The organism is Mucilaginibacter gossypiicola, assembly GCF_900110105.1.
In the GTDB taxonomy this organism is placed as follows: domain Bacteria; phylum Bacteroidota; class Bacteroidia; order Sphingobacteriales; family Sphingobacteriaceae; genus Mucilaginibacter; species Mucilaginibacter gossypiicola.
On record NZ_FOCL01000013.1, the window covers coordinates 1 to 57671 of the forward strand.

The window sequence follows — 57671 nt, forward strand, 5'->3', positions numbered from 1 at the left end:
TAACTTAAAAACATTCAGGTGCCTATATCGGCGGTGTCTACCTCTTCCCATTCCGAACAGAGAAGTCAAGCCCGCCAGAGCCGATGGTACTGCGGTAAAACGTGGGAGAGTAGGTCGGTGCCACCCTTTATCACCTTTAATGGTGCAATAATGCAAAAGCCTTAGCTAATCACTAAGGCTTTTTGCGTTGATAACCTTTTTGCTCCTGCATATCAACGGGAAACCATTCTCTGCTCTCCATTCGCCAGTCACTAAAAACATTATTATCTCCCCATTTGTCATCCTTATTGCCTAGCCATGACATGATTAAAAATGAGTCATGCTGAGCCTGTCGAAGCATAGCGGGCAGGGTCTCTGCGCGCGACCCTTCGACAAGCTCAGGGTGACAGCCCTCTTTAATAGATATCATTTCACCTTCAAGTTGCCGGATTTAAACACTCAGGATGACAATAGGGGTAATGCTATTCAATATAGCAGTTGTTAAGGCATCATAACACCTAACTACTCACCGCTTACATTCAACCGCTCACTTATTTTTATTTGTGCATGTAATTTTGCTACCTTAGCATATATACCTAAACGTATGCTTAGCGCAGAACAAGCCACGCTTTGGCAAAAGATCCTCGATTTTCAGTTGGATGATGCTGAAGCTGCTTTTAAATTTTCGGAACGCCTCGCACGCGAAAATGGATGGACCCTCCATTATACCCTCCGGGTGATTTCCGAATATAAGAAGTTCATTTTTCTTTGTTGCGTATCTGATAAAGGTGTTACCCCATCTGATGCTGTTGACCAGGCCTGGCACTTGCATTTAACTTTTACCCGTTCGTATTGGATAGATCTTTGCCGTAACACGCTTGGTCGGGAGTTACATCACAATCCAACAAAAGGAGGCGCTGATGAGGATACTAAATATGATGAGTTTTATACAGACACTGCTTATTTATATCATCAATTTTTTGATGGGTTGCCACCTGTGGATATATGGCCCGACAATGCTAAACGTTTTATAGATATCGATTTCGAAAGAGTTAACAAAAAACGTAACTGGATAATCCGCAAGCTCGGAATTAATAAGGTATTATCGATATCACTGTTTTGGACTTTTGTTCTGCTTATAATTGCATTAAACGAGGGAGACGGTAGTCTGTTTAGTTTATGTTTTTTAGCCTTTTTTGTGGTGTTATTGATAACTATTTTTAAATGGGAAAAGGGAGACAGCGCTTATCGAAGAGATGGTGATAACAGTGGTTGTTCTCCTACCGGTGTTGACATAAATAACGGAGATGGCATAAGTCATCATGGCCACTCCGGGCATGGCTGTAATAGTGGTTGCAGTAGCCACAGTGGTTGTAGCAGTCATAGCGGATGCTCGGGGTGTTCATCATCCGGATGTGGTAGCGGGCATTGACGAATACAGTTATCAGCTTAAAGCCTCAAATATTTCGGCACTAAGCAGCCCGCTTCCACCGCCAAAATGTTGAACTATTCTAATGCCCGGTTTTTCGGCACAAAAATATTCGTTCAATTTAAGTTCCGACCTTTCATCAACTCCGCCTCCCATCAAAACCACTTTAAAGTCTTGTGTAGGGAATGCCGCAATGGCTTCCTCATCGCTGAGGCAGCCTGTTGCGTTCCAGTCAGGATTATTGTTTACCAGTCTTACTACCGTGGCCAGTATTTCGGGGTGCCGGCCAATTACCAATATCTGCGTCTTTTCCATGTTCTTAAAATTTCATTGGTACGTCTATTAATAAAAACTCAGCATCGGTACCGGCTTCAATAGTAAATTTGTCTGTATCCCAAATACCCAATGCGTCACGACTGCTTAATGTTTCGCCGTTAATGATCACTTCGCCGCTTAAAACGAACGCGTAAACACCGTTGCCTTCTTTTTTGATGGTATATTCGGCATTCACACCTTTATCAAATTTGCCTAAATGAAACCATGCATCCTGATGGATCCATACGCCGGCATCATCAGGATTGGGTGATAATACCTGCTGTAATTTATTATGACGGTCTTCAAGGTTTAATGAGATCTGATCGTAACGCGGTTCAACATTCCGTTTATTAGGATAAATCCAGATCTGTAAAAACTTAACTTCGCTCGTACGGTCAAAATTATACTCGCTATGAAAAATTCCGGTACCCGCGCTCATGGCCTGGATATCGCCATTTTTAATGACAGCTACGTTGTTCATACTGTCTTTATGCTCCAGATCGCCTTCAAGCGGAATGGATATGATTTCCATATTATCATGCGGGTGTTTGCCAAAGCCCATTCCCGGGTCAACGGTATCATCATTTAATACCCTTAAAGCTCCAAAGTTCATTCGCTGAGGATTATAATAACCTGCAAAACTGAATGATTGATAACTGTGCAGCCATCCATGGTTTGCATGTCCGCGGGTGTTAGCTTTATGTAAAATGGTTTGTGCCATGATGTGTTTCCTTTAAATTATAGCACAAATTTAAGGGGGCATTGCCCGGTGGCACTTGATGTAGGTTAAGAAATGGTGAATGGTTGATTGGGTGAGTGGAGAATAGTTATTTATGGCGCATAAACCACTGACTCATCAACTCAATCAACCATTCACCTACTTTTTCCTCACTATAACACTTTTCATCCGGCTAAAAAATTCGGGGGTTACGCCAATGTATGAGGCTATTTGTTTTTGGGGCAGATGATCTATCAACGTAGGATAACGTTTGCAAAAGTTATTATAACGTTCTTCTGCAGTTAAGCTCAGACTATCAATTAGTCGTTGCTGACTGGCTACTAAGGAGTTTTCGGTGAGGATCCTGAAAAAATGCTCAAACTTAGGGATCTGTGTATATAGTTTTTCCTGGTTTGCTTTAGAAAGCAGCAATACATCGGTATCTTCCAGTGCTTCGATATTCTGTATGCCTGGTTTCTGCGAAATGAGGCTGTACATATCGGCAATCCACCAGTCGGCAGGGGCAAAGCTGAGTACATGTTCGATGCCACTTTTATCTACCGTATATCCCCGTAAACAACCGGACGTTACAAAAGCCGAATACTTACATACCTCGCCATACGTAAGCAGAAATTGTTTGCGCTTTACTTTCTTAGGCTGAAGATAGGCCGTAAAAATTTCTTGTTCTTCGCGGGTTAAGTGAATGTGTTTTTCGAGATTGTTGAGTATCAGATCAAGCGGCATAATGCAAAAATGTGTTTTATTTGGCTCATTACCGAAGGATGGTTCATTAATCTATCCGGTTTTTTACAGGGTAAGGCATTTATTTAATAAATTTTAAATTAGCTTTATCAATCGTCAAAAAATCCATGCCAAAATATGCGCATGTTATGCTTATAAAGCGGTATGGATAGCAAAAAAATATCAATATGATTGTGAATGGCTTTTAAACAAGGCCTGAAGCATAAACAAATAAACCTGGAGCGCATTACCAATTACTGCGTTAAACGATTTTAAAGATAAGTTTTATGATGAAAAATTATTTTTTAACGATCTGCCTGTGTGTTATTGTTGCTTCGTATGTTAGTGCGCAACAGAAATTTAGCGGCCTTGACGTTGGGCTCGGAAATCTTTACCGTACGTCTGATGCCAAAACAAGATCTATTAGTCCGGAAAATTTCAACGGCGAAAAAGGTAAAGGTGGCATGGCTACTACAGGTACCGGTGCCAATGCCTCGCGCGATCTGGGGCAGACCTGGAAAGTAAGCCCAAGTGTTATCATCAAAAAACATACAACATTTACTGTTGCTGAAATCAATGGTTCGGGAGCCATACAGCATATCTGGATGACGCCGACAGGTAACTGGCGTTATTCGATACTCCGTTTTTATTGGGATGATGAAACTACACCATCTGTTGAGGTGCCGGTGGGCGATTTCTTTTGTATGGGCTGGGGTAAATATGCGCCGGTGACTTCACTGGCTGTGGCCGTAAACCCGGGCAGCGCATTTAATTGTTATTGGCCAATGCCTTTCCGAAAAAAATGCCGCATCACTATGGAGAACATTGATGATGAGGACATGGTGTTATATTACCAGGTTGATTATACCCTAACCAATGTGCCCGAAGATGCAGGTTATTTTCATGCGCAGTTTCGCCGTATAAATCCATTGCCTTATAAAAAGGATTTTGTTTTAGTAGATAGTATTCAAGGGAAAGGGCAATACGTAGGTACTTACATCGCTTATGGCTCCAACAAAAACGGCTGGTGGGGCGAAGGTGAAATCAAGTTTTTTATGGATGGAGATACCAAATTCCCTACCATCAATGGCACTGGTACCGAGGATTATTTCTGCGGATCATATGATTTTGATACCCGCCACAGGGATGCCGATGGTAAGGAGAAACCGGGCACAGAGTATACCGAGTTTTGCAGCCCTTACAGCGGTTTGCCACAGGTGATCCGTGGCGATGGGCACTATAATATTGCCCAGCGTTTTGGATTGTATCGCTGGCATATTGTTGATCCCATCCGCTTTGAAAAAAGCTTAAAAGTTACCATACAGGCATTGGGCTGGCGGCATGATGGCCGGTATATGCCTTTGCAGGACGATATTGCTTCAACGGTGTTTTGGTATCAAACCGGCGAACATGGCCCTTTCCCTAAATTTCCCTCAAAAGACGAATTGGAAGTAAACTGATGAAATTATATAAACTGGCAAAAGGCAGCTTACTGCAACATAACGGGTCATCATATATTATTGATGATGAATGGGACAAACTGATCAATCGTGATGGTTTGGCCGCTTACCTGGAATCGGTAACTACAGATACTACAGCTTTAAACGCCGAAGTAGAAAATGAACACCTAACCGGCAACATATTGCCGCCGATAGGCAACCAGGAAGTATGGGCTGCGGGAGTAACTTATTTACGGAGTAGAGACGCCCGGATGGAGGAATCAGAAACGGGGGCAAGTTTATACGATAAGGTTTATGACGCAGCCCGGCCAGAGCTTTTTTTCAAAGCGCTTGCGCATCGGGTATCCGGTCATAATGGTGAGGTTTACATCCGCAAAGATTCTGAATGGAATGTGCCCGAGCCCGAACTTACGCTGTTTGTTAACAGCAATGGTAATATCCAGGGGTATACCATTGGCAATGATATGAGTTCGCGCAGTATTGAGGGCGAAAACGCCCTGTATCTGCCGCAAGCTAAAGTATATGAAAAAAGCGCGGCGCTTGGGCCATGCCTTTATGTTACTTCATCGCCCATCCCTGGTGAAACGGTGATCAGCATGAACATTAAGCGTAAAGGTGAGTTGGTTTTTGAAGATGAAACAACGGTATCGCGTATTAAACGTTCTTTTGCCGAACTTACCGGGTATTTATACAGTGAATGTGATTTTCCTTACGGATGTTTTTTGATGACAGGCACTTGCCTTGTACCGCCGCCAAGTTTTACTTTACAAACCGGTGATGTGGTTGAGATCAGTATTGATCATATCGGAACGATGGTAAACGTGATCGGCTTAAACACTAAACATAAATAACCCGGTATATGCAGCTTTTAAAAAAGTCATGGTTAGTTTTGCTGATTAGCACTTTTGCTGCATGCACTATGTATAAACCACCTGTGAAAAAAGGAAGTTTTGAATATGACGAGGAGTTTCTGCGGAAGCGGGACGATAGTCTGATAGTTTTAAGTGACGGTGGCTTAGGAATGGTTATGGTATCTCCAAAATATCAGGGCAAGGTTTTTACTTCAACGGCTGATGGTTTAAACGGCAAAAGTTTTGGTTGGATCAAATATGAAACTTTTGATCAGAAACAGCCCGACCCGCACATGAATGCTTTTGGAGGGGAAGACCGCTTGTGGCTTGGGCCGGAAGGCGGGCAGTTTTCACTGTTCTTTAAACCCGGTACCAAAATGGAATTTGCCAACTGGCATACACCTGCTGCTGTTGATAACGAAAGCTGGGAGCTGATAGCAAAATCCGGTAAAAAGGTTTCCTTAAGCAAAAGCACACACTTGCAAAATTATGCCGGTACCAATTTATCAATTAAGCTGGAGCGTGACATCGAGATCATGGAACCCAAAGCAATACAACAATTGCTGAGTATTGATGCTGATACATCTGTAAGATCTGTTGGGTTTAACACAGTAAATTCGATCAGCAATACCGGCGACAATGCCTGGGATAAAACCACAGGTGCTCCGTGCTTATGGAATTTGGATATGTTTACGCCATCGCCCAGGGTGGTGATCGTAGTGCCGTACAATGAGAGTACTTCCGGTAAAGTAGCCACAACCAATTATTTCGGCGAGATTCCGAAAGATAGGATCACGTATAAAAACGGCATCCTGCTGTTTAAGGCAGATGGCAAAAGCAGGGGTAAATTAGGTATTCCTCCTCATCGTGCAAAAAATATGGCTGGCAGTTATGATGCCGAGAATGATGTTTTAACTATAACTATGTTTGATGTAGACAGCACCGCATCATACCTAAACCAGGAATGGAAAACGGATACGGCGCCTTACAGTGGCGATGCAGTAAATGCTTATAACGATGGCCCGCTGGCCGATGGCAAACAAATGGGGCCGTTTTATGAAATAGAAAGTGTATCGCCTGCCGCCTTCCTGAAACCGGGAGAAAAGCTTATACATAAACATAGCGTATTCCATTTTACAGGCAACAAAGCCGCATTAAATAAAATTGCATTAAAAACGCTCGGGATTTCGTTAGATGATATCTCAGCAGCATTTAAATAACAGATCAATATATAACCAACCAATAAATACTCAATGTCAAAAAACAACGCCCTGTTCGCAGTAGCATTAATTACTTCCCTGTTCTTTATCTGGGGATTTGCGCTCAATCTTAACCCGATACTAATTCCGCATTTAAAAAAGGCCTGTCAGCTTAATGATTTTCAATCGTCACTAATTGATTCGGCATCCTATATTGCTTATTTTTTATTGCCTATACCCGCAGCGCAGTTTATGAAAAAATACGGCTATAAAGGGGGGATCCTTTTAGGCCTTGTGCTTTTTGCCACCGGCGCATTTTTGTTTTACCCGGCTGCTGCTGTACGCAACTATGCGTTTTTCCTCGGTGCATTGTTCGTGGTATTTTCAGGTGCGGCTTTTTTAGAAACTGCTGCAAATCCGTACATCACTGTATTGGGCGATCCGGCCGGGGCAACAACCCGCATCAACTTTTCGCAGTCATTTAACGGACTGGCCGCAACGCTTGCCCCTTACCTGGGCGGCTTGTTTATATTATCGGGCAAAAATTTAACCGAAACCGAAACAAAAAGCATGTCGGCAACGGAACTGAACAATTATTTAAATAAAGAAGCATCATCAGTACAACTGCCTTTTATAATAATAGGTATAGTTGTATTGGTGGTTGCATTTTTGATCTATAAAACAGCCTTCCCTCCAATTGTTGAAGAAACAAGCCACGAGCTGGAAGATGATAAGCGTTCGCTGATGACCAGGATTGGTGAGCTGTTGAAAGAGAAACAATTGATGCAGGGTGTACTGGGCGAGTTTTTTTATGTAGGCGCTCAATCATGTATCAGCAGCTTTTTTATCCGCTTTTCAGAAAAGGTAGCGGGCTTTGCTGAGAAGCCGGCATCTTTCTATTTATCGATGGCTTTGCTAAGCTTTATGATCGGTCGTCTGTTAGGCACAGCGCTGATGCTGGTTATTAACCCGGTTAAACTGTTGATCACTTATGCAATTATCAATGTAGCATTATTGTTCGTGGCGGTGTCTGTACATGGTGCTTTGGCGGTATACGCTTTAATGGGCGTGTTCTTCTTTATGTCGATCATGTTCCCGACTATATTTTCGCTCAGTATCCGCGGCCTTGGTGCTAAAACCAAGTTAGGCTCATCACTGGTGATCATGGGTATTGTTGGTGGCGCTATCTTCCCGCCAATTATGGGCCGTATTTCTGATTTAACCAATATTCAAACATCTTATTTGGTGCCTGTAGTTTGCTTCGTGTATATAGGCTATTTTGCGGTGATAAATCTCAAAGTAAAAAAAGTGGAGATGGTTGCAGCTCATTAATATATCTATCATAAATAAAATGAATTTACAACTTACAGATAAGGTAATTATAGTTACCGGCGGGGCCAAAGGCATAGGCGAGGGGATAGTGAAGGTGTTAGCTTCTGAAGGCGCTATCCCGGTTATAATAGGCCGCGGAGAGGGAGATAACCTGAAAACGGTTGAAGCTGTGCAGGCAGCGGGGCATAAGGCATACCAGGTAGTAGCAGAACTTACTGATCCTAAAGCATGCGAAAACGCTGTGAATGAAGTTATAACCAAATTTGGACGCATCGACGGCTTGGTGAACAATGCCGGTGTAAATGACGGCGTTGGTTTGGAGAGCGGCGATTACGAGGGATTTATGGCCTCGCTACATAAAAACGTAGTGCACTATTACCTGATGGCGCATCACGCACTGTCCGAACTGAAAAAATCAAAAGGGGCTATCCTGAATATTACCTCAAAAACTGCCGATACCGGCCAGGGGCATACTTCGGGTTATGCGGCATCAAACGGTGGTCGTAACGCCCTTACCCGCGAGTGGGCTGTTGAACTTTTAAAATATGGTATCCGCGTAAATGCACTGGTAGTAGCCGAATGCTGGACACCGCTTTATGCCAACTGGATCAAAACCCTTCCCGATCCTCAGGCAAAGCTGAAAGAGATCGAATCAAAAATCCCGCTGGGTAACAGGATGACTACTGCCGAAGAAATTGCCAATACTGTTGCGTTTTTATTGTCGCCGGTATCAAGCCATACAACGGGTCAGTTAATCTATGTTGATGGCGGTTATGTGCATTTGGACAGGGCGCTGGCTAACGCATAAGGAATTAAATAATCATCGAATTGATCTCCCGTTTACCGTGTCTTCACGGTAAACTTACTTATAACCAAAAGCATCCGTGAGGACACGGACGCTGGGGATAAAATAAAAATATGTCATTGCGAGGAACGAAGCAATCGCACGGAAGCATAGCTGCTCTGTATAGTATGCGATTGCTTCGTTCCTCGCAATGACATGTTTTAGAAATCTGTGGATCTCCTACAAAGAAAACCCTTTCAGATACTGCTTCGCATAAGTTTCGCCCCAATCTTTCATGGCGTTTTGCAGTACAGTAAGAAAACTTTTGTTATTACCCGCTTTTCCTTTTTTAGGCGCTATGAGCGATTTCTCGTCCACCGGTTGTTCGGTAACTTTGGTTGCAAACCAGGTAATGTTTTCATGCGGTAAGGCTACGCCTAATATCATGCCGGGTAAACCATTAAACGATTCGGGACCGCCAGAAACAGGGATCTCATCGGTATAAAAAGCCACTACATAGATAGAATCAAGGATCAGGCCGTTTGCTCTGCGGCAGTTATAACCGGCAATCTCTCTGCTTTCGCCGGTTAGTTTCCATTTAATGTGCCTCGTGGTATCCTTTACCAGGAAGGTTTCCTCAAATACCTTTTTTTGGCTGGTGCTTAACCCCGTATTATAATCGGTATATATGGTGTTATTCTGTACGGCCATCGGCAGTTCGTCACCAAAATTGTTGGGGGTGTATTCCGGTTCAATGGGAGTAAACAATGTTTGATTATTGCCAAATTTTAAAGTGCTTTTCAACACCTTAAACTGCGGCTTATTTTTCTTGTACTGATCAAACATAGGTTGGTACCAGCTTTCATTATCCTTGTTGATCAGTTTTTGCAACATGGCCCACATATTTGATGATTTATCATACTCAATAGTGCCATGAAAAGTAAAGTGCTTATTGCCCTGCGCCAGCAAAAGGTTTGCGCTTAGTAGTAGTAGGGTTGTTAAGGTTAAAATCTTTTTCATGATAGGTTTATTTTTTAGGTGCGCCGCCTCCAACTTTGTTAAAATCCCAGGTTAGCGAGAACATAAAATATCTTCTGATGGTAGTATAACGCTCCTGGGTAAGCACATTGGCTGATCCGGTGCGGTTATAGCCGGTATTTTGATTGAGCAGGTCATTACCTGAAATGGTAGCTTTCAAGGCATCTTTCATGAACGTTCTTGATACATTGGCATTAAGGAGAAACCTTCTGAAATCTTGCGGGAATGATTTTGTCGGCGCATTATAAGTATAGTTTCCGTCCGATCCGATCTGGAATTTGCCTGGCAGATAGATATTAAATCCTCCGTTAGCATTAAACCCGCGACCATTATTATTCAATACGGTGTTAAGCGATGATGAGTTGATAGTATACGTAGGTCCCGCCGAAATCCAGGCATCGTATTTCTTTTCCTTGTATTTAGATAGCCTGATGCTGCCCGAATAACTGTACGATTTGGTTTCGTTTAGTACATTGTTCGAAAGGTTATAATAAGTATTGCCGTTGCCATAAATTTCAAGTCCGGCGTTGATACCTATACCCGGAACTTTCCTTTCGAAATAACTATTAACCCAAAAGTTGCTGGTTGATTTATTTTTAAGGTTTGATGACTGGTAAGTACTGATACCGGTAGTAGTATCGCGCATAACGTTACTTACAATCGGGTTACTGGTAGTTGAGTATGACCCGCTGATCCAGATATACTGGTTACTGATCACCTTGTATGAATTATAGCTGATGTTGTACCTGTTGGTAAACGAGGGCTTTAATCCGGCGTTACCTACCTGTATGTTTAGTGGGTCGGTATTTATTCTCACTGGCTGGATCTGGTCGATATTGGGCTGCGTGGTGTTACCGTTGTAGCTCAACCTCAAGCTTGATTGCTTGGTAAATTTATATTGAAAAGAAGCCTGAGGGTACCAGTTGGTAAAATTGCGTACCAGGTCAGAAAATCGTCCGAGTTCATCAACCTGTTTAAACCTTACACCGGCTACCTTGGTACCGATGTTGAACGAGTATTTTTGTTTTTGCAGGTTAAATACAGCGCCTCCCTGGTTTGAAAGCTGGTTCAGTTTGTAGTCGCTGCTGTAAATGCTGTCGAGCATATTGTAAGGCCCGCTACCTGCATCTTTGTTAAACGTGCGCCTGTCGGCAGTTGAATTGTTTACAGCTAAAGCGTAGCTAATGGCAAGGGTGAAATCCTTTGCTAACGGCTCGGTATAGGTAATGTTGGTATTGATATTGGTGCTTTTGGTTTTATTTACCTTGTATTGATCAATAGTGTCTGGCTTATTTATAGCAGTGCCAACCGAATCATAAAACTGAGTGTGTGATTTTAAGAAACCTTTAGAGTCGCTTTCGTTAAAGGCTGTTCTTAGATTTACCGATAACGTACGACTTTTCTTCTTAAATTTTTTGGTATAAAACGCGTTTGCATTAAATACCTTGCCGTCAACGTCGGCGGTGTTTTCACGATCATTGCTGTTAATGAAACTGCCGTCTAAACGACGAGTTTGCGTGGCAAAATTGCTGCGGGTGTTGCTGTTTCTTAAAGTACCATCGGCAGTAATTTTCAGGTTCTGCATCGAATCGATCTTCAACTGGTAGTTTACATCCAGTTTTTGGCGGAACATGTAGTTATGATTCGTCTGATCGCTGTTAACGTTTGATATGTTGCCCGGGAAGTTATTTTGCTGTTGGGTGTTTTTGGTGCCATCAACAGTAAGCGAGCCTATTTTATAGTTGGTATTAATGGATTCTTTATCATTATTCCATTTGGTGTCATAGTGGGCCCCGCCGGTACGGGCTACAGGTTTGCCTTCACCATTATACCTGCCATCAAAGCTGTCAAGGTCATCGCCACCGCCGAAGATATAAAAACCGCCGTCGTCGCCAAATTCCATGCCGCCACCGCCTCCGTATTTGTTGTTATCTTCCCAGCCTAAACCTGTTTTGCCGGTGTTGCCAAGGGTACCGTAAACAGAAAATTTCTGTTTGCCTTTAAAGCGGTTAAATAAGGCCTGTCCCTGGTAATAGCCGTCGGTACCTATGCCTCCGTCAAGTTTGCCGAAATAGCCATTCTTTTTATCTTCTTTGAGTTTAATGTTGATGGTTTTGTCTTTCACGCCGTCATCAATGCCTGTAAACGCAGCCTGATCACTTTTTTTATCATAAAGCTGTACCTTATCCACCATATCGGCACGCAGGTTTTTGGTAACCAGGGTAGGGTCATCACCAAAGAACTCTTCGCCATCTACCAGTACTTTTTTTACCGTTTGTCCTTGCGCGGTGATCTTGCCGTCTTTATCTACCTCAATGCCTGGTAGTTGTTTCAGCAGATCTTCAACTTTTGAGTTAGGCTGAATATTGTAGGCAGCCGGGTTAAACTCGGTGGTATCTCCCTTAATTTTAATGGCTGCCGCTTTTCCTTTTACAATAACTTCCTGTAAAAGGCGCTCTTTAAGCAACATGCTGATCCGGCCAAAATTATGGGTGGTGTGCGCCGAATCTAAGGTAAAGCGTTCAACAAAGTCGGCATATCCGGGATAGGTTGCCAATACAATGAACTTGCCTTTGCTTAAGTTGTTAATAGCAAATGTACCATCCTCTTTAACACGGATAAATTTCTGAAGGATAGAATCTTTAGCAGTAATAACGCTGATGCTGGCGTTTGCCAATTTCGAATTTGAAACGGTATCGGCTATCGTTCCTTTAATGCTGTAATTGGCTTGTTGGGCTGATAAGTTTACTGCGCCCATTAGAAATAGCAGTATTCCAATAATTGTGACTTTCATAAGGTAGATTATGAAAGCCAAAATATAACTAAATGGTTAGTTATGCAAGCGATTTAACATTTTATACTGTAGATTTAACATTTTATCGCCAAAATTTAACATTTGGTCGCGGTTGGATGTGTTAAAACACTTGATAATAGCATAACGCAGACCGGCCGGAGGCCGGGTGATAGTTGTCACTTGCGAGAGGCGAACGGCTGCATTATTAATTTTATGTCATTGCGAGGAGGAACGACGAAGCAATCTCGTAGGTATGCAGATCGGCGATGCTTGCGTGCAGTTGCCACGCTGCGCTCAATGACATAGTTTTATAAATCCTCGCCGCTGCTCGGCGCCAGCCGAGTGGCAACTATCTCACGGCCTCTGGCCGCCGATTATTACTTTTTATTCATATCGCAACGCCTCAATAGGATCCAACCTCGCCGCCTTTTGCGCCGGGTAGTATCCAAAAAAGATCCCCGTAATAGCACAAACCACAAACGATAACATCACAGATGATTCGGATACGATAGTTGGCCACGATAAAGTAAGCGTAACCAGGTTTGACGATACAATTCCCAATATCACGCCAATAATGCCGCCAGTGATACTGATCAGGATGGCCTCCATCAAAAATTGAAGCATAATATCTTTTCCGCGGGCACCGATAGACATACGCAGACCAATCTCACGCGTGCGTTCCGTTACCGAAACGTACATGATATTCATGATGCCAATACCACCTATTACTAACGAAATACCTGCAATTACGGTTAGCAGCACTGTAAGTAAACCACTGGTTGAGCTTAAGGTATTGATCAGTTCGGCCTGTGTACGAACGGTAAAATCATTATCCTCGCTATCGCGCAAACGGTGCGAGTCGCGGAGGATTTGTGTCATTTCTGATACGGCTGCGTCGGTTACCTGTTCGTTGGCTGCAGAGGCGTAAATGTTTTGATAATAGATAGTTGCCAGGATCCTTTTTTGGATAGTGGTATAAGGTGCTATCAGGATGTCGTCCTGATCCTGTCCAAAAGCGTTTTGCCCCTTTGGATTGAGTATGCCGATGATTTGAAAAGGGATCTTATTAAAGCGAATTACTTTTCCTATCGGGTTTTCGCCGTTAGGAAACAGGTTGTCGATAACTGTTTGCCCTATCAAACAAACCTTTGCCGATGTAAGCACATCCTGTTCGGTAAAGGCAATACCATCTTTTAAACTCAGCTTGCGGATATCCAGATAGTCAGGGCTGACGCCTTGTATGGTTGTTGGCCAGTTCAGGGCACCGTTAATTGCCTGCCCTTTTGACGTTATTGAAGGTGAGAGCTCGGTAATATATTGCGCTTTTTGCAAGGCGGTAATATCTTTTTGTGTGAGGGTTTGAAAGCTTGAACCTGCAATGCGCACGCCTCCATTAAGGTTACTGCTTGGTAACACGGTGATCATGTTTGAGCCCATGCTCGATAACTGGTCATGAATGCTTTGTTTTGATCCCTGCCCAATAGCTACCATTGCTATAACCGACGCCACACCGATGATGATACCGAGCATGGTTAAAAAGGCCCGCAATTTGTTACGTTGCAGAGCTTTGTAAGCTATCCGGATCAGGTTAAATAAATTCATGGTTGCTTCGCTTTAATAGTCGTCAGAAATGGGTAAACCTGCAAGCACCTCTTTTGCCGATCGCTGATTGGCATTTGGGGTATCCTTCTGGATCCTGCCATCGCGCAATTGTATGGTACGGCTGCTGAAGGATGCTATATCTGGCTCGTGCGTTACAAACACAATGGTTTTACCCTGCTGTGAGTTGAGTTCCTGCATTAGCGACATGATTTCGTATGACGTGCGGCTGTCCAGGTTACCCGTTGCCTCATCGGCCAAAATCATTACCGGTTCATTCACCAGTGCCCGGGCTATGGCCACGCGTTGCTGCTGCCCGCCCGAAAGCTGGCTTGGTGTATGATCTAATCGTTCGGCCAGTTTTACAGCCTCCAGCGCATGGATGGCCCTTTCGCGGCGTTCGCTTACACTAATCTCCCTGTTGTATAGCAGCGGTAATTCTACATTTTCTAATGCTGATGTACGCGGGAGCAGGTTATATGCCTGAAAAACGAAACCTATTTTACGGTTACGAAGTTGCGCCAATTCATCGCGCGATAGCTTTTTCACATCTACGCCATCCAAAAAATAATCGCCTATTGAAGGTTTATCCAAACAGCCTAAAATATTAAGCAGGGTGGTTTTACCGCTACCACTGCTTCCCATAATGGTTACAAACTCACCGGCCTCTACCTCGAATGAAATCCCTTTAAGCGCCCGTACGGTTTCGCTTCCCATCTGAAACTCCCGTTTCAGCTCGCGGATGTCTAAGATTTTTTTGCTCATTACCGGCGTCCTCCCCCTCCGCTACGTGGCCTTTGCGGCATAAACGGACTACCGGTTGATTTAGCAGTCGCCGTTGAAGAACCTGAAGCCCCGCCGGTAATACCAGTGATCACCGCATCATCGGCAGTTAAACCTGATAAAACTTCAACCTGGGTATTGTCATTCAATCCGGTCTGGATCTTTTTGCGCACTATCTTTTTACCCAGTAATACCCATACTATGGCCGTTTGTTTATTAACGCCGCTGCTGTCTTTTCTGCTTTTGGCAGTATGTATAGCAGCCGTGTTATCACCGGTTCCGCCATTGCCTGTAGTATTATTTCCGCCCTGGCCTCCGCTTCTTTTTTTATTCCCTTTGTGCCCCACTTTACCTACTATCTCATAATCTTTCATTAATGCAGAATCGGGCGCAAAGCTTAAAGCTTTGGCGGGGATAAGCAGCGCGTTGTTAATTTCTTTGGTGTAAATGATGATACTGGCGGTCATGCCCGGCTTCAGCTTCATGTCATCGTTGGGGGCATTGATAATGGTGGTGTAAGTAACCACATTTGAGGAGACTGAAGGATGTAACCTGATATCCTCAACGGTACCCGCAAACTGATCATTAATAAAAGCATCAACCGTAAATGAAGCCCTGTTGCCTGCTTTTACATCTCCTATATCAGCTTCGTCTACATTGGCTTCAACCTCCATCTTCGTGATGTCTTTAGCAAGTACAAACAGGGTGGGGGTACTGAAACTTGCTGCAACGGTTTGCCCTACACTTACGTTACGATTAAGCACTACACCATCAATCGGCGAATAAATATCCGCATATGATAAATTCTTTTGAGCTGACCGTACTTGCGCCTCGGCGCTTTTAACCTGGGCCTTTGCAGCGTTCAATGTATTCAGCGCTGTATCATAATCGGCCTTGCTGATGGCATCGGTTTTAAAAAGCAGGTTTTGCCTGCCGAAGTTGTTTTGTGCAAATACCAGCTGGCTTTGGGCATTAAGTAATGTTCCTTTTGCCTGATCAAGTGTGGCCTGTAACAGCGATTTGTCGAGTTCGGCAATGAGTTGCCCTTTTTTAACCTTGGAGTTAAAATCGGCATAAACATATTTGATAATGCCCGATACCTGCGTACCTACAGTAACGGTATCAACCGGTTCAATGCGGCCTGTGGCGGTTACACTTTGGGCTATATAGCCTTTTGTTGGTTTTTGAGTTTGCAACACAATGGGCTCTTCCTTTTTCCTGATGAACAGGAACCAGATGAGCACCAGCGCCACCACTATGCCTGCAATAATGAGTATCTTTTTATAACTGCTTTTCATGATAACCGATATTATAGTGTAATAGGTACCCCCCTGTAAAAATCATAGATCTTTAATGTGAGCAGGGCATTGTATTTAGCCTGCACAAATGATTGCTGTGCCTGCACAAACAGGTTTTTTTGTAATAGAAAATCAACCGTATTGGCTACGCCAACTTTAAGCTGCTCGCTGGCAATACGGTAACTTTCCTTACTGAATTTATATTCTTCGGCAGCAGCATTAAACTGGCTGCGCGCGTTTTGTACATTAATGTAAGCCCGCTCAACTGTTTGCGACAGGGTGATCTTCGTATTTTTCAGATCAAGCTGCGATTGTTTTACATTGATCTTTGCCTCTTCAACCTGCGTTTTTACCACCCGTTTGGTAAATATTGGAATGGATAAATTGAGCCCCAGTTGCTGATAAAAGTTATTGTTGATCTGGTTGCCGAACGAAACACCCTGCCCGTTGGCATATCCTGTATTGAGCGATGCGCCTGCGGTAATGGTAGGTTTATAGCCTGCCCTTGCTTTATCTACGTCAAACTGTGCAATCTTAACGCCTAATTCGCCATTTTTTACTTCGGGGCGGTTTTGAAGAGCGGTTTGTTCGGCTTCGCGGAAAGAGGAAATGCTATCGATAGGGGCCATCACCGTATCGGGCTGCATGATATCGAAACTCAGATCGGTAGGTAATACCAATAATTGTTTCAGGGTGAGCAGATCATTACGCACCGCATTTTGCGAGTTTACCAATGTATATTGGTCGGTAGCCTGTTGCGCCTGCAACTGGATGAGGTCTTTACGGGCTACGCTGCCCACGTTATACCGTTGTTGTTCGAGTTTTACTTGTGCCTGCGTAGTGCTCAGTAAATCGGTATTATAAATAATGGTTTCTTTATCCAGTAATACAGTAAGGTAAGCCTGGGTTATCTGCAGCACGATATCATTTTCCTGCTGCAGGATACTCAGATTTGCAGATTGTACCTGCAGGTTTTTTTGAGAGATGTTGTTGTTGATGTAACTACCGTTGTACAGCGTTACGTTCGAGCTTATCCCATACGAGCCGGATACGTTATAGCCCGAATGCCTGCCGTTATCGCCATTGCTGAAATTATTGCCATGGGCAAAAGTTTGCGAACCCGTTGCCGAAAGGTCGGGCAGGCGGGCAGCCTTGGCCAGTAAATACTCCTGCTGACTGGTTTGCTGCGACAGGCGTAACGAATTAATTTGAATGTTGTTCTTTTTGGCGTAGTCGATACACTTAGCCAGGTCCCATTTAAGTGATTGGCCTACCAGTGTGCTATCCTGTGCGTGAAGGCGCAAACTGCCCGTGAGCAAAAAAAAGAACGTTATGATATGTTTTACTTTCAATGGCATAGTTTTAAAATTATACCTGTAGCGGCTTATACCAACTTAGTTGTGCAAGTAAGAATACCGGCTTCGGGCAAAATGTTTTAGTATGACTACGCTTAGCTGTACAAGTAATGTATTATTTTTATTACTGTAAGTGGCTGACAGGTAGGTTTGTAACTGATAAAGCGCCTTTGAACATATTTGAAGCGGGTTTAGTGTGTGTATGTAAAAAGTTTTTTACGGTTTATAAAAAAGAGTTTCGGAGGCTGATAAAATGAATGCCGGTACAATAAGTCATAGCCGGAATGATGAAAATCTACCTCGCCCAATACCCAAAAAATCCATATTTTAGCACATTATTCTAACCTGTAACGCTGCCCGATCAGCGAGTTTAAACATGTATTTTAAATGGTAAAAAAAACTAAGGTTTTATTGCTTTCAAAAAGGGCATGTAAGCTTGTATTGCTTTTTGTTATGCTGCTGCCCGCAATTCAAAGCATGGGACAGGGTTTGCAATTTGGTTCAAACGATAGCCTGATGAGCAAGCGTACCTCATACCAGGTTTTTAAGGATGATTTGCCAACTTTTCATGATCGTTTGGTTATCGGGTTTGATCTTTCATTGTGGGATAACCAGCATCTTGGCTATATTTTAAATTTAACCGATGATAAGGGTAACTCATACAGTCTGAGTGCCATTTACGATCATGGCTCGTTCCTTAACTTCAATATCGACAGCCGTAGCAACAAGCTCAATATTCCTCTTCCTGATGCTTTGCTGAAAAGACGTAAATGGTTTAAGGTGATTGTTGATCTTGACCTTAAAGGTGATAAGGTAGGTATCTCCGTAAACGGAAAATGGTATCGGGCTAACGAGTTGGGTTTTACCGGTAAAATAACTGCAAAGATCACTTTCGGCAAAAACGAACATTATTCGGACGTGCCCAATATGGCTATCAAAAACCTGGTTGTCAGTAACGATGATAAAACCTATACATTCCCGCTTAGTGAATGGACGGGGAACGATGTTTTTACAGCCGGTGGTGATAACCTGGGCCATGTTGACAACCCGGCATGGCTTATCAACGAATCATATTTCTGGAAGCAAAAATTCGATCATACTTTTAATGAGGTTGCCGGAATCAACTTTGATGGAAAGAGTGAGCAGTTCTTTATTTTCAAAAGTGATTCGCTCATGTTTTATGATGTTGAACGAGATGCGGTTTGGTCTAAACCATTTAAAAGTAAGCTGGAAGTGCCTTTACATTTAGGCAAAAGCATCGTAAACCTTAAGGAAAATAAGTGCTATTTATATGAGGTACTCAGGGCCCCGCAGCCTGCACCAAGTATTGCTTCTTTTAACCTTGACAGCCTTAACTGGGATTTTTATGGCAAATCGACCATAATGGAGCAAAGGCACCATCATAATATTTTTTACGACAAAGACTTTAATAACTTTTACCTGTTTGGCGGATACGGGTCATTTAAATACTATAATAACTTTTTTGAATACGATAAAATTGCGGATGCCTGGCAGCAGCAAAGCTTTACCGGCGACGTGATCAATCCGCGGTTTTTCTCGGCAGCAAGTACGGCTGACAGCAATAACGAAGTTTACATTTTTGGAGGTTACGGCAACCAATCGGGCAACCAGGTAGTAGGCGGGATGCACTATTATGATCTTTACCGGGTTAATCTTAGCAATCGTACCATCAAAAAACTATGGGAGATTAAGCCTGATGAGGAGGCTTTTGTACCTGCTAACAACCTTATTGTTTCAAAGGATAAGCAGTTTCTTTACGTATTATGCTATCCGCACGAACGGCCTAAAACGAGTTTGCGCCTGTATAAGTTTTCAATAAAGGACGGTTCATACCAGGTGGTAAGCGGTACTATCCCGGTGGTATCTGAACGTATTGAGACAGATCATAACCTGTTTTACAACGCCAAACAGGATGTGTTTTATTGTACAACACAAGAGTTTGAAACCCCAACGCGATCCACCATAAAAATCTTTGCACTTACTGCGCCACCCGTAAGCCAGGAAGCCTATCTGGCTGCCCACGAACCCAGGAAACAATCTTTTACTTTATACAGGGTTTTAGGAGGAGCATCGGCATTGGTGTTGTTATTTGGTATTGTGACATTTTTCCTCAGAAGAAAAAGGGATGATGATGAACCCACACCTGTTGTAAACGAAGCGGAAGTTGTTGAAGAGACCGAAGAAAAGGAAACAGACAATAAAGCCAACGCAGTTTACCTGCTGGGCGATTTTACTGTTTACGATAAAAATAAGCGGGACATCACTTACCTGTTTAGCCCTAAGATCAAACAACTCTTTATCCTTATTTTGTTAAACAGCCGTGAAAAAAATGGGGTGGTATCTAAAAAGATATCTACTACACTTTGGCCCGATAAGGATGTGGTTAAGACCAAGAATATCCGCGGCGTAACCATAAATCACCTGCGCAATATCCTTTCGGATATTGACGGTTTGGAGCTCGCTTTTTTGAATGATACCTATAGTTTTATTATTACCGAAGGTTTTTATTGCGATTATTTTGTAGTTAGAGATTCGCTAAAGCAAGCTAATGTTAATGAGCAGACTGTATTCAGTCACTTCGATTTAGTGGCCCGCGGTGGTTTGTTGCAGCATATCCCCGAGATATGGCTCGACGATTTTAAACAGGAATACGAGGAAGTATTAATGCCGGTTATTTTGCCGGTGATAAAAAAGGCTTACGACGCCGGGGATTATAAGAGAGCACTGGAAATTTCACGTATTGTGCTGAATATCGACCCTTTTAATGACATCGGGATTAAGTTTAAATTGAAGGCATTACGCCGCACTAAAGGCATTGAACACGCGCGTAAAATTTATGAGGAGTTTAGTGCCGAATATGAAAAATCATTAGGCGAAGAATACCCTGTTCCTTTCGAAAAGATCTGCTCCAATAAGTCCGATCAACGGTAGATGTGAAATTTAAAAGCCTGATAGCTAATGTGATTTTTAGGAATGATGAATGTTTTATGAATAAATTCTACTAAATATATAGATTTAATAGAATATTTATATATTTGCAACAGATTAGTTTGCAAATGGGGTTCATTTTTAAACTAAATGGCAGGTGCTGGCCGGCAGCAAATGGATGGTTCGATTCCACCCCTGCATCTCTTCTCCTCATGATTTATGTTTTATAATTGGTTAGCAAAAAGAGTATTCCTGCCCATCAGGAGCTCTTTTGCCTTTTTATAAGGATATTATTGGTTTGTGATTTTGGATGTAGAGACGCATCACATGCGTCTCCCATAGGACAAGCCGAATAGGAGTCACTAATCTGAGCACACGGAAAGACGCATGTGATGCGTCTCTACATCAAACTTAATTGTTGTAATGCAAATTTTAACCAAAGCGCCCGTCAAATCATGCTTTACAGGATAAAATACTTATTAAAAAAATTTAAAAAGTTCTTTTGATTCAGATTTTGTTTTAGTAAGTTTGTATTGATAATGCATAGCATATTATTATACGCACTTTACTTTATTCTCATGTCGGTGAGGATAAACATTTTTGTTAATTGGTTTGATAAAAATCCTCGCCCATGGCGGGGGTTTTTTGTATAGCGACTTTTTTAAACTTTAACATATAACATATAGGTTCTGAACAAATTATGGCACGATTAAATTTATTGGAAGAGACGCGTTACGAGAAGTTACCGGTGAGCGTGTACAACAACCAGCATGAGGCCTCGGTGGCTGTAGCGAATAAGATAGCAGATCTGATCCGCTCAAAACAAGCTAAAGGCGAAAAAGCGGTATTGGGCCTTGCTACAGGCGTGACCCCGATAGGGGTATACACCGAACTGGTAAGGCTGCACAAAGAAGCAGGCTTAAGCTTCAAAAACGTGATCACTTTCAACCTGGATGAGTACTACCCGATGAAACCCACAGCAGCGCAAAGCTATGTGACATTCATGTACGATAATTTGTTCAGCCATATTGATATTGAAAAGGATAATATTAACATTCCTGATGGTACGCTGGATAAAGACGAGGTTGTTGCATTCTGTTTAGCGTATGAGAAGAAAATTGAAGAGCTTGGCGGCTTAGACCTTCAGATCCTGGGTATTGGTCGTACAGGTCACATCGGCTTCAACGAGCCGGGCTCGGCACCAAACTCTGGTACCAGGATGGTAACCCTTGATGACCTGACCAGGCGTGATGCCGCCCGTGATTTCGGCGGTAAAGCCGATGTGCCAACCAAAGCTATCACCATGGGTATCGGTACTATCTTCAAAGCGAGAGAGATCATCCTGATGGCCTGGAACAAGAAGAAAGCCCAGATCATCAAGAAAGCGGTAGAAGGGGAGATCTCGGGTGATGTACCTGCAACCTACCTGCAACTGTCGCAACATGTGGAATTTGTTTTGGATGCAGATGCAGCTTCAGAACTGACAAGGTTTGATACCCCATGGTTGGTTAAAGATTGTGTATGGGATAACCAGTTAAAGAAAAAGGCCGTGATTTGGTTAGCCAACGAGGTTAACAAACCGGTACTGAAACTAACCGAAGAAGATTACAATAACCACGGCATGGCTCAGCTTGCTGTAGAGCAGGGCCCTGTATACAATATCAACATCGATATCTTTAACCAGATCCAGCATACCATTACGGGCTGGCCGGGCGGCAAACCGGATGCGGATGATTCACAAAGACCGGAAAGGGCATTGCCTGCCAAAAAGAGAAGTATCATCTTTTCACCACACCCCGATGATGACGTGATCTCCATGGGCGGGACATTTATTCGTTTGGTAGACCAAGGCCACGATGTACACGTAGCTTATCAAACATCAGGTAATACTGCGGTATGGGATGATGATGTGTTGAGGTACATGGAATTTGCCATCGACTTTACGAACAGCATCGGCGAAGACACCACTCATCTTCAGAAATCATATGAAGATATGCGTGCATTTTTCCCAACCAAGCAGCCAAACGAAATTGACACCCAGGAGATCCGCAATGTAAAAGGCTTTATCAGGAAAACAGAGGCAATCTCTGGTGCAAGGTATGCAGGTTTGCAAGATGATCATATCCACTTCATGGCCCTACCCTTCTATGAAACAGGCAAAACCAAAAAGAATTCAGTAGGCGAGGAAGATATCCAGCTGACTATCGATTTGCTGCAGAAAATAAAACCACAACAGATCTTTGCGGCAGGTGATTTTGCCGATCCTAACGGAACCCACCTCGTGTGCTTCAAGATTATTTTAGCCGCATTGGACAGGCTGAAAGGCAAAGAAGCCTGGGTAGAAGATTGCTGGTTATGGATGTACCGCGGCGCATGGCATGAGTTTGAAACTTACGAAATAGAAATGGCTGTACCATTGTCACCACAAGAGGTAATTCGCAAACGTAACGCTATCTTCAAACACCAGTCGCAAAAAGATACACCGGTATTCCCTGGCGATGATGCAAGAGAGTTCTGGGTACGTGCAGAAGACCGCACCCGCGACACCGCCCAACGCTACGACCGCCTTGGCCTTGCCGAATATGAGGCTATGGAAGCGTTTGTAAGATATAAATTCTAATTTTTAGTTCATGGATAGTTTAGTTCATGGATCATAGTTAATAGTTCATAGAACTGAAAAATATACTTTTATCCCGGCGCCCGTGTCCCCACGGGCGCTTTTTTATTGAGATAGTTGGCCGTGGGGACACGGCCAACGGGAGAGGGGCTCCAAACTATATTCTCCCCAGCGCCCGTGTCCCCACGGGCGCTTTTTTTATTACATATAGTTGGCCGTGGGGACACGACCAACGAGGCACCATCCAACAAAAAAAGCCTCCCCAATAGGGAAGGCTTTCAAATATTAAATCCGAAATCAAAATTCCGATATCCGAAATTAAGATGCCATTTGCTTGCGGATGATGTTTAATGCACCACCTGCTTTAAACCACTCAATTTGCTGAGCATTGTAAGTATGGTTTACAGGGAATGATTCGGTTGAACCATCTTTGTGGTGTAACACAACGGTTAACTGTTTGCCCGGGGCGAAAGTAGTTAAGCCGGTGATATCGATAGTATCATCTTCCTGGATCTTATCATAATCGTTGTTGTCAGCGAAAGTGATACCAAGCATACCTTGTTTTTTAAGGTTGGTTTCGTGGATACGGGCAAATGATTTTACCAATATGGCACGTACACCAAGGTGACGTGGTTCCATAGCCGCGTGTTCACGTGATGAACCTTCGCCATAGTTTTCGTCGCCTACTACTATCGAACCGATACCTGCTGCTTTGTAAGCGCGTTGGGTAGCCGGAACCGGACCGTACTCGCCGGTTAATTCGTTTTTAACGCTATCGGCAGTAAGGTTAAAGTAGTTGATAGCACCGATCAACATGTTGTTTGAAATGTTATCCAGGTGACCACGGAATTTCAACCATGGGCCGGCCATTGAAATGTGGTCGGTAGTACATTTACCTTTAGCTTTGATCAGCAATTTAAGGCCTGTAATGTCGGTACCTTCCCAAGCTTTAAATGGCTCAAGTAATTGTAAGCGTGATGAAGTTGGAGATACAATAACTTCAACTTTGCTGCCATCCTCGGCTGGTGCCTGGTAGCCTGCATCTTCAACTGCGAAACCTTTTACCGGTAATTCGATACCTTGAGGCTCGTCAAATTTAACCTGCTCACCGGCTTCGTTAGTTAAGGTATCGGTAAGTGGGTTAAAAGTTAAGTCACCTGCAATAGCGAAAGCAGTAACAATTTCAGGAGATGCTACGAAAGCGTGGGTGTTAGGGTTACCATCCTGGCGTTTAGCGAAGTTACGGTTAAACGAAGTGATGATAGAGTTTTTGCGGGTAGGATCGTCAGTATGACGTGCCCACTGGCCGATACATGGTCCGCAGGCGTTAGCCAATACCACACCGCCCATTTCGGCAAAAGTAGCAAGGTAACCGTCACGATCAACAGTATAACGTACCTGCTCAGAACCCGGAGTAATAGTGAACTCGGCCTGAGTTTTTAATTTTTTATCGATAGCCTGTTTAGCGATAGAAGCTGAACGGGTAATGTCTTCGTATGATGAGTTGGTACATGAACCAATCAAACCAACCTCTAATTTGGTAGGCCAGCCGTTTTCTTTAACAGCGGTAGCAAATTTAGAGATAGGCCATGCCAAATCCGGAGTGAACGGACCGTTTACGTGTGGTTCAAGCTCGCTCAGGTTAATTTCGATAACCTGGTCAAAATATTGCTCAGGGTTAGCGTAAACTTCTTCGTCGCCGGTTAAGTGTTCAGCAATAGCGTCGGCTAAGTCAGCGATATCGGCACGCTTAGTACCTTTTAAGTAAGCAGCAGCTTTTTCGTCGTAACCGAAGATAGAGGTAGTAGCACCGATTTCGGCACCCATGTTACAGATAGTACCTTTACCGGTTGCCGACATTGAGCGTGCACCTTCACCAAAGTATTCAACAATAGCACCGGTACCACCTTTTACGGTAAGAATACCAGCAACACGTAAGATAACGTCTTTTGCTGAAGTCCAGCCAGAAAGTTTACCGGTTAATTTAACACCGATCAGTTTAGGGAATTTAAGCTCCCAAGGTAAACCAGCCATTACGTCGCATGCATCAGCACCACCAACGCCAATAGCAATCATACCTAAACCACCTGCATTAGGTGTATGTGAGTCGGTACCGATCATCATACCACCAGGGAAAGCATAGTTTTCCAACACTACCTGGTGAATGATGCCTGCACCGGCTTTCCAGAAACCGATACCATATTTATCAGATACTGAAGCCAGGAAATCGTAAACTTCACGGTTAACGTCAACAGCGGTGCTTAAATCTTCAACAGCGCCAATTTTAGCCTGAATCAGGTGATCGCAATGTACGGTAGACGGAACAGCAACCTGCGGGCGACCAGCTTGCATAAACTGCAAAAGGGCCATCTGCGCAGTAGCATCCTGCATAGCTACACGGTCTGGTGCAAAGTCAACATAATCTACCCCGCGACCGAATGCTTTTTGAGCATCGCCTTCGCTAAGGTGGGCATATAAAATCTTTTCGGTTAAAGTTAGGGGTTTACCGGTCGCTTTACGGGCAGCATCAACACGTGTGCTGTAGCGGTCGTAAACCTTTTTGATCATATCTAAATCAAAAGCCATTTGTATTTGATTTTTAGGTGAAAAGTAAAAGAAATTGACGTTAAGCCCATTAACTGGCCTTAGAGCGGCGAATTTACAAAAAATAACATTTGAAAGCGGTTAGTGCTATATACAAATGTTATTTGGATATGTTCTAAATAAGTGGGTGGAGGTTAGTGTTAGAGATTAGATAGCTGCAGTTGCAGTTTTGAGTGGCAGTTGCGGTTGATGAATCTAAAAGAAGCATAATATGAAAACGTCATTGCGAGGTACGAAGCAATCCCCGACTTACAGAGCAGCTCTGCATAGTTCGCGATTGCTTCGTACCTCGCAATGACGGTTTTATAGGTCTTGCTACTTCAACTGCTTCAAAATCTCCTCAATAGCCCTATCCAACTGCGGATCTTTATTTTCCAGCCTGTCGGCAAAATCAGTTTTTACATAAATATCTGGTGTTACGCCTGTTTTTTCAATGTCTTTGCCATCAAGTGTATAACAGCCCCAGGCCGGGATGCGGTAAAAAGAACCGTCGACCAAGCCTTTGCCGCTGGTGAAAATAATCCAGCGGTAGGTTTCGGTGCCGATGATCTTGCCTAAGCCCAATTGCTTAAAGCCTTGTGAGGTCATCTCCCCATCGCTTAGGGTTTGCTCATTCATAAGCAGGATAATAGGTTTAGCTGCCGGTGCAAAGTTTGATTGCTGTGCTTTTTTACCATCACGATAAGCCCATTGCAGATATGGCTTTTGCGACAGGAACTTCAATACATTATCATGTACGTTTCCGCCGGTATTATACCTCAGGTCGAGGATCAGCGCATCTTTATTATAAGCATCGTCGACCATATCTTCCAGAAAGTCTTGCAAAGCGCCGTCGCCCATATTTTTCATATATGAGTAAGCAATACGGTTTTTACTTTTCTCGGCAACAGTTTTAGCGTTGGTCTTGATCCAGTCGTCGTAAAGGTTGCCCGACAGATCGCCGGTTGATTCGGGGTGAAGTTTTACTTTAATATCCTTGCCGCCACGATTAAAGGTTAGCTCAATTTCTTTATCAAGCGATGGTTTGCTGAAGTAATAGTTACGGTCTTGTTTTTCATCGACAGTAACGCCGTTTACTGCTTTCAGTATATCGCCCGGTTTTACATCGATACCTGCTTTATCTGCATTACTATGGATGGCAATACTGCTCACTTTATATGGCGATTCATTATCAAAAATGATCCCGGTTTCCATGGTACGGTAGGAGATGTTTTTTTTCTCCTCGCTACCGTTTGAGTAAAAGCCCTGGTGCGATGAATTGAGTTCTCCAAGCATATCGTTCAGTAACAGACGCAGGTCGGCACGGTTGTTAATATAAGGCACAAAAGCTTTATAGGTATCATGCACCTTCTTCCAGTCGGCACCGTGGAAACTACCATCGTAGTAATTTTCATCCAGACCGGCCCAGGTTTCGTCAAACATCTGTGCAAACTCGCCCGCCATATTGCGGGTAAAGCTGTAATTGATATCTACTCTATCTACCTTATTGGCATCGATATTTAAGGTGTAAATATTGCCACCTGCCGTTATAAAATATTTATCGCCATTGCCAAAAATATCAAAGTTGCCAAAATCGCCGCCGCCAACTTTTTCTGTTTTGGGCTGCTCAAAGTTTTCGAGGGTGGTGCGGTAAAGTGCTGCCTTGCCCTCGCTATGGTTTGAAGCATAGTATACCAGTGTTTTATCTCCCTTTTGAATTACGTATGTACCCTGCGCCTGTCCAAACTCAGGACTGATACGCTCCAGCCGCTTCATCAACTCTTCGGTATCAATGGTAATATCGTCCGGAGCTTTTGGTGTAGGCTGTTCAGATAAGGGTTTCTTTTTGTTGGATGCTTTTTTGTCTTTATCCTTTTTGTTTTTATCGTCCGAATCCTTTTTCTCCTCTTTAAATAATGCGGTGAATTTATCCATCCTAAACGGATCATCGTACTTTTGCAATGGCATCCGGTAGATATGAGAGTCCTTTGAGCCATATGGGTACTCAGGTTGTGTACGAGACGATGTAAAATAAATATACTTTCCATCCGGCGACCAGAACGGCGCGGCTTCGGTAACACCGCTGTTGGTCAGGTTAATGATCTTTCCGGTTTTTATCTCATAAACAAATACGTCCATCTCAAAATTGCGGTATGCGTTATAAATAACATACTCACCGTTTGGCGAAAACCTCGGCGCGGTATTCTCAAAGCCCCAAAACTCATCGGTAACAATGGTTTTTGATGTAAGTGCTTTCATGTCCAATAGCTTCAGTTCGTTTCGGCCGCTCAAGTAAATGGCCTGTGTACGATCCTTATTCATGCATAAAGAGCGATTACTGCCTTTATCTGCAGTAAGTTGTTTTTCGTCGCCGGTACCATCGGCAGCTATAGTATACCAGTTTGGAAAACCACCCAGTGTTTGACCAAAAATTAAGGTTTTATTGTCGCTTAGCCAGTCAACTTCGGTAACGCGTTCGCTGGTGTTACGCTCCAATTTTTTAATGAATTTGCCCTCAGCATCGCTTACAAATAATTCGCCGCGCGATACAAAAGCTAATTTTTTACCATCAGGCGATAAATCCGCCGCTCCAATTTTGCCGCCAACGTCAAATGATTGGTCTTTAGGTAATATGTTGTTGCGAAACAGGTTAAAGTTTAGCTTTTGCATTTGTTTAGATGCAACATCGTAAACAAAAATCTGGTAATCTTTTTCAAAAACTACCTTGCTGCCATCGGCACTTACCTGCGGGCGTTTAATAGATGTTGGGAATTGAGTTAAAGCAGTTTTTTTGCCATCGATAAACGTGTACAGATTATATTCCTCGTTGCCTTCGTCGGATACAAAATAGATATTCCCTTTTTGATCAATGGTGGTCCAAAAATCCTTACCCTGCCAGTCGGTGTATTTTTTATAAACTTTGGTTTTAGGGTTGTATGATTGAATATCGGGATTATAGGCACCTTTATAATGCTTGCGGGTTGGGAAATAGATACTTTCCCAGGTATTGCTGAAAAACAACTCGCCGGTTTGCGGATGTTCAACCACGCCGTGTATGGTATTGAAATAATGACCGAAGAGCCGCACAGGCGTACCACCGGTTGCAGCTACCTTGTACTCGCTGAAACCATTATAACGGGAAGAGTTAAAGTAGATAGATTTTGAATCCCAGCTCCATGAATCAACATTATCGCCGGCATCGTTATAGGTAAGCTGTTTGATATCACCGCCGGCAAGGGGCATCACGTACACATCATTGTTGCCAAACTGGTTTGACGAAAAGGCAAGCCATTGCCCGTCGGGCGATACCCGTGGACTGGTTTCTTCGCCCTGCATAGCTGTTAACCTGGTTGCTGCCGAGTTGTTAATATCGGCTTTCCATAGGTCGCCCTCGTAAGTGAAAATTACGGTTTTGCCGTCGGGAGTAAGTGTTGGGTTGGATGTGAAATAGCTCCCGGTAGTTTGCGCTTTAAGATTTGTTTGATACAATACTGCCGAAAACAATACGATGTATAGTTTCTTCATATGGTTTAAGTGTTATGAATAAATGTATTTTTGAGCCATGTTAAAAGTGGTGCACCTCAATACGTATGACGGCAATGGCGGGGCGGGCAGGGCCTGCATGCGCCTTAACCGGGCATTACTAAGCCAAAATATCGATTCTAAAATTATAGTACATTATAAATTTGGAAATAATCCTGATATCAAGACTTTTAACCGTAGTATCATTCAGAAATCATACGCCGCTGCTACTATTATCCTGGAGCGGATATTGGCAAAACGTTTTTTAAAGCCCGACAGCCGCACCCCCTTTTCCTTTACCTGGTTTGGCCGTTCGGTAATTAAACATCCCGATGTTAAAAATGCAGATGTCATTCACCTGCACTGGATCAATCATGGCTTTTTAGATCCTAAACATATAGCCGAAATTAGAAAGCTGGGTAAGCCTGTAGTATGGACTTTTCATGACAGCAATGCCTTTACCGGTGGATGCCATGTGCGCTATATCTGCGATCATTACCAACAGCAATGCGGTAATTGTCCGCTGCTGATTAATGCCGGAGATAATGATATTTCGCACCGCATATGGCAGCAAAAAAATGAAGCTTACCAGCAGCTGGGCTTTAACATTATAGCGCCAAGCTTGTGGATGCAGGCTTCTGTAAGGAAAAGCAGTTTGATGGGGGACGAGCCGATAGACAATATTCCCAACACACTGGAAACCGATGTTTTTAAGCCGATAGATAAAAGGGAAGCAAAAGCAAAAGCCGGGTTGCCAACAGATAAATTCATTTTTTTAAGCGGATTTATGCCATCGCGTAAGGATCTGCATAAGGGGACACAATATCTGCTGGAGAGTATGGAATTGCTTAAGCAGCGTTTAGGTGCAGAGACAGATCAGGTTGAGTTGGTTGTGTTTGGGAACCGCGGCACAGAAAATCTACCCGACTTCCCTTTTAAAACCAGTTTTTTAGGAACCATCAATAACGATGAAAAACTGGCCCTTCACTATGCCGCGGCCGATGCCTTTTTAATCCCCTCGCTGGAGGATAATTTGCCTTACACCGTAATGGAAAGCCTGAGCTGTGGTACTCCGGTCATAGCGTTTACTACCGGCGGTATCCCCGACATGGTGCAGCATCAATACAGCGGCTACTTAGCTACCTATCGTTCATCTGAAAGTTTTACTGATGGAATGGAATGGATCATTAAACATCCTGAAAAGGACAAGTTGAATAGGCAGGCACGGCAAATCATAATGGATAGATTCTCGGAAGAAGTAATCGCCAAAAAACATATCGCAGTTTATCAACAATTACTAAACAAGGGAGGGAATAATGTTTAATCCCCGGTTAAGCGTTGTTACCATTGTGTATAATAATGTAAGGGATATTGAGCGCACTATTCGTTCGGTAGTTAATCAGACATATACCAATATTGAATATATTATTGTCGATGGGTTATCTAATGATGGAACCTTACAGGTAATTGACAAGTATAAAAGCCAGGTAACAAAATTCATCAGCGAGAAAGACGAGGGCATTTACGATGCCATGAATAAAGGCCTTACCCTGGCGACAGGCGATTACGTGATCTTCATGAATTCGGGCGATGAGTTTTATGATGGTAAAACAGTAGCAGCGGTTTTTGCTTCGGCAGATGACGCTGATATTTATTATGGCGAAACCGAAATGATTGACGATGATGGCAATAGTTTAGGGCAGCGCAGGCACAAAGCGCCGGAGAAATTTACCTGGCGTGGTTTTAAATATGGCATGAGCATCAGTCACCAGGCTATTTATATCAGACGTTCACTGGCAGAACCTTACGACCGCCGGTATCAATTGAGTTCAGATATCGACTGGATAATCCGTGCTGCAAAGAAGGCTAAAAAGATCATCAACGTTAACCGCTACGTGGCCAAATACCTGGTAGGGGGTATGTCGAAGAAAAAGCACCGACAGAGTTTGATGGAGCGCTTTGATATCATGAAGCGAAATTATGGCTTAATCCCCACTGTTTTTAACCATTTTGTTATCGCCTTTAATTTAGGCTGGTATTGGTTAAGGAATAGAAGGACTAATGATTGAGGCTGTGGATATTATGTAAAAAAGATGTCATTGCGAGGAGGTACGACGAAGCAATCTCGTAGCTATCCAAGTCGAATATGCATTGGCTACGAGATTGCCACGCTATCGCTCGCAATGACATGCTTTAATACCCATTTCTGGCGTAAGCGCTGTATGATTGGCTTTTCTGGCGCAAGTGTTGTATGATTGGTTGTGCAGAGTCCACTTATGCCTGTGTATAGGAAAGTACAAGTCAGCAACCGCACAACTCTCTGCTCAAGATTTGCGCTAAAGTTTGATTCTTCACATGATCAGTTGAAAAATCTTTTAAATCGTCCCCAGAAATTAACGGGATGACTTTCTTCGTCTTGTTCTTTTAATTGTATTTCGTGATCGTCCATCTTCTCAACTAATTTTTGAGCATTAGCATCAGCCTCTGGTCTAACCCTCTTTATTTCGGGCATCCTGATGCCGGTAATTGTCTCAAAGTGTTTTTTAGCCGTTTCAAAAACTTCTATTTCTTCATCGGTACGTGTATCAACGTGAGTAATCTCAGGGATCAAATTACTTGATAATTGTACAGATTCGCATTCAAAATCTGATAATATATTTTGGTAAATACGGGCTGCCTGATCTTTTAATCCTGCATTTTCATATCCACCGGCAAATTGTAACATATCTTGCCCAATCTCATGCTTTTTAAGCAGATCGCCTATAGATAAACTGATTTGCGCTTTTGCGGCAGATACGTTTGCAATTGCCTGTACATCATCTGTTTCTTTTAACAGATCAATAAATGCTTGCAATTTGCTTCTTAACGATGTATCAACTTCATATACATCTTTTGCCTGGGAAAGATATACTCCTTTTTGCATGGTTGTATCAGCCAAAAGTTTTATAAATCCTCCCATTTTAAATACCAGGAATGTCAATGCAATTTTATACTCCTGAAGCTGGACTTTTGAAATTGCTGATTTGTTTAATGCTTCATACAAATTAAAGCCTTCCAGAAACTCTTCCTGGTACATATTTGCCTCAAAGCCATAATCGACTTCTTCCAAATGGTTGCCATTTAAAACCCGCAAAAGGACATGGTGTATTTTTAATCCGCTATCCGAATTTTGCAAGGCGTATTTGAGCTCATCAAATTTGTTTTGCTGTATTAATAGTATCATTTTTTTGTGATAGGTTTATTTCACATCTAAGGTACAATCTTTTCAGCATCGGCAGTATGATTATTACTTACCTGGCAAACACATTCATCAATTAATATCCCATAAAAAAAGCGATGAGTATTTGCCCATCGCTTTTCTTTTAAAGATAAAGCTTATTAAGCCTTTTTCTTGTCAGCCGGTTTTGCAGCCGGAGCTTTCTTTTTATTTTCGGTATAAGCAGCACCGCCTAAAGCAAGTACCAACAGGATTGAACCTGCTAATGATATTTTTTCTCCTGTGTAATAAGAAGCCGGCTCAAATTTAAATTCAATTGTATGATTGCCAACAGGAATTTGTGCAGCACGCAAAAGGTAATCAGCACGGAAATAAGGTTTTTCAACACCGTCGATATACATTTTCCAGCCTTTGTTATAGTATACTTCAGAGAATACTGCGATTTGCGAAGCAGTTGAACCGCTTTTATAAATCATATGATCGGGAGAGTAACTGGTTAACTCAATTTTGCCCTCGCCGGCACCTGCTCCCAAAGTTTTTTCATCAATAACGCTTTTGTACTGTTTATCAACAATAGCTTCATCTTTTGGTGTAAAGCTGCTGATGGCTACCATTTCCTGGTCGGCATTGTCAGCATATTTAATGCTTTTAACAAACCAGGCATGACCGCAGGCGGTTTGGTTTACCTGCATGCCTACGTTTTGTGTTTTTGGATCGGCGTTAATGATGTACTTAACGTTCATCATATCCAATACGTCCTGGTTAATGCTTTTGCTCAGTTGGTTGTCAACCAGTTCTTCCCAACGTTTTAGCCTGGCTGCAGAGTAACCGCCTAATGATTTGTAGAAGAATGGTGTAAGCCCATCGCCCTTGATCGATTGGGTAACGTCAAATACTCTGAAATCAGGATCTTTATCCTTCATGATAAACTGGTCAACCTCGCGTGGCTGCGGTGTTTCATTGTCTTGTTTTGGTGCAAAGCTGTCATGGTTTAAATAACGCTTGTCGATTCCCCAAAGGTCAACAAGGATCAGCGCCAGGAAAGCAAGCGATGCAACGGTTGGGTTGATCTTCTTTTTAAGGAATGCCCATGCAATACCAAACGCTATGGCTATGAATATAAGCGAGCGGATGGCATCGGCCTGCGCTATTGATTCCCTGTCGGCAATTAAGGCACGGGTAATGGCCGAACTATCGGTTTTCAAAGCCTGGCCTATTTGTGCAATAACGCCTGCCTGCTGCTCGCTTACGCTGAACGATAAAAGCAGGGAAGGTACTGCCGCGACAATTAGCACAATACCACCCGTAATATAAAATGCAATCTTTAATTTTTTGAACAGGTTAGCCTTATCTTCATTTACAATGGCCTCATTAACTGCCAATACAGCAAGGATTGGGAAGCAGAAACCTGCTACCGCTAATATTGATTCAACCGCGCGGAACTTATTGTAAAGTGGGAAATAGTTGAAGAATAAATCTGAAACAAAAGGCCAGTTTCTGCCGAAAGAAAGCAGCATGGTTAAAACAACTGCACCCAGTAACCACCATTTAATACGGTTTTTAACAATCATTAAACCCCATACAAATAAAAGGCAAATTACAGCGCCAAAATAAAACGGACCGGCAGTAAATGGTTTATTGCCCCAGTAAAGCGGCAGGTAATTAGCAGAGATACCGGTAACCTGGTTAGGATCGGCACCAGTTGCGTTTAATGCTTTTATTACGTGCGAATCAGGATCGGTAGAGCCTTGTTCGCCACCACCGTATGCATTAGGAATCAGGAATGTGATACATTCGCCAACACCCTGGCTCCACTCGTAGGCATAATCTTTAGGTAAGCCATTGCTTGGCTCGGTTGTATGCTGCGTAAGATTTGATTTGCCGCGGATAGTTTCGTTGCCATAATCGGCAGTGCTCCAAAGGATAGAAGCATTCACTGCTACGCTCAATACAACAGCCGCTGCAATATAACCTAACGATTTTAAAAAGTCATTTAATGTCTTGTTTTTGATGGCATGGTAAAGTTCAATACCAACCATGATCAATAAGGCCAGCATCAGATAATAAGTCATCTGTACGTGATTTGCCCTGATCTCCAATGCAAGGAATAAAGCAGTTACAGAAAAACCAAGCAAATGTTTGCCGCGAAGGGTAAGGATAATACCGGCAAGTATCGGCCCAAAAAAAGCAATTGCAAAAGCCTGATTGGCGTGCCCGGCAGTTAGCAGTATGATATTGTATGATGAAAAGGCAAACGCTACTGCACCTGCTGCTGCAAGCCATGGGTTAACCTTTAATACTATAAATAAAAAATATGTCCCTAACAAAAATAAAAGTACTGTACCAACCGGGGTAGGGAAAGTATAGTTTATACCGGTTACAATCCATGATGTTAGGTTAGCTTTATAGGGTGCCCACACCTGATAGGTTGGCATACCGCCATAAATCTGGTTGGTCCATAATATGGTGGTGTCTTTGGCCTTATATTCATTGATTTCTTTTTGGGTTGATTGCGCCCTTGTAACGTCATTTCCACCTAATGTTTTTCCCTGGAAAGCCGGGGTTAAAAATATAAAGCAGATCACTAAGAAAATTGCAGCTATGGCAAAATGAATGCCGTTACGCTTAAACCAGTTATTCATTTAAATTTTTTGAAATGGATATTATATTCCTCAAAAATAGAAATTACAATGAGAATAGGAATTATAAGTTTTGTTAAGGAATAACTTAACAGGTTTGCGCACGGCTGCGCAGCAGAAAAAACATGGCTATCAGAACAATAATAGATATTACATAAGCAATAACCTGTACCCTGCCATAATCTTCGCGGAATTTGCGGATATTAAAAAAGTTATAAACGCCCAATGCTCCCATAACAACCCAGTAAAAGGTACTGATCTTAGTGCAATTGGCAAAAATTTGAGTAGCGACAATAAATACTATTACGTTAGTGATGATAAGCGTAATAGACTCGGGCGTATTGTTATGATTTTGACGTCTTCTAAATACCGGGTTGGTGTCCATGATTTATTGATTAGGTTTATTTTACTTCTTCGTAATCAACAAATTCACCTTCACTGTCGGGCACGCTGCCCTTTTTGGGCTGCGGAATATGGTCTATCCTGATTTTTCCATCAGGTTTTGGGCCTTCATTATAGTTACGTTGTTGTTGCTGGTATTGCTGTTGTGCTTTGTTTACAACACTTTCAAAAAGGAATGGCAGCAGGTAACGCGCCAGACTGCGGATAATGTATAATATACAGATAGATATGATCAGGAAACGAATAAGAATCATACTGTTAATTTTGAGCTTACAAATATAAGCTATATAACGATAAAATTGTTTTATTATGATTTGAGGCTGAGATGTGCAGATTTTAGATGTGCAAATATGCAAATGAACAGATATTAATTCCTTAATCTGCCATCTGCAGATCTGAAATCCGCACGTCAAAAAATCTAAAACTTCTCCTCCATCATTTTTTCCAAAGCAAACATTTCGTCGCGCAGCTTGGCCGCCAGCAGGAAATCCAGGTTTTTGGCTGCAGCGAGCATATCTTTTTTGGTATTGTCGATTGATTTTTTTAGATCGGCCTTGGTCATGTACTGAACAATAGGATCGGCGGCCAAGGTAACAACATCAGTTTCCACATAGGCTTGTTGTACGCCGCCCTTAAAGTCAACCACCGATGTTTGTTCCATAATTTCCTCGCGCGATTTGCCAACCGTTAATGGCGTAATACCATGCTGCGTATTGTATGCAATCTGAATTTCGCGACGTCGATTGGTTTCATCCATCGTTATCTGCATCGAATCCGTTATGGTATCGGCATACATGATCACCCGGCCACGGTCGTTACGGGCAGCGCGACCGATGGTTTGGATCAGAGAGCGCTCCGATCTCAGGAAACCTTCTTTATCAGCATCTAAAATGGCCACTAATGATACTTCGGGCAAATCCAGTCCTTCGCGCAATAAGTTGATGCCTATCAGTACATCAAATTCGCCAAGACGCAGGCCCCGTAAAATTTCCACACGCTGCAGAGTTTTTACCTCCGAGTGAATGTAACGGCATTTAATGCCGAGTCTATCCATGTATTTAGCCAGTTCTTCGGCCATGCGTTTGGTAAGGGTGGTTACAAGTACGCGGTCGCCCTTTTTTATAGTTTTATCTACTTCATCAAGCAGGTCATCCACCTGGTTTATCACCGGCCGAACGTCAATAACAGGATCAAGCAGCCCGGTAGGGCGAATCACCTGTTCAACCACTACACCACCTGATTTTTCCAGTTCGAAATCGCCGGGGGTAGCGCTTACGTAAACAGTTTGCGGTGCTAAATTCTCAAATTCCTGGAAATTAAGCGGACGGTTATCCAATGCTGCCGGCAAGCGGAAGCCATAATCAACCAGCGAGATCTTGCGCGACCTGTCACCACCATACATGGCCCTGATCTGCGGAACGGTTACGTGGCTTTCGTCAATCACCATCAGGTAATCTTCCGGGAAATAGTCAAGCAAACAGAATGGCCTTGCACCCGGCTTACGTCCGTCAAAAAAGCGGGAGTAGTTTTCGATGCCCGAGCAATAGCCCAATTCACGGATCATTTCCAGGTCGTAATTAACCCTTTCTTCCAGGCGTTTGGCTTCCAGGAAACGGCCGTCATCAATAAATTGCTTTTTGCGCATTTCCAGCTCTTCCTGTATTGCCCAGATAGATTGCAGGAAGCGCTCGCGTGGGGCAACATAGAGGTTGGCAGGATAAACCACCATGTGTGTCATTTTTTCGATGGTTTTGCCTGTGCCGATGTCGAAGGCACTTAGCTCTTCAATATCATCGCCAAAAAAGGAGATACGGTAAGCATAATCCAGGTAAGCCGGGAAAATATCAACGGTATCACCCTTCACCCTGAATGTTCCGCGTTTAAAATCGGCGGTGGTGCGGGCGTATAGAATCTCCACCAGGCGATGTAAAAAAGCATTCCTGCTGATACGTGTACCTACAGCAAACTTAAAAACCGAATCGGCAAAGTCGTCCGGGTTACCCATACCATAAATGCAGGATATGGATGATACCACGATAACATCACGCCTGCCCGACATTAAAGCCGAGGTAGTGCGCAAACGAAGTTTTTCTATCTCCTCGTTTATCTGCAAATCCTTTTCAATGTATGTATTTGTAGTAGGGATGAATGCCTCCGGCTGGTAATAATCGTAGTAAGACACAAAGTAGTTCACCGCGTTTTCGGGAAAGAACTGCTTAAACTCGCCATAAAGCTGAGCTGCCAATGTTTTGTTATGGCTCAGTATGAGTGTTGGCTTTTGCGTTTGCGCTATAATATTGGCAACAGTAAACGTTTTGCCAGACCCGGTAACCCCTAAAAGGGTTTGATACGGGTCGCCATTGTTGATACCTTCCACCAGCTGCCGTATAGCTTCGGGCTGATCGCCGGTGGGTTTATATTGAGATGTTAATTGAAAATCCATGTTGTTATGTAAAAATACAAATAATCGATGAACAGGGTTTGCAAATCAAAATAAGTACATGGTAATGACAACCGTATGTCAACATTGTTGTGATGTGGGGAGTAAATTACGTCTTCAGATTTTATACAGAAGCCTGTGGTCGGTGTTATCACCGTACCACATGATTTGCTTGGCGTATTACCAATTGAAGAATAACAATAAATAAAATTGTTAGTGACAACATCAACAACGGCTCGTAAAGTGGTGCGGTGATAACACCGACCACAAGCTAAAACTATGTCATTGCTGTAAGCGATAGCGTGGCAATCGCACGGAAACCGGGCCGCCAATACAGGGCGGACATGCATAGCTACGAGATTGCCACGCTATCGCCCGCAATGACATGTTTTTAGTTACAATAACTCACATCTCCGCCTGTAAACGCAATGCCCTATCCAAAAAACTTTGCTGTTTTAATTTTTCTTCAGCTTCGGTAATGGCCTTCATCAGGTTGTTTTGGGTATCGGCAATTTCTGCGGCTGCTGCTTTCATAATTTCCCAAACGGGTTTCATGCGCACAATGAGTTCCTGCCCTTTTGTTGTTAGCATAATAAGCCGCTTCCTTTCATCTGCTTTGTCTTTTTTTGAACGGATCAATTTATGTTTTTCCAACTCTTTTAACAGACTTATGGTTGAAGGATGTGTATAGCCAATTTCGGCGGCGATTTCCACCACGCTTAAAACAGGCTTAAAATGTAAAGTATATATAACCGGAAACCACTTGGGTTCAAATTCAATATTGTTGGCTTTGTATATGAGCACGCCCTCTTTGCGCAACTGCTCGGCCAGGCGCTGCAGCCTTGTTGAAATAGCTAAAATTCCCGATTCGTCAATAACATTCATTATACTGCTGTTAATTGTTCAAATGTAACTCATAAAACATATTATCAGCCCCCATAAGCGGAAACGATTTTGGCAGATCATGCTTGGCAATCCGTGTAAACCCATTTTTTTCGTAAAAACGATGGGCTGCCTTCAGCATATCAACCGTGCCTAAATAAATTGCTGTGATGTTGTTTTGTTTGCAGTAAGCTATAAGGTTGTCAAGCAGTAGCTGCGCAATGCCTAGTTCCTTACCCCGGTATTCTTTAAGTACAAACATTTTGCGCAATGCGCCCGCGTTGTTTCCTATTGCGATAAGGGATATGGTGCCAATAAGCTGCTCGTTATACATTGCTCCCCAAAAATTACCACCTGTTTGGTGATAATTGGTTTCAATATCAAGCAGGTCGGGCTGGCCTTCAAGGGTAACAGGTACATTAAACTCTATTTGTTGAATTGGTAAAATAATGTCAATGATTTGCTTGCAGTGGCTGTTGTTAAGCGAACGGATAACAGGTGTAGTATTCATACTTTAATATTTATGTACAAATCTACGTAGTTAACTACATATATTCAAGACTTGATTTTATTTTAGCCGGACGATATGACATTTAATAAACAAATAATGATGCTATTGCCAAAAAACGCTTAAATTTAAGCATGATTTTCGTCCTCAATAAAACCGATACTATTGCCAACCAGTTTCTGGCCGAATTGCGGGATGCCGTTATCCAGCAGGATAAGGAACGTTTTAGGCGTAACCAGGAAAGATTGGGCGCTATACTGGCTTATGAGCTGAGCAAATCATTACAGTACGAAACCAAAGAAATTCAAACACCGCTGGGCACTGCCAGCGTTAATGTGCCCGCCGACGAACCGGTGCTGGGAGTTATTTTACGCGCAGGTTTGCCTTTTCACAACGGTTTTATGCAATTTTTCGATCGGTCATCGTCTGCCTTTATTACCGCTTACCGCAAGGTAAAACGTAACGGCAGCTTTTTAATCCAGGTTGATCATATCGCTACGCCTAACCTTGATGATAAGATTTTTATTTTGTGCGATACCATGCTGGCAACAGGACAAAGTATTGTATCTGTTTGTAAAGAGCTGATGGCGCAATACAAAATAAAAGAGCTGCATATTGCCGCGGTAATTGCCAGTACCGAAGGGGTGGCCCACGTAAAAGCGAATCTACCCAAAGCCAAAATTTGGGTTTGTGCCGTAGATGACGAAATGACCAGCAAAGCTTACATCGTACCAGGCTTAGGAGACGCAGGGGATTTGGCTTTTGGCGAGAAAGTGTAGGGGTTTAAAGACTTTTTCTGTCTTCAACACGTTTTAATCCTAAATATATTTCACAGACTCCTTCAATCAGGACGCTATATAGCAAACAGCCTAATACTATTCCGATATTATATTGCCAGATTCCCAGGCTTGAGGAGAAATGAGAAATAATTTCGCATGGAAAGGCAATTGCAATGAATAAATATTTAAATACAGGAACTATTTTTTCAGCGAAGAAGCCATTGCTGAAACCCGTTTCTTCATCTGCAAATGTTATGAAAAAAGATAAAAACGTAATAAATACGAGTGTTAGAAATGCTGAAAGCAAGCGTTTGTAGTTTATATTTTTCAATGTTATAAATTTGCACAAAGACTAAAGGTAATTAATTCGCGCCCAAAATAAAATGAACTACAAACACATCTTCTTTGATCTCGACCATACCATCTGGGATTTTGATAAAAATGCCGAGGAGGCCCTGCACGAATTATATGCTATCCATCAGCTTGGTGAAATAGGCCTGCAATCTGCCGAATTGTTTATCGAAACTTATACCCGCAACAATCACCGCCTTTGGGCGCAATACCATATTGGCGAGATCACGAAAGATGAATTGCGCGAAGCCCGCTTTAAATCAACTTTTACTGATCTTGGCCTGCATCCGGATTTAATGCCGGTTGATTTTGAGGATGCTTATGTAAAGCTTTGTCCCACCAAAACCAATCTGTTTCCGCATGCGCATGAAACGTTGCAGTACCTGCAATCGAAATACACGTTGCACCTGATCTCAAACGGTTTCAAAGATTCAACCCGCATAAAAATAGCCGGAACCGACCTGGCCAAATATTTTCAAAATATTATCATTTCCGAAGATGTAGGCGTTAACAAGCCTGATAAAGCCATATTTCAGCATGCGCTTGACCTGGCCGGCGCATCGAAAGACGAAAGTGTAATGATAGGGGACAGCATTGAGGCCGACATCCGTGGGGCGCTTAATTTTGGAATGGATGCCATTTATTTTAACCCATTCAACGCCGAAAAGCCTGATGATGTGACAGTGCAGATTGCTCATTTAAAAGAGTTAACTTTACTTTTATGAGTATCGCCAGCGAACGTAAAGCCATTGATGCCGCCCTTGATGAATACCGCAAACAACTGGATATAATTCCGGATGAATTGTTTGACGTTACTCCCGATGGGGGAGGCTGGTCGTTTGCCGAGGTGTACAGCCACATTATGCAGGCTACACTTGGTTCATCAATAGCGCTTGAACGTTGTACCCACGGCAATTGCGAGCCAACCAAAAAAGGCATTAACTGGGAAGGGCGGATCCTGTTGTTGCTGGGTAAGTTTCCGCCGGTTAATACAACAGTGCCCAACACGGTTAGCGATAAAATGCCTGCTAACAAGATCAGTAAGGAGGATGCCAAAAACCTGATCATTAAATGCCGTAAACGGGTTGAAACTACTATGCCCCTCATTGCTGCTTCTTTACCGGCAAATAAATACAAACACCCGCGTTTGGGGATGCTGAATGCTAAACAATGGTTTAAGTTTATCCGTATCCATTTACAGCATCATTTAAAACAACTCGATAGGATCAAAAATAAATTTCGTTTGGCAAAGTAACCTTTTACATTTAATGTAGTCTTAACAGTAGGATAATGTTAGATTTCAGACATTTGTAAAAATCTTTGTAATGAATTTTGAGTATGCTTATCTGGTAGTTATAGGGTTGCTGATATTAGTTGGCTGCTTCTATGCAAGTCCATATGAATTGACAGTTAACGAAGATGAAGACGACGAGTAATCGTTGCTGTATTAATAAAAATTGTTGTTTTCCGGCATACCTGCCGGCCTGTAAAATAGCCCCTTAATTTAATGGCAAAACGCGAAGTTGATATTGTAGTAATATCTGATGTGCACCTTGGTACTTACGGCTGTCACGCAAAAGAATTGCTTAAATATTTAAAAAGCATCAAGCCCAAAATCCTTATCCTTAACGGCGATATAATTGATATTTGGCAGTTTAGTAAATCGTACTGGCCCGAGGCACACATGAAGGTAGTGCGCCGCATCCTTAAGTTTGTTACCGATGGCATCCCGGTTTATTATTTAACCGGCAACCATGACGAGATGCTGCGCAAGTTTACCGATTTTAATATGGGCACTTTTCAGCTGCTTGATAAGCTGGTGCTGAATATCGACGGAAAAAAAGCCTGGATCTTTCATGGGGATGTGTTTGACGTTACCATGCAGCACTCCAAATGGCTGGCCAAACTGGGCGCCGTTGGCTACGATACACTTATTTTGATCAATAGTTTTGTAAACTGGTTCCTCACTGCTATTGGCAGGCAAAAAATGAGCTTTTCGCAAAAAGTGAAAGCCAGTTTTAAGGAGGCGGTAAAATTTATCAATCAATTTGAGCAAACTGCAGCCGACCTGGCTGTGGATAAACAGTACGGCTACGTAATTTGTGGTCACATTCACCATGCCGAAATCAGGGAAATTGCGTCAACGCAAAACACAGGCTCGGTACTTTACCTTAACTCGGGCGATTGGGTGGAAAGTTTAAGTTCACTGGAGTATCACAACGGGAAATGGGAGGTATTTAAATACAAACCCGATGATTTCAACACAGATGCGGATGAAGACGACAAAACCGACGCTGAAGATTTGAACGCCATGCTTGATGTTAAGAATTTATTGGAACGTTTTAAGCACGAACACGATTAATTATTACCAAAAACACTTTTCTTTACTAAATTAAGCCCCTGAATATAGTTGCCGGTAAATCAGCGTATCCGTTGTACCTGCATCGCACAATCATCATCCTTTTGAAAAGAATTTATTTTAATGAAGATACTGTTTGGTATACAGGGAACAGGTAATGGGCATATAAGCCGGGCGAGAGAGATTGTGCCCTTACTGCAGCAATACGGCGAGGTTGATTTGCTGGTAAGTGGTACCGAAGCCGAGGTATCATTATCACAGCCCCTGAAATATCGCTTCCATGGCGTAAGTTTTGTGTTTGGTACCAATGGTGGGGTAGATAACTGGGCTACCTGGAAAATCATGAACCTGCGTCAGTTTCAGCGCGATTTGCGGAGCCTGCCGTTAAAACAATATGACCTTATCATAAACGATTTTGAACCTGTAAGCGCCTGGGCTTGTAAACTGCGGGGGGTACCATCGGTGTCACTGAGTCATCAGTGTTCATTTGTATCTCCAAACACACCGCGCCCCGAAAAAAAAGATCCCTTTGCACAGTGGCTTTTAAAAAATTATTCGCCAACTACCTATCATGTAGGCTTTCATTTTGAACGTTACGATACATTTATCAACACCCCGGTGATCCGCAGCGAAATCAGGCAGATGGAAACTTCCGACCTTGGGCATTATACCGTTTATTTGCCGGCATATGATGATAAAACCTTGCTGAAGTATTTGGGTGCCCAAAAAGACGTTAAGTGGCAGGTATTTTCAAAACGGCAAAAGCAGGCTTACCAATCAGGCAATGTGGAAATTTTCCCGGTAAACAATGAGGCCTTTAATAAAAGTTTGGCAAGCTGTACCGGCCTGCTCACCGGCGGCGGCTTTGAAGGCCCTGCTGAAGCCTTGTTTTTAAAGAAAAAGGTAATGATGATCCCGATGAAAGGGCAATACGAACAGCAGTGTAATGCGCTTTCGGCCTCTAAATTGGGAGTGCCGGTAGTGAGCGAGATAAACGATAAATTTACCGGGCACTTAAATAGCTGGGTAAATGACAGTAAAAAAATCGTGGTAGATTTCCCCGACGAAACAGCAGCTATAGTAGATAATTTGGTAAAGCAATATGCAAGAGCTTAAAGCATTGCAACGTAAGCGGTTTTTCTGTTAATTTTGCAACCGCAAATACGGCCCGCACATTATGATCAATCTTTTCCGGAACTATAACCCTTTCAATATTGTATGGCTGGCTATTTTGTTGCTCGTGCTCCGCATAGGCTACATGGTGCAAATTCCCGAAAAGGTTGAGTTTATTTTTGTTGAGCCATTTGCCCGGCTGCTGGTGCCCGTAAAATATGAATACGCTTTTTCGCCGCTGTTGAACGTGATCATTGCCGGTGGACTTGTATTTGCCCAGGCCCTGCTGCTTAATTCGTTGATTAATCATCATAATTTATTAGGCAAACCAACCTTTTTACCCGCGCTGATGTATATCACACTTGCCGGTTTGTTCACGCCTTTTTTAACGTTAAGCGCTCCGCTTATCTGTAACTTTTTACTCATATGGATGCTTTATAAATTATTCAACCTTTATAAAGGCGAGGATGTTAAATCGGCCACTTATGATGTGGGTATGATAGTAGCAGTGGGTTCACTGATTTATTTCCCGTTTATTTATTTGTTTTTAGCTATATGGGTAGCGCTTATCGTATACAGGCCATTTAACTGGCGGGAGTGGGTTATTTCTATACTGGGCTACGTAACTGTATTCTTCTTCCTTGCGGTAATTTATTTTATGAATGATATGCTGCCGCGGTTTACCCACATCTGGCTTCCTTTGGGCAAAAAGTTTCCGGATCATATCAGCATAAATTCATACAATTACCTTTTGCTTGCCCCTGTTATCTTGATATTGGTGCTTTGTTTTTTTAAGCTGCAGCAAAACTTCTTTAAAAGTTACGTGCAGATCCGTAAAACATTTCAGTTGCTGTTTTTTATTTTTCTGATCACGGCACTTTCATTTTATCTTAATTCGGAGTTTCGCCTGAGCCATTTTTTGCTTTGTGCAGTGCCGGCAACGGTGTTTTTTGCCTATTATTTTTTGTATGCAACAAAGCGCTGGTTTTATGAAGTATTGTATTTGCTGTTATTTATCAGCATCATCTACTTTCAGTTTAACAAATTTTAACTTTTACATTCGTCCTTATTTCGGCGGTTATGTTAGTTTTGTACCCTGAAACTATAATAATAAACTATTTAGATTCAGCCCCAATAAAAAAATAATTCTGATGAAGTTTGGAGTAGTTATTTTTCCTGGTTCTAATTGTGATGAGGATATCATATGCGTATTAGAAAAAGTACTGAGTCAGCAGGTGGTAAGGTTATGGCATAAAGATCATGACTTGCAAGGTGTTGACTTTGTTGTTTTACCCGGTGGTTTTTCATTTGGTGATTACCTGCGCTCTGGCGCCATTTCCCGTTTTTCGCCAATTATGCAGGAGGTTATCCAGTTTGCTGCAAAGGGGGGGTATGTAATGGGTATTTGCAATGGTTTCCAGATCCTTACCGAGGCCGGTTTATTGCCCGGAGCTTTATTGCACAACACCAACCGCAAATTTATTTGCCGCAACATTTACTTAAAGCCGCAAACATCAAATTCGTTACTTACTGCGCAGCTTGATCCGCAACAGGCATTAAGGATCCCGATTGCGCACGGCGAAGGCAACTATTTTGCTGATGCCGAGGTAATCAAAGCCCTTAATGATAATGACCAGGTAATGTTCAGGTATTGTGATGAGGCCGGTAATATCACCGCCGATGCAAACCCTAACGGATCATTGGAAAACATAGCAGGTGTTACAAACTTAACCAGGAATGTATTTGGCTTAATGCCACACCCTGAGCGTGCCGCCGATGGCTTGTTAGCCAACGAGGATGGTTTAGCTATTTTTGAATCAATATTATCAATAGTTAGGGCCTGATGACCAGTTTGGTTATCGATATTGGTAATACCCTCATCAAAATTGCAGTTTTTGATCTGGATGAACTGCTTGAGGTTAACCAGTATGAAACCATTGATATGCCGGTATTGGATGCCTTGCTTAACAAATACAATCCGGTTAAGGCAATTTTGTCTTCGGTAAAAAAAAATACAGAAGCATGGCAGGCCAAATTAGGGGAGAAAATTTCGCTGGTTTATTTTAATACGCTAATGACCAGCGGGATAAATAACCATTATTTAACCCCCGAAACTCTTGGCCCCGACAGGCTGGCAGCTGTTATTGGTGCATATAACATGTTCCCGGGCCAAAACAGCCTGGTAATAACAGGCGGTACGGCCATTACTTATGATGGCGTTAACGCCGGAGGAAATTATTTTGGCGGCAGTATATCGCCGGGCTTAAATATGCGTTATAAGGCTTTAAATAATTATACGGCAGGTTTGCCGCTTATTGAAGCCGATGCTGATTTTAATGCATCATACGGAAACAATACAACAACCGCCATCCGTTCGGGAGTACAAAACGGAGTGAAATATGAGCTTACCGGTTTTATTGAAAGCTATAAAACCATGGGCGAACAACTGAATATTATACTAAGCGGGGGCGACAGCTTTTTTTTTGATACTCTATTGAAAAATAGCATCTTTGCCCGCTACATAAAAATTGAACCATATTTGGTTTTAAAAGGTTTAAACGCAGCTATACAAAAGCATAATGATTAAATATACCCGGTTTTTTATAACACTTTTACTGGCTGTTGCCGCTTTTTCAGCACATGCGCAATCAACGGCAACCTCAAGCTCTCCATATTCTCGTTACGGTATCGGCGATATTGATCCTCAATTAATGGGGCAAAATATAGGTATGGGCGGCATTAGCGTAGCTACCAATAAAATAGGTTTTTTTAATAACATCAACGTTGTAAACCCGGCGTCATACGGTGCAATTAACCTTACAACTATTGATGTTGGTCTATACGCCAATTTTTTAACGCTTTCGCAAACCGGTGCTTCAAGTCAAAAAAACAGCAATTTCAGGCTTAACCACATCGCGTTTGCTATCCCTACTTCAAAACGTTCGGCCCTGAGCTTTGGTTTATTGCCATACAGCGAGCGTGGTTACAACTATAAAAAATCCGTAAGTAAATTAGGAACTTCGGGTTCTCCAGCCGATACCAACGTAACCAATTACAGCTATAGCGGCGATGGTAGTTTATCAAAAGCATATTTGGGTTATGGTTTTGGCTTAGGCAAACACTTATTGTTAGGTGCCAACGTATCGTACATATTTGGTAATATCAAAGATATCGCCACTACCGAAATTCCCGACCTGGCAGGTGCAATCAACTCAAAAATTCAATCGAGCAATGCAATAGGCGGTATAAACTATGATTACGGCGTGCAGTACTCATTTGATTTTTCGGAAACAAAGCACCTCGTTTTAGGCTATTCGGCATCGGCAGGAACAAAACTGCATACGCAAAGCAGCTTTATTGTTAGCCAGTATTTTAATGATGCAAACGGCAACCAGGATATAGCTGCCGATAGCGTGGTTAGTACAACCGGCCCTAAATCAAAATTGAAATTGCCACAGATCAACAGGTTTGGTATCTCTTTCCAAAGCGACGGTAAATTTTTGGTGGGTGCCGATTACTCTATGGGCAAATGGTCCGACTTATCAATTGCCGGTGTAAACCAGGGCTTACAGGATAGCAAGACATTTAATATCGGTGGTTCATATACCCCCAACATCGCAACTATCAGAAACTACCTGGCAACTGTTGATTACCGCATAGGCGCTATATATGATCAAACCTATATGCACATTAACGGTACCACAATAAAAAGGTATGCCGGTACTGTAGGTGTAGGCCTGCCTTTACGCTCAAACAATGGCAGTTATTACAAAATCAATATCGCTGCAGAAGTTGGTCAGCGTGGATCATTGGTTAACGGTTTAGTTAAAGAAAACTACGTTAATATCCACCTTGGCTTCACACTTAATGATAAGTGGTTTACCAAGTATAAATTTGATTAATTAGTTGTTATGAGCCGCCTTGCAGTTAACATACCGGCTTTGTGCCTGTTACTGTTGCCAATGGCGGCTTTCCTGTCTTCGTGCGAAAATGACCTGAAAAAGGTTAGGGAACTTTCGGCAAACGAAGTGGATACCGTAGCTCAGCGTACTACCGGGCTTGACCTCATTATGAGCGACTCGGCTAAAGTAGAGATCCATCTTACCGCGCCACTGATGATCGAATACCAGGTCAAAAAAAAGCCTTATAAAATTATGCCTAAAGGCGTAAAGATCGATTACTACGACCGGGGAACTGGACAGCTTTCGGGCGATATAGTTGCAGATACCGGCATTCAGCGTGAGCAAGAAAAACTGATTGAATTTCATGGCAACGTGGTTGCAACCAACGCTAAAGGGGAGACCTTTAAATCAAACGAATTATTTTGGGACCAGGTTACCAAGCGTGTTTATTCCAATAAACCCGTTCAGGCCACGCTTAGCGGTGGTAATGTTATGAACGGCAATACCTTTGAAAGCGACGATAAGCTTTTAAACCCTACCTTTAAAAGCAGCACCGGGCTGTTTCACGTTGATGAAAAAGCGACACAATAATGACTTTTTTTAACGAAAAATTTGTGTTATAGAATTTTAGTAAAAATTGTATCTTGCGCGCTCTTAAAAAAAGAATAGAATAATTATAAATGTAATATGGGTATAATGGGTTTTTTGCGCGAAAGGATGGGGAAGATTCTCGCATTCTTTATTGGTTTCGCGCTGCTTGCATTTATTGTGAGCGAAGTTGTAAGATCGGGCGGTTCCTTTTTCAGGGACGATAGTAACGAGCTTGCCGTTGTTAACGGCGAAAAAGTGCCCTATGACAAATTCAACGAAAAGCTGGAGCAAAACTCTGCGCAGTTTAAACAACAGGGACAAAGTATTTCTCCGCAGATAGCCAGCTACCTGCAGGAAACTACCTGGAACCAGTATTTAAGCCAGTTGCTGATAGGCAAAGAGATTGAAAAACTTGGCCTTACCGTTGGTGACGATGAAATGAATGTAATGATCGGCGATAACAATCCCGACCCGCAGATAGCCCGTCAGTTTGCCGATCAGCAAACCGGTCAGTTTGATCGTAGCAGGTTCAACCAGTTCAAAGCCTACCTGCAATCAGGTAAGGCAGACCCTGCTCAGAAAAAAGCATGGAGCGATTTTGTGATCGACCTGATCGAAGCTAAAAAAGCTACCAAATACATGACTTTGGTTACCAACGGCCTTTATGTAAACTCGCTTGAAGCTACAGATGATTACGAAGCAAAAAACAAGCTGGCTAATTTTAAATATGTATCGCTTGATTATGCCTCAATCCCTGATGCTAAAGTTACTTTAACCGATGCTGACTACAGTGCATACTATGATGCGCACAAATCTTCATTTAAAACTCCGCAGGAGTTAAGGGATTTTGAATACGTGAGCTTTAACGCTGCGCCTTCAAAAGAAGATTCAGCAGCTGTTAAACAACAGGCCGAAAAATTAGCGGGTGATTTCAAAACCACTCCTAATGATTCTCTTTTTGTACAGATCAATGCCGAAACAAAAACTCCTTTAGCTTATCAGCGTAAAGGCAGCCTTGACCCAAAACTGGATACTACCATGTTTAACGCGGCTAAAGGATTTGTTTATGGCCCATACCTTGAAAACGGAAGCTACAAAGTGGCTAAGCTGGTTGATACCAAAACTACTTTTGATTCGGTTAAAACAAGGCATATCCTGATCGACCTTGCATCAGCAGGTGGTGACGACAAAGCAAAAGCAAAAGCCGATTCAATTAAGAAACTAATTCAGGGCGGTAAATCATTTGCCGAACTTGCAACAACATTCTCTGCTGATAAAGGCAGCGCTGTAAAAGGTGGTGAAATTCCTTCATTTGATGCCAATGGTTCAATGGGCGGCGGTCAGGGCAATTTAGTTCCTGAATATTACAATGCTGCTTATAAAGCAAATAAAGGCGATATCATTGTAGTGAAATCACAGTTTGGTTACCATGTTATCCAGGTTGAAGAGCAAAAAGGTTCTGTTAAACTGGTTAAAGTTGGTGTAGTTGATAAACCTTTAACAGCAAGCAGCAAAACTCAAACTGTAGCTTATAGCAAAGCACAGGCATTCTTAGCTTCATTAACTTCAGATAACTTTGATGCAGAAGCTAAAAAAGAAGGTTTAAAGCCACGTACTGCTGAAGATGTTACTGCAATAGCTTCTGGCTTGCCAGGTTTAGACAACGCACGTGACGTAGTTAGATGGGCTTATAAAGCTGCAAAAGGCGATATCACCGATAAAGTATTTACTGTAGGTGATCAATATATAATTACCCGCCTTACCGAAATTAAACCAAAAGGTACTTTAACGCTTGAAGCTGTTAAAAAACAAATTGAGCCAATGGTGCGTAATGAGGTTAAAGCTAAACAGCTGAAAGAGAAATTTGATTCGGCCCTTAGCGGAGGTGCTTCAATTGACCAGGTTGCTCAAAAAGTAGGCAGCAAGGTAGTACCGGTTGAAAACATTGTGTTTGCCAACCCTATCATCCCTGGCCAATCGGCAGAGTATAAAGTTATCGGTTCGATCTTTGGTTCGGCTATCAACAAAATTTCAAAACCTGTTGATGGTGCACAAGGTGTTTATGTATATATTGTTAACGGTTTCACTAACCCGCCGGCACTTGCTAACGCTATTAAACAAAAAGAACAAATTAACCAGGTGCTTTTACAACGCTCACAAGGCCAGGTGCTGGATGCATTAAAAGATAATGCAATTGTAAAAGATAACAGAGCTAAATTTTTCTAAACAAAATTTAAAGTAAATTTACATCCGGGAATGGCCTTAAGCCGTTTCCGGATTTTTTGTTTTATGTACTGCTTGTTTATATAAAGTAATTATACAATACTGATCATCAGGCTAAGCAGCTTTAGGCTTTGTGCATTCCGCTTTTAGCTTTAATAGATATAACTGATATGGATATCCAGGAAAACATAGTAAATAAGGTAGCTCAGAGTGGTTTGGTTACCTTAGACCCGGCGGATTTTTATCCGGCAGGGGAGCGCGTTATATATGATATAAAAGATAATCTTTTCCACGGCCTTATTTTAAAAGAGAAGGATTTCAGGGAGTTTATAAAAGAACATGACTGGGCACAATACGAGGGCAAGAACGTAGGTATAACCTGCACTGCCGATGCTATTGTACCTGCATGGGCATATATGCTGTTAGCCAACCGCATGGCCCCTTACGCCCGCGAAATTGTATTTGGGGATAAAGAAGTGCTTGAAACCGTACTTTTTGAAAAGGAAATAGCTAAAGCCGATTTTGAGCAGTACCGCGGGCAGCGCATTGTACTAAAAGGCTGCGGCGATACCGAAGTGCCTGTATCTGCTTATGTTGAAATTACCAAAAGGCTGACGGCTGTGGTTAAAAGCCTTATGTTTGGCGAGCCATGCTCAACAGTGCCTATCTATAAGCGTAAGGATTAAGTATTTAAGTGGCGGTACGCAATAAAAATAAGTTTAAACCATTTATAATAGCAGTTGTCATATCACAAGCTTCGCAATAGAGGCTCTTAATAAATGAAAAAACTGCTGATTAACAAATACTTTTTTACTGTACTGCTTTTTATAGCCTGTTGTACCGGCGCATTTGCCCAGGAGCTTAAAAAAATCAACGAATCGATTTTTAAGGCGGGCGAACAATTGGATTACAAGATGAAATACGGCTTTTTTACCGCTGCTGAAGCTACGATCAAAGTAGAAGCCAGCGATAAAAAATATGATGGCCGCCCTACGTTTCACCTGGTTGCCGAAGGAAAAACCGCAGGCTCTTTTGACCTGTTTTATAAGGTTCGTAACCGGTATGAATCATACGTGGACCAAGCAACGCTGATGCCTTATTTCTATACCGAAAATAGGCGTGAAGGCAAGTACAGGCATACAGACAATGTTACCTTTGATCAGAAAGATAAAAAGGTAACAGCCAATAAAGGCACGTTTAACTACAAAGGCGAATCCTTTGATTTTGTATCGGCTTATTATTTTGCCCGGGCCATTGACGTTTCAAAGCTGCACGAGGGCGATACATTTGATTTGCAATACTTCCTGGAAGATGGTTTTCACAGTATGCAGATAACCTATGTAGGTACTGAAACGGTTGAATGTTCGCTTGGTAAATTTAATTGTCTTAAATTTAGCCCGGCAATTATTCCGGGACGTATTTTTCGGAAAAACAGCAAGTTGTACCTTTGGGTTACCAATGATAAAAACAGGATTCCGGTTAAAGCCCATGTTGAGGTGATTATAGGTAGTGTATCTATGGAACTCAAATCGGCAACCGGGCTTAAATATCCTTTGAACCCTATTAAAGATTGATTTAAAAGATAATGATTGAGGTTGGCAATGTATTACTGCATGAGGATGTAGTAAAAGAAAATTTTGTATGTAATTTAAATAAATGCAAAGGCGCATGCTGTCTTGAAGGTGATTCGGGGGCCCCGCTTAATGCCGACGAACTTGATATCCTTAAAGAGATTTACCCAAAGGTAAAACCTTATCTTACGGCAAAAGGCATCAAAACCATTGAGAAAGATGGCGTTTACGTAACCGATTTTGAAGGCGACTACACTACGCCATGCGTTGATACCAATAAAGAATGTGCCTACGTAATATGGGAAAATGGTATTACCAAATGCGGTATCGAAAAGGCGTATGAAGAAGGTGCTATTACCTGGAAAAAGCCTATCTCATGTCATTTGTACCCGATCCGCATTACTTCATACCCTGAGTTTGATGTTTTAAACTACGATCGTTGGAATATTTGCAGCCCCGCATGTTCATTTGGCGATGAGCTGAAAGTACATGTTCATGAATTTTTGAAAGACCCGCTTATCCGCAAGTACGGGGCAGATTGGTATCGTGAATTGGAGGATACCGTAGCCGGGATTTAATCCTCACCATATTTACGGGCAAATATCCTTATTCATTTAACGGTAGTATAAACCCGGCACAAGCCTATATATTGAGCGTTATAGAGGTAATTACAATAAAATTGGATATTATTGTACTACATAATATCTCTACGGTAACTACTAATGAAAAAGGCTTTAATAACAGGAATAACGGGGCAGGATGGCGCTTATTTAGCAGAGTTTTTGCTGAAGAAGGGCTATGAGGTACATGGGGTTAAACGTCGTTCATCATTATTAAATACTGATAGAATAGATCACTTATATCATGATCCGCATGAGCCTGATGTTAAGTTCAGGCTTCATTATGGCGATCTTACCGATTCAACCAACCTGATTAGGCTTATCCAGGAAGTTCAGCCCGATGAAATATATAATCTTGCCGCCCAAAGCCACGTAAAAGTAAGCTTTGAAACGCCGGAGTACACTGCTAATGCCGATGGCGTTGGTGTACTACGCATTCTTGAAGCGGTACGGCTTCTTGACCTCACGAAAAAAACACGCATCTACCAGGCCTCCACATCCGAGCTTTATGGTTTGGTGCAGGCGGTGCCACAAAGTGAACCCACCCCTTTTTATCCACGCTCACCTTATGCAGTAGCAAAACTATATGGCTATTGGATTGTAGTTAACTATCGCGAAGCTTATGGTATGTATGCCTGCAACGGGATTTTGTTTAATCATGAGAGCCCGATAAGGGGCGAAACTTTTGTTACCCGTAAAATTACACGGGCGGCATCAAAGATAGCTCTTGGCCTGCAGAATTGCCTGTATGTAGGTAACCTTTCGGCACAGCGCGATTGGGGGCATGCCAAAGATTACGTGGAAGCAATGTGGCTGATGCTGCAGCAGGAAACTGCCGAAGATTTTGTAATAGCGACTGGTATAACAACCACTGTGCGCGATTTTATAAGGATGGCTTTCATAGAACTGGGTATCGAAGTTGAATTTAGCGGAAAGGATGAAAACGAGCGCGGTGTGATAATCGATATTGATGAGGAAAGGGCACTTGCGCTTGGACTGAATTTGGATGCTTTGCGGTTTGGGCAAACAGTGGTCAAGGTTGATCCGCGGTATTTCAGGGCAACGGAGGTTGATCTGCTAATTGGCGACGCTACAAAAGCTTATACTAAACTTGGATGGAAACCTAAGTATGACCTGCAGGCACTGGTAACCGATATGGTAATTGCAGACCTGCATTTGGTTAAGAAAGATGAATATCTGAAAAAAGGTGGTTTTAATACGCTTAATTATTTTGAATAAACAACGATAAATACCATATCAACTATATATGAAGAAAATATTTACAAGCATTACTTTATTGTTTTTGATAAGCGGGTTTGCGAAGGCCCAGTCCGATTATCAGCCTTATAACTACCAGTTTTACCAAAAGCTTAATGAAGATGTTTATTCGACTAAAACACGGGTACACAGTTCGTTAAAACCTTTTATGGTTGATGATTCGCTTTTGAAAGTACACTATGATTCGTTAATGAACCTTAACGGACTTAAAGGCCGCTTTTTTAATGAGCACCAAATTGATGTTAAAAGTAATAACTCCACTTTTTATGCCGATCTGTTGCCCGACTTTAATCTAAGCCGCGATTTCTCAGGTAAAAAGAATACCAATTTCGGTACCCTTGGCATTCAGCTTGGCGGAACCTTTGGGAAAAACTTTTCATATAATGTGGCCGGTTATGAAAATCGTGCGGTATTGCCCAATTACCTGCAAACTTATGTTAACCAGGTTGGGATAGCTCCAGGGCAGGCCTATGCCGGTATTTATGGAAATGAATATCGCTGGTCGTACATTACTGCTAATGTTTCCTATACTCCGATAAAGTTTTTGAATATCAGCGCCGGTCGCGATAAAACTTTTATTGGAGATGGTTACCGCTCATTGTTATTATCTGACTACGCATCGCCATATCCATTTTTTAAATTAACGGCTACGCTGGGCAATGTACGTTATATGGCTATGTGGGCCTATTTTAATGATCCGTTATCGATAAAAGTGGATAATGGCGACAGGAAGAAATTTGGTGTATTTCATTATTTAGACTGGAATGTATCCGACAGGTTATCATTCGGTTTCTTTGATGCTGTGATATGGGCAGCTAAAGATGATCAGGGCCATAAGCGCGGATTTGACTTTACTTATATAAACCCGGTGATATTTTTAAGGCCGGTTGAGGCCTCAAATGGCTCGCCTGATAACGCTTTGATTGGCTTTACAGGCAAGTATAAGCTAACGGATGGTATTACAGCTTACGGTCAGTTTGCGCTCGATGAATTTGAATCATCAAGCTTTTTTTCAAATAAAGGCAGCTCGCGTAACAAATACGGTTTTCAGTTGGGTATAAGGGGAGCAAACCTGTTTAATGTTAAAGGTTTAAATTATTTGCTCGAAACAAACAATGTTAAACCATACACTTATTCAGAACGCTCATCGATACTTAATTATGCTGAGAATGGTGAGCCGCTTGGACATCCCTGGGGCGCCAACTTCCGTGAAGCCGTTGGTTTGTTAAATTACTCATACAAAAGGTTTGATTTTACAGGCGAGGTTGATTATGGGCATTACGGGCTTGACGTAAATGGCTTGAACTACGGAAAAGACCTTTATCTTGCCTACGTGGATCCGGCACGGCAATATGGTAACTATACAGGGCAGGGTTTAACCACCAATATGGTTTACCTGGAAGGAAAAGTAGCGTATTTAATTAATCCAAAGTATAATCTCAGGTTTGAACTTGGCGGCTTGGTGCGTCGCGATAAGAACAGCCAGTTTAATGATAAAACATCGATGCTGACATTTGGTATCCGTAGTTCATTCCGGGCTGTATATAATGATCTGGTGAGCTATAAGGTGCATTGATGATATTCCCGATGTTCGGGATTATCTAATTTGGGAAATTAATGAGCATAAAAAAAGCGACTATCAGTCGCTTTTTTTATGCTGTAATGTCATTGTATTTTATTACGACGCTATCGTATTCACATTCCGCTTTTCGGCCATGTTACGCACCTGCCGGGCTATGCCGTTGGCATCGAAACCACAATCGGCCCAAAGCTCAGGCTGATCGCCATGCTCAATGAACTTATCAGGGATCCCCAGGCGTTTTACCTGGATATTGGTGTAGCCATTATCAGCCATAAATTCAAGCACTGCGCTGCCTGCACCGCCTTCAATACAGCCATCCTCAACAGTAATTACTTTATTAAAGTTTTTAAATACGTCATGTAATAAAGCTTCATCAAGCGGTTTTACAAAACGCAAATCGTAATGAGCCGGGTTATAACCTTCGGCATTAAGTTCGGCTATGGCTTTAACAACTTCATTACCGATGGCTCCTATAGATAGGATAGCTACATCATCACCATCACAAACCTTACGGCCTTTGCCTACAGGGATAGCTTTGAACGGACGCTGCCAGTCAACCATAACGCCATTGCCGCGTGGATATCTGATCACGAATGGCCCCATGTTTTCCTGCTGGGCAGTAAACATCAGGTTTCGCAGTTCTTCCTCGTTCATGGGGGCAGATACCACCATATTGGGAATACAGCGCATGTATGCCATGTCATAAGCACCGTGGTGTGTAGCGCCATCAGCCCCGGCAAATCCGGCACGGTCAAGGCAAAATACTACATTGAGCTTTTGTATGGCCACGTCATGAATCACCTGGTCATAAGCCCGCTGCATAAAGCTGGAGTATATATTACAAAACGGAACAAGTCCCTGTGTTGCTAAACCGGCAGAGAAAGTTACTGCGTGCTGCTCGGCAATACCTACGTCAAACGCGCGGTTAGGCATGGCCTTCATCATGAGGTTTAATGAACAACCTGATGGCATAGCCGGAGTAATACCCATGATCTTAGGGTTTTGCTCGGCCAGTTCAATGATACTGTGTCCAAACACATCCTGGTATTTAGGAGGTTGAGGCTTATCATATTTGGCTTTTTTTATCTCACCGGTTATCTTGTCGAATAAACCGGGAGCATGCCACTTGGTCTGGTCCTTTTCGGCAAGGGCATAGCCTTTACCTTTCACCGTGATGCAATGCAGTAACTTAGGCCCCGGAATATCGCGGAGGTCCTTCAATACTTTTACCAGATGATTGACATCATGCCCATCAATAGGGCCGAAATAACGGAACTTAAGCGCCTCAAAAAAGTTGCTGCGTTTAAGCAGGGTACCTTTAATGCTTTTTTCAAGCTTTTGAGCTATCTTAAAGGCGTCCGGGCCAATAGATGATAGTTTGGCCAGCACATGTGCAATATCATCCCTAAAGCGGTTGTATGGCTTTGAGATGGTGATATCAGTAAGGTATTCTTTCAATGCACCAACGTTAGGGTCGATGGCCATGTTATTATCATTCAGGATTACCAGCAGGTTCGAGTTTTCGATACCAGCATGGTTAAGTGCTTCAAAAGCCATACCTGCGGTCATCGCACCATCACCAATTACGGCTACGTGCTGCCTGTCGGTTTCACCTTTATAGTGCGAAGCAACAGCCATACCTAATGCTGCAGATATAGAAGTTGATGAATGGCCTACACCGAAAGTATCGTATTCGCTTTCGGAACGTTTTGGAAAGCCACTGATGCCACCGTGGATACGGTTGGTATGAAATTCATCTCTGCGGCCGGTAAGTATTTTGTGGCCGTAAGCCTGGTGCCCAACATCCCAAACTAACTGATCGTAAGGTGTATTGAGTATATATTGTAAAGCTACCGTAAGTTCAACTA

At 42.6% G+C, this 57671-nt stretch carries 47 protein-coding genes and 1 rRNA gene (1 of these 48 running past the window's edge); 27 read left to right on the top strand and 21 right to left on the bottom strand.

The features are described 5' to 3' along the window. The first annotated feature begins 14 nt into the window (after nucleotides 1–14). Nucleotides 15–126, top strand: a 5S ribosomal RNA gene (gene rrf / locus BMX50_RS28435). Between the two features lie 46 nt (nucleotides 127–172). Here rrf and BMX50_RS35075 read toward each other — a convergent pair. Next, a complete protein-coding gene (locus BMX50_RS35075; protein WP_262494050.1) occupies nucleotides 173–304 on the bottom strand; it encodes a hypothetical protein in 132 nt (43 codons plus the stop codon). A gap of 279 nt (nucleotides 305–583) precedes the next feature. Between BMX50_RS35075 and BMX50_RS34810 the strand changes: the two genes are divergently transcribed. Beyond that, the gene (locus tag BMX50_RS34810) at nucleotides 584–1411 is read left to right on the top strand and encodes a glycine-rich domain-containing protein (RefSeq protein ID WP_208864824.1); all 828 of its coding nucleotides are present in this window, start codon (nucleotides 584–586) and stop codon (nucleotides 1409–1411) included. A gap of 12 nt (nucleotides 1412–1423) precedes the next feature. On the opposite strand, the gene BMX50_RS28450 is transcribed toward BMX50_RS34810, so the two are convergent. The 3 genes from BMX50_RS28450 to BMX50_RS28460 all read right to left on the bottom strand — a co-directional run bounded on the left by BMX50_RS28450 (nucleotide 1424) and on the right by BMX50_RS28460 (nucleotide 3185). Further along, a complete protein-coding gene (locus BMX50_RS28450) occupies nucleotides 1424–1723 on the bottom strand; it encodes a hypothetical protein (RefSeq protein ID WP_091218835.1) in 300 nt (99 codons plus the stop codon). A gap of 4 nt (nucleotides 1724–1727) precedes the next feature. Further along, nucleotides 1728–2444: a pirin family protein gene (locus BMX50_RS28455; RefSeq protein WP_091218838.1), complete on the bottom strand. Its 717-nt coding sequence runs from the start codon at nucleotides 2442–2444 to the stop codon at nucleotides 1728–1730. Between the two features lie 156 nt (nucleotides 2445–2600). Further along, nucleotides 2601–3185 carry a Crp/Fnr family transcriptional regulator gene (locus tag BMX50_RS28460; RefSeq protein WP_091218841.1) on the bottom strand — a complete coding sequence of 195 codons (585 nt, stop codon included), beginning with the start codon at nucleotides 3183–3185 and terminating at the stop codon, nucleotides 2601–2603. Nucleotides 3186–3469: 284 nt separating this feature from the next. Here BMX50_RS28460 and BMX50_RS28465 point away from each other — a divergent pair, with 284 nt between their 5' ends. From BMX50_RS28465 to BMX50_RS28485, 5 genes are all read left to right on the top strand, one after another. Further along, nucleotides 3470–4642, top strand: coding sequence for a glycoside hydrolase family 172 protein (locus BMX50_RS28465; protein WP_208864825.1), 1173 nt, complete (start codon nucleotides 3470–3472; stop codon nucleotides 4640–4642). Then, nucleotides 4642–5493 carry a fumarylacetoacetate hydrolase family protein gene (locus BMX50_RS28470; RefSeq protein WP_091218848.1) on the top strand — a complete coding sequence of 284 codons (852 nt, stop codon included), beginning with the start codon at nucleotides 4642–4644 and terminating at the stop codon, nucleotides 5491–5493. The genes BMX50_RS28465 and BMX50_RS28470 overlap by 1 nt, the downstream gene beginning before the upstream one ends. Before the next feature lie 83 nt (nucleotides 5494–5576). Beyond that, nucleotides 5577–6713 (top strand): DUF6786 family protein, encoded by a 1137-nt coding sequence (locus BMX50_RS28475; protein WP_208864826.1) that lies wholly within the window; start codon nucleotides 5577–5579, stop codon nucleotides 6711–6713. Between the two features lie 33 nt (nucleotides 6714–6746). Then, nucleotides 6747–8024, top strand: a complete 1278-nt coding sequence (fucP, locus tag BMX50_RS28480; RefSeq protein WP_091218856.1) for an L-fucose:H+ symporter permease — start codon at nucleotides 6747–6749, stop codon at nucleotides 8022–8024. 19 nt (nucleotides 8025–8043) lie between these two features. After that, nucleotides 8044–8832 (top strand): SDR family oxidoreductase, encoded by a 789-nt coding sequence (locus tag BMX50_RS28485; RefSeq protein ID WP_091218861.1) that lies wholly within the window; start codon nucleotides 8044–8046, stop codon nucleotides 8830–8832. A 216-nt stretch (nucleotides 8833–9048) separates the two neighbouring features. On the opposite strand, the gene BMX50_RS28490 is transcribed toward BMX50_RS28485, so the two are convergent. The 6 genes from BMX50_RS28490 to BMX50_RS28515 all read right to left on the bottom strand — a co-directional run bounded on the left by BMX50_RS28490 (nucleotide 9049) and on the right by BMX50_RS28515 (nucleotide 17678). Beyond that, entirely contained in the window at nucleotides 9049–9828 is a 780-nt protein-coding gene (locus tag BMX50_RS28490; protein ID WP_091219336.1) for a GLPGLI family protein, read from the bottom strand. A gap of 7 nt (nucleotides 9829–9835) precedes the next feature. Beyond that, entirely contained in the window at nucleotides 9836–12640 is a 2805-nt protein-coding gene (locus tag BMX50_RS28495) for an outer membrane beta-barrel family protein (protein ID WP_091218864.1), read from the bottom strand. A gap of 384 nt (nucleotides 12641–13024) precedes the next feature. Next, nucleotides 13025–14242: an ABC transporter permease gene (locus BMX50_RS28500; RefSeq protein WP_091218871.1), complete on the bottom strand. Its 1218-nt coding sequence runs from the start codon at nucleotides 14240–14242 to the stop codon at nucleotides 13025–13027. 12 nt (nucleotides 14243–14254) lie between these two features. Continuing rightward, on the bottom strand, nucleotides 14255–15004 hold the full coding sequence (locus BMX50_RS28505; RefSeq protein ID WP_091218874.1) for an ABC transporter ATP-binding protein: 750 nt from the start codon (nucleotides 15002–15004) through the stop codon (nucleotides 14255–14257). Next, complete coding sequence (locus BMX50_RS28510) at nucleotides 15004–16320, bottom strand: efflux RND transporter periplasmic adaptor subunit (RefSeq protein ID WP_091218878.1); 1317 nt, start codon at nucleotides 16318–16320, stop codon at nucleotides 15004–15006. The genes BMX50_RS28505 and BMX50_RS28510 overlap by 1 nt, the downstream gene beginning before the upstream one ends. An 11-nt stretch (nucleotides 16321–16331) precedes the next feature. After that, nucleotides 16332–17678 carry a TolC family protein gene (locus BMX50_RS28515; protein WP_091218882.1) on the bottom strand — a complete coding sequence of 449 codons (1347 nt, stop codon included), beginning with the start codon at nucleotides 17676–17678 and terminating at the stop codon, nucleotides 16332–16334. 384 nt (nucleotides 17679–18062) lie between these two features. Between BMX50_RS28515 and BMX50_RS28520 the strand changes: the two genes are divergently transcribed. Further along, entirely contained in the window at nucleotides 18063–20627 is a 2565-nt protein-coding gene (locus BMX50_RS28520; RefSeq protein ID WP_091218886.1) for a Kelch repeat-containing protein, read from the top strand. 697 nt (nucleotides 20628–21324) lie between these two features. Further along, on the top strand, nucleotides 21325–23244 hold the full coding sequence (gene nagB, locus BMX50_RS28525; protein ID WP_091218890.1) for a glucosamine-6-phosphate deaminase: 1920 nt from the start codon (nucleotides 21325–21327) through the stop codon (nucleotides 23242–23244). Between the two features lie 315 nt (nucleotides 23245–23559). On the opposite strand, the gene BMX50_RS28530 is transcribed toward nagB, so the two are convergent. Together BMX50_RS28530 and BMX50_RS28535 are read right to left on the bottom strand one after the other, a co-directional pair. Continuing rightward, on the bottom strand, nucleotides 23560–25827 hold the full coding sequence (locus BMX50_RS28530) for an aconitate hydratase (protein WP_091218894.1): 2268 nt from the start codon (nucleotides 25825–25827) through the stop codon (nucleotides 23560–23562). Nucleotides 25828–26160: 333 nt separating this feature from the next. Then, on the bottom strand, nucleotides 26161–29349 hold the full coding sequence (locus tag BMX50_RS28535) for a S41 family peptidase (RefSeq protein ID WP_091218897.1): 3189 nt from the start codon (nucleotides 29347–29349) through the stop codon (nucleotides 26161–26163). A gap of 37 nt (nucleotides 29350–29386) precedes the next feature. Here BMX50_RS28535 and BMX50_RS28540 point away from each other — a divergent pair, with 37 nt between their 5' ends. After that, the gene (locus BMX50_RS28540; protein ID WP_091218900.1) at nucleotides 29387–30670 is read left to right on the top strand and encodes a glycosyltransferase family 4 protein; all 1284 of its coding nucleotides are present in this window, start codon (nucleotides 29387–29389) and stop codon (nucleotides 30668–30670) included. Next, on the top strand, nucleotides 30663–31415 hold the full coding sequence (locus tag BMX50_RS28545) for a glycosyltransferase family 2 protein (protein ID WP_091218905.1): 753 nt from the start codon (nucleotides 30663–30665) through the stop codon (nucleotides 31413–31415). Before BMX50_RS28540 ends, BMX50_RS28545 begins: the two co-directional genes overlap by 8 nt. Before the next feature lie 290 nt (nucleotides 31416–31705). On the opposite strand, the gene BMX50_RS28550 is transcribed toward BMX50_RS28545, so the two are convergent. The 7 genes from BMX50_RS28550 to BMX50_RS28580 all read right to left on the bottom strand — a co-directional run bounded on the left by BMX50_RS28550 (nucleotide 31706) and on the right by BMX50_RS28580 (nucleotide 39437). Further along, complete coding sequence (locus BMX50_RS28550) at nucleotides 31706–32569, bottom strand: hypothetical protein (RefSeq protein ID WP_091218910.1); 864 nt, start codon at nucleotides 32567–32569, stop codon at nucleotides 31706–31708. A gap of 155 nt (nucleotides 32570–32724) precedes the next feature. Next, nucleotides 32725–35205, bottom strand: coding sequence for a glycosyltransferase family protein (locus BMX50_RS28555; RefSeq protein WP_091218914.1), 2481 nt, complete (start codon nucleotides 35203–35205; stop codon nucleotides 32725–32727). 85 nt (nucleotides 35206–35290) lie between these two features. Further along, nucleotides 35291–35587, bottom strand: coding sequence for a hypothetical protein (locus BMX50_RS28560; RefSeq protein WP_091218919.1), 297 nt, complete (start codon nucleotides 35585–35587; stop codon nucleotides 35291–35293). Between the two features lie 16 nt (nucleotides 35588–35603). Next, on the bottom strand, nucleotides 35604–35858 hold the full coding sequence (locus tag BMX50_RS28565) for a DUF4834 family protein (protein ID WP_091174527.1): 255 nt from the start codon (nucleotides 35856–35858) through the stop codon (nucleotides 35604–35606). A gap of 164 nt (nucleotides 35859–36022) precedes the next feature. Next, on the bottom strand, nucleotides 36023–38047 hold the full coding sequence (gene uvrB, locus BMX50_RS28570; protein ID WP_091218922.1) for an excinuclease ABC subunit UvrB: 2025 nt from the start codon (nucleotides 38045–38047) through the stop codon (nucleotides 36023–36025). Nucleotides 38048–38449: 402 nt separating this feature from the next. Then, nucleotides 38450–38929 carry a MarR family winged helix-turn-helix transcriptional regulator gene (locus tag BMX50_RS28575; RefSeq protein WP_091218926.1) on the bottom strand — a complete coding sequence of 160 codons (480 nt, stop codon included), beginning with the start codon at nucleotides 38927–38929 and terminating at the stop codon, nucleotides 38450–38452. 10 nt (nucleotides 38930–38939) lie between these two features. Then, nucleotides 38940–39437 carry a GNAT family N-acetyltransferase gene (locus BMX50_RS28580; RefSeq protein ID WP_091218929.1) on the bottom strand — a complete coding sequence of 166 codons (498 nt, stop codon included), beginning with the start codon at nucleotides 39435–39437 and terminating at the stop codon, nucleotides 38940–38942. A 131-nt stretch (nucleotides 39438–39568) separates the two neighbouring features. Between BMX50_RS28580 and upp the strand changes: the two genes are divergently transcribed. Beyond that, nucleotides 39569–40213: a uracil phosphoribosyltransferase gene (gene upp / locus BMX50_RS28585; RefSeq protein WP_091218933.1), complete on the top strand. Its 645-nt coding sequence runs from the start codon at nucleotides 39569–39571 to the stop codon at nucleotides 40211–40213. A gap of 4 nt (nucleotides 40214–40217) precedes the next feature. On the opposite strand, the gene BMX50_RS28590 is transcribed toward upp, so the two are convergent. Next, complete coding sequence (locus BMX50_RS28590; protein ID WP_091218936.1) at nucleotides 40218–40544, bottom strand: hypothetical protein; 327 nt, start codon at nucleotides 40542–40544, stop codon at nucleotides 40218–40220. A 52-nt stretch (nucleotides 40545–40596) separates the two neighbouring features. On the opposite strand from BMX50_RS28590, the gene BMX50_RS28595 reads away from it, so the two are divergent. From BMX50_RS28595 to BMX50_RS28665, 15 genes are all read left to right on the top strand, one after another. Beyond that, a complete protein-coding gene (locus BMX50_RS28595) occupies nucleotides 40597–41289 on the top strand; it encodes a YjjG family noncanonical pyrimidine nucleotidase (protein ID WP_091218939.1) in 693 nt (230 codons plus the stop codon). Next, nucleotides 41286–41819 (top strand): DinB family protein, encoded by a 534-nt coding sequence (locus BMX50_RS28600; protein ID WP_091218942.1) that lies wholly within the window; start codon nucleotides 41286–41288, stop codon nucleotides 41817–41819. The genes BMX50_RS28595 and BMX50_RS28600 overlap by 4 nt, the downstream gene beginning before the upstream one ends. A 252-nt stretch (nucleotides 41820–42071) precedes the next feature. After that, nucleotides 42072–42926 (top strand): UDP-2,3-diacylglucosamine diphosphatase, encoded by an 855-nt coding sequence (locus BMX50_RS28605; protein ID WP_091218945.1) that lies wholly within the window; start codon nucleotides 42072–42074, stop codon nucleotides 42924–42926. A gap of 120 nt (nucleotides 42927–43046) precedes the next feature. Continuing rightward, nucleotides 43047–44039 carry a glycosyltransferase family protein gene (locus BMX50_RS28610; RefSeq protein ID WP_091218947.1) on the top strand — a complete coding sequence of 331 codons (993 nt, stop codon included), beginning with the start codon at nucleotides 43047–43049 and terminating at the stop codon, nucleotides 44037–44039. Between the two features lie 61 nt (nucleotides 44040–44100). Continuing rightward, on the top strand, nucleotides 44101–45087 hold the full coding sequence (locus BMX50_RS28615; RefSeq protein ID WP_091218951.1) for a DUF6427 family protein: 987 nt from the start codon (nucleotides 44101–44103) through the stop codon (nucleotides 45085–45087). A gap of 100 nt (nucleotides 45088–45187) precedes the next feature. Then, entirely contained in the window at nucleotides 45188–45880 is a 693-nt protein-coding gene (gene purQ, locus BMX50_RS28620) for a phosphoribosylformylglycinamidine synthase subunit PurQ (protein WP_091218955.1), read from the top strand. Beyond that, nucleotides 45880–46623, top strand: coding sequence for a type III pantothenate kinase (locus BMX50_RS28625; protein WP_091218958.1), 744 nt, complete (start codon nucleotides 45880–45882; stop codon nucleotides 46621–46623). The genes purQ and BMX50_RS28625 overlap by 1 nt, the downstream gene beginning before the upstream one ends. Further along, the gene (locus BMX50_RS28630) at nucleotides 46616–47938 is read left to right on the top strand and encodes a BamG family beta-barrel-assembly machinery protein (protein WP_091218961.1); all 1323 of its coding nucleotides are present in this window, start codon (nucleotides 46616–46618) and stop codon (nucleotides 47936–47938) included. Before BMX50_RS28625 ends, BMX50_RS28630 begins: the two co-directional genes overlap by 8 nt. A gap of 9 nt (nucleotides 47939–47947) precedes the next feature. Then, nucleotides 47948–48529, top strand: a complete 582-nt coding sequence (lptC, locus tag BMX50_RS28635; RefSeq protein ID WP_091218967.1) for an LPS export ABC transporter periplasmic protein LptC — start codon at nucleotides 47948–47950, stop codon at nucleotides 48527–48529. A gap of 105 nt (nucleotides 48530–48634) precedes the next feature. Then, the gene (locus BMX50_RS28640) at nucleotides 48635–50755 is read left to right on the top strand and encodes a peptidylprolyl isomerase (protein ID WP_262494051.1); all 2121 of its coding nucleotides are present in this window, start codon (nucleotides 48635–48637) and stop codon (nucleotides 50753–50755) included. Between the two features lie 167 nt (nucleotides 50756–50922). After that, a complete protein-coding gene (locus tag BMX50_RS28645; RefSeq protein ID WP_091218975.1) occupies nucleotides 50923–51438 on the top strand; it encodes a DUF2480 family protein in 516 nt (171 codons plus the stop codon). 93 nt (nucleotides 51439–51531) lie between these two features. Continuing rightward, the gene (locus tag BMX50_RS28650) at nucleotides 51532–52326 is read left to right on the top strand and encodes a DUF3108 domain-containing protein (RefSeq protein WP_091218980.1); all 795 of its coding nucleotides are present in this window, start codon (nucleotides 51532–51534) and stop codon (nucleotides 52324–52326) included. Nucleotides 52327–52337: 11 nt separating this feature from the next. Beyond that, entirely contained in the window at nucleotides 52338–52901 is a 564-nt protein-coding gene (locus BMX50_RS28655) for a DUF3109 family protein (protein ID WP_091218986.1), read from the top strand. A gap of 144 nt (nucleotides 52902–53045) precedes the next feature. Further along, a complete protein-coding gene (gene gmd / locus BMX50_RS28660; protein WP_091218991.1) occupies nucleotides 53046–54182 on the top strand; it encodes a GDP-mannose 4,6-dehydratase in 1137 nt (378 codons plus the stop codon). Between the two features lie 28 nt (nucleotides 54183–54210). Continuing rightward, the gene (locus tag BMX50_RS28665) at nucleotides 54211–55797 is read left to right on the top strand and encodes a gliding motility protein RemB (protein WP_091218998.1); all 1587 of its coding nucleotides are present in this window, start codon (nucleotides 54211–54213) and stop codon (nucleotides 55795–55797) included. A 102-nt stretch (nucleotides 55798–55899) separates the two neighbouring features. On the opposite strand, the gene dxs is transcribed toward BMX50_RS28665, so the two are convergent. Beyond that, nucleotides 55900–57671, bottom strand: the 3' portion of a protein-coding gene (gene dxs, locus BMX50_RS28670) for a 1-deoxy-D-xylulose-5-phosphate synthase (protein WP_091219002.1). Its footprint extends 160 nt past the window's final position; only the last 1772 of its 1932 coding nucleotides appear in the window; its start codon lies beyond the right edge, outside the window; it ends in the stop codon at nucleotides 55900–55902.

Excerpts from the sequence above, each read along its gene's own strand:
- BMX50_RS35075 (WP_262494050.1), bottom strand. The coding sequence starts at position 304 with ATGTCATGGCTAGGCAATAAGGATGACAAATGGGGAGATAATAATGTT.
- BMX50_RS34810 (WP_208864824.1), top strand. The coding sequence starts at position 584 with ATGCTTAGCGCAGAACAAGCCACGCTTTGGCAAAAGATCCTCGATTTT.
- BMX50_RS28450 (WP_091218835.1), bottom strand. The coding sequence starts at position 1,723 with ATGGAAAAGACGCAGATATTGGTAATTGGCCGGCACCCCGAAATACTG.
- BMX50_RS28455 (WP_091218838.1), bottom strand. The coding sequence starts at position 2,444 with ATGGCACAAACCATTTTACATAAAGCTAACACCCGCGGACATGCAAAC.
- BMX50_RS28460 (WP_091218841.1), bottom strand. The coding sequence starts at position 3,185 with ATGCCGCTTGATCTGATACTCAACAATCTCGAAAAACACATTCACTTA.
- BMX50_RS28465 (WP_208864825.1), top strand. The coding sequence starts at position 3,470 with ATGATGAAAAATTATTTTTTAACGATCTGCCTGTGTGTTATTGTTGCT.
- BMX50_RS28470 (WP_091218848.1), top strand. The coding sequence starts at position 4,642 with ATGAAATTATATAAACTGGCAAAAGGCAGCTTACTGCAACATAACGGG.
- fucP (WP_091218856.1), top strand. The coding sequence starts at position 6,747 with ATGTCAAAAAACAACGCCCTGTTCGCAGTAGCATTAATTACTTCCCTG.
- BMX50_RS28485 (WP_091218861.1), top strand. The coding sequence starts at position 8,044 with ATGAATTTACAACTTACAGATAAGGTAATTATAGTTACCGGCGGGGCC.
- BMX50_RS28490 (WP_091219336.1), bottom strand. The coding sequence starts at position 9,828 with ATGAAAAAGATTTTAACCTTAACAACCCTACTACTACTAAGCGCAAAC.
- BMX50_RS28495 (WP_091218864.1), bottom strand. The coding sequence starts at position 12,640 with ATGAAAGTCACAATTATTGGAATACTGCTATTTCTAATGGGCGCAGTA.
- BMX50_RS28500 (WP_091218871.1), bottom strand. The coding sequence starts at position 14,242 with ATGAATTTATTTAACCTGATCCGGATAGCTTACAAAGCTCTGCAACGT.
- BMX50_RS28505 (WP_091218874.1), bottom strand. The coding sequence starts at position 15,004 with ATGAGCAAAAAAATCTTAGACATCCGCGAGCTGAAACGGGAGTTTCAG.
- BMX50_RS28510 (WP_091218878.1), bottom strand. The coding sequence starts at position 16,320 with ATGAAAAGCAGTTATAAAAAGATACTCATTATTGCAGGCATAGTGGTG.
- BMX50_RS28515 (WP_091218882.1), bottom strand. The coding sequence starts at position 17,678 with ATGCCATTGAAAGTAAAACATATCATAACGTTCTTTTTTTTGCTCACG.
- BMX50_RS28520 (WP_091218886.1), top strand. The coding sequence starts at position 18,063 with ATGGTAAAAAAAACTAAGGTTTTATTGCTTTCAAAAAGGGCATGTAAG.
- nagB (WP_091218890.1), top strand. The coding sequence starts at position 21,325 with ATGGCACGATTAAATTTATTGGAAGAGACGCGTTACGAGAAGTTACCG.
- BMX50_RS28530 (WP_091218894.1), bottom strand. The coding sequence starts at position 25,827 with ATGGCTTTTGATTTAGATATGATCAAAAAGGTTTACGACCGCTACAGC.
- BMX50_RS28535 (WP_091218897.1), bottom strand. The coding sequence starts at position 29,349 with ATGAAGAAACTATACATCGTATTGTTTTCGGCAGTATTGTATCAAACA.
- BMX50_RS28540 (WP_091218900.1), top strand. The coding sequence starts at position 29,387 with ATGTTAAAAGTGGTGCACCTCAATACGTATGACGGCAATGGCGGGGCG.
- BMX50_RS28545 (WP_091218905.1), top strand. The coding sequence starts at position 30,663 with ATGTTTAATCCCCGGTTAAGCGTTGTTACCATTGTGTATAATAATGTA.
- BMX50_RS28550 (WP_091218910.1), bottom strand. The coding sequence starts at position 32,569 with ATGATACTATTAATACAGCAAAACAAATTTGATGAGCTCAAATACGCC.
- BMX50_RS28555 (WP_091218914.1), bottom strand. The coding sequence starts at position 35,205 with ATGAATAACTGGTTTAAGCGTAACGGCATTCATTTTGCCATAGCTGCA.
- BMX50_RS28560 (WP_091218919.1), bottom strand. The coding sequence starts at position 35,587 with ATGGACACCAACCCGGTATTTAGAAGACGTCAAAATCATAACAATACG.
- BMX50_RS28565 (WP_091174527.1), bottom strand. The coding sequence starts at position 35,858 with ATGATTCTTATTCGTTTCCTGATCATATCTATCTGTATATTATACATT.
- uvrB (WP_091218922.1), bottom strand. The coding sequence starts at position 38,047 with ATGGATTTTCAATTAACATCTCAATATAAACCCACCGGCGATCAGCCC.
- BMX50_RS28575 (WP_091218926.1), bottom strand. The coding sequence starts at position 38,929 with ATGAATGTTATTGACGAATCGGGAATTTTAGCTATTTCAACAAGGCTG.
- BMX50_RS28580 (WP_091218929.1), bottom strand. The coding sequence starts at position 39,437 with ATGAATACTACACCTGTTATCCGTTCGCTTAACAACAGCCACTGCAAG.
- upp (WP_091218933.1), top strand. The coding sequence starts at position 39,569 with ATGATTTTCGTCCTCAATAAAACCGATACTATTGCCAACCAGTTTCTG.
- BMX50_RS28595 (WP_091218939.1), top strand. The coding sequence starts at position 40,597 with ATGAACTACAAACACATCTTCTTTGATCTCGACCATACCATCTGGGAT.
- BMX50_RS28600 (WP_091218942.1), top strand. The coding sequence starts at position 41,286 with ATGAGTATCGCCAGCGAACGTAAAGCCATTGATGCCGCCCTTGATGAA.
- BMX50_RS28605 (WP_091218945.1), top strand. The coding sequence starts at position 42,072 with ATGGCAAAACGCGAAGTTGATATTGTAGTAATATCTGATGTGCACCTT.
- BMX50_RS28610 (WP_091218947.1), top strand. The coding sequence starts at position 43,047 with ATGAAGATACTGTTTGGTATACAGGGAACAGGTAATGGGCATATAAGC.
- BMX50_RS28615 (WP_091218951.1), top strand. The coding sequence starts at position 44,101 with ATGATCAATCTTTTCCGGAACTATAACCCTTTCAATATTGTATGGCTG.
- purQ (WP_091218955.1), top strand. The coding sequence starts at position 45,188 with ATGAAGTTTGGAGTAGTTATTTTTCCTGGTTCTAATTGTGATGAGGAT.
- BMX50_RS28625 (WP_091218958.1), top strand. The coding sequence starts at position 45,880 with ATGACCAGTTTGGTTATCGATATTGGTAATACCCTCATCAAAATTGCA.
- BMX50_RS28630 (WP_091218961.1), top strand. The coding sequence starts at position 46,616 with ATGATTAAATATACCCGGTTTTTTATAACACTTTTACTGGCTGTTGCC.
- lptC (WP_091218967.1), top strand. The coding sequence starts at position 47,948 with ATGAGCCGCCTTGCAGTTAACATACCGGCTTTGTGCCTGTTACTGTTG.
- BMX50_RS28640 (WP_262494051.1), top strand. The coding sequence starts at position 48,635 with ATGGGTTTTTTGCGCGAAAGGATGGGGAAGATTCTCGCATTCTTTATT.
- BMX50_RS28645 (WP_091218975.1), top strand. The coding sequence starts at position 50,923 with ATGGATATCCAGGAAAACATAGTAAATAAGGTAGCTCAGAGTGGTTTG.
- BMX50_RS28650 (WP_091218980.1), top strand. The coding sequence starts at position 51,532 with ATGAAAAAACTGCTGATTAACAAATACTTTTTTACTGTACTGCTTTTT.
- BMX50_RS28655 (WP_091218986.1), top strand. The coding sequence starts at position 52,338 with ATGATTGAGGTTGGCAATGTATTACTGCATGAGGATGTAGTAAAAGAA.
- gmd (WP_091218991.1), top strand. The coding sequence starts at position 53,046 with ATGAAAAAGGCTTTAATAACAGGAATAACGGGGCAGGATGGCGCTTAT.
- BMX50_RS28665 (WP_091218998.1), top strand. The coding sequence starts at position 54,211 with ATGAAGAAAATATTTACAAGCATTACTTTATTGTTTTTGATAAGCGGG.